Below are 53158 nucleotides of genomic sequence, written 5' to 3'. Positions count from 1 at the left end.
TGCTGGAGGGAACCGCGCGGGGCGCCCGCGTCGACGGCGACCTCGCGCATGCCGGTGGAGACGACCCCGTCACGCCGGATGAGCTGGGCCGCGCTGAAGACCATCCGCTCCCGCGGTCCCCGTGCGCCCTCCGCCATCGCCGTCTCCGTTCGCCGCCCGCACTCGCCGTCCCGTCCCCGTTGCACCCTATGACGGTCGTCATGACGACGGCTACTATGACGACGGTCATAGCCGGGGGTCCCGGCGGCGGCCTGCCCTGCGGGCGGGCGGAAAGGGCGGTGCGTCATGGACGTCGGTTTCATCGGCCTGGGGGTCATGGGACAGCCCATGGCCCTGAACCTGGCCCGTGCCGGGACGCGGCTCGTGGTGTGGAACCGCACGGCCGGGCGGTGCGAGCCGCTGCGCGCGGCCGGGGCCGACGTGGCGGCGAACGCCGGGGAGGTGTTCCACCGGGCGGGCACGGTCTTCCTCATGCTGGCCGACGAGGCCGCCCTCGACACGGTGCTCGGGCGCGGTACACCGGACTTCGGCGCGCGCGTGGCCGGCCGCACGGTCGTCCACATGGGCACGACCTCGGCCGAGTACTCCCGCGCGCTGCGGGACGACGTCCGCAGCGCGGGCGGACGGTACGTCGAGGCGCCGGTCTCCGGGAGCCGCGTGCCCGCCGAGCGGGGTGAGCTGGTGGGGATGCTGGCGGGGGACGAGGACGCCGTGGCGGCCGTGCGGCCGCTGCTCGCCCCGATGTGCCGGGAGACCTTCCTGTGCGGGCCCGTCCCGGGGGCGCTGCTCATGAAGTTCTCCGTGAACCTGTTCCTGATCACCCTGGTCACCGGGCTGGCGGAGTCCTTCCACTTCGCCGAACGGCACGGGCTGGACCAGGAGTTGCTGCGGGACGTCCTGGACGCGGGCCCCATGGCCAGCGCCGTTTCACGGGTCAAGGCTCCGAAGCTGCTGGAGCGTGACTTCTCGGTCCAGGCGGCCGCGGCGGACGTGCTGAAGAACAACCGGTTGATCGCGGAGGCCGCCCGCAAAGCCGACCTGGCGTCCCCGCTCCTCGACGTCTGCCACGCCCTCTACGACGAGACGGTGCGGCGGGGGCACGGGGGCGAGGACATGGTCGCGGTCCTTCGCGCGATCGAGGCCCGGACCGAGGAGCCGACGGCGTAGGCGAGGGCGGCGGACACGCGGGAAAGCGAGAGGCGGGGACGGCGGGCAGGCGGGGACGGCGGACCGGCGGGGGCCTGTGCGGCGGCTGGTGCGCCTGCGGCCGCCGGCCTCACAGCACGGCGAGCAAGCGCTCCAGCGGTTGCGGCACCTGGTGCGCTTCGAGCGCCTCGACCAGGGCGCGACCGTAATGGATCTTGCGGCCCTTCTTCGTCCCGAGGAACCGCCGGAACTGCTGCTGCGGAGCGCGTCCTTGCTGGGCGGGCTGGCGGAGGAAGGTCTGCAGGGGCCGCCCGTCGCCTTCCTCCCGGACGAGTTCCGCCACTCGCGCGACGCCCAGCGCGCGGATGAGCTCGTCCTCCAGATCGGCGGCGCAGACGAAGAAGTCGCGCTGTGCCGCCCCGGCCGCCTCGAAACCGCGGGCGTAGTAGTCCCGTTCGGCCTCGTCGCACAGTCCCGTGAGGCGCAGCCCCAGCCCGGGCGAGCCCAGCAGGCGGGCGTAGCGCCCGACGCTCATGGCGCCGCCGATCGACAGGACGCACACCCCCTCGGCCGCCAGGTCCCGGCCCCGGCCGGCCGCCAGCGCGTTGACCGCCGCCACGTCGCGGCGCCCTTCGAGCAGGACGGCGGCCCGCACCCCCAGCCGGGACGCCAGTTCGCGGGCGGGCCCGCCGGAACCGCCCACGGCCCATGCGGCCACCGCGTCCTCGAACGCCCCCATGTCACCCATGCCCCGAGTCTGGGCCCCAGCCGCCCCCGAGCGCGAGCCCGTTTCCACCGACGGACCGCCAGGGCCGTAAGCCCGGTGGCCTCGCCCGGTACACCGGCGCCCTGGCCCGGGACACCGTTGACTTCGTCCGGCACGAGTGCGCGGCTGTCGTCCCGCGCGCGCCGGTCAGGGCCGGTCCGCCGGCTGCGGCAGGTCCAGGTCGGCGTACACCGCGTGGTGGTCCGACGCGGGGGTGGGGTGGACCTGATGGTCGCGGGCGGTGATGCCGCGCAGGAAGACGTAGTCGAACTTGCTCTGCCAGTCGGTGGTCGGCCGGCAGGTACCCGTGGGTTCGGGGCGGCACCGGGGGTCGGTGTCCGTCGCCAGCGCCCACATGCCGGTGAGTTCGGGTGCTTCCGGCACGGCGTTGAAGTCGCCCAGGACGATCGCCCGTTCGTGCCGCGCCACCTGTTCGGTGAGGACCCCGACCTGGCCCGCGCGGACCTCCTCCTGGCGCCGCTGTGCGAGGTGGGTGTTGAAGACCCGGACCGGGCGGTCGCCCACGGTCGTGGTGACCGCCATGTACCCGCGGTCCTCGGATCCGCCGTCCGGATACTCGTCCGTGACGAGGTCGGACAGGGGGGCCGCCGAGAGGATCGCCTGGCCGAAGCCCCCGGGATTCCAGGGCAGGCCCCCGCAACGCCCCCAGCTCCGCAGGACCGACCCGTACGCCACGTGGTACACCAGCCCGTGCCGGTGCTCCAGGTAGTCGCGGATCCTCTCGACGTCCCGGACGCACGCCTCCTGCATGCCGACGACCTGCGGAGCGTACGCGGCGATCTCCGCGGCCCGCTCGACGTCACCCACCTCGCAGGGGTTGCAGATGTTCCACGTCATGACCCGGCCGGGTACGACGTCCTTCGCGGCCTCGACGGGTGAGGAGCTGCCGATGAGGCCGCCGCCCGGGGCGCTGGGTCCGATGAGCAGCAAGCACACCGCGGCCATGGCACCGGCGAGCAACCGCGGGCCTCTTCCGAGCACCAGGACCTCCTCAGGACGTCGCGCCTCTCATGCACGAGGTTATGGGATGGGTGGGTGAACGGTCGGGGCCGCCTGGGAAGTGCCCGTACCCGTGGCCGGCACCAGGGTGCCGTACGACCGCGGGGGCATCCGGCGCTCCTGGCCTGCGCCGTCGATCGCCGTCCCGTAGAGGCGGTTCACCCTCAGCCGGATCACCACGCGGCGCTCGTCGACCTGCTGCCGCAGGAACGCGTCCTCGTCCCCGGCCTTCGCGAACCCGGGCAGCATGGCGAGCAGCTCACGGCCGACCGCGTCGCCGGGGACCGTGGTGGGTTCGGAGATCTCGGCCTCGCCCTCCGCGACGGCGAAGGACCACATGTCCGGGCCCTGCACGTGCAGAGACGCGCGCGGGTCGTGACGCAGGTGCTTCACCTTGACGCGATCGGCCGTCGTGGAGAAGCGCAGGGTGCGCGACGCGGCGTCCCAGCTGTAGACCATCGTCGTCTGATGAGGATGGCCGCTGCGCTTCACGGTGGCGAGCGTGCCGAACTGCTGCGCGGCGAGCAGCTTGGTGGCGTCCTCGTCGGTCAGGGAGCGGGGCGTGGGTCGGTGAGTCATGCGATGCTCAACGCCCGGCAGGCCCGGACCATTTCGGGAAGGGCCGTCGAGCTCGCGCGAGTTGAGCAGCGCACGCGCCGTCGCGAGCAACCCGGCGGCACCGGCCGAGGGGTTCCTCGCATGGCGAGCACCTGGACACGACGGGAGTGCCCACCGAGTCGCGGGGCTCAGCCGGTCCCGCTGTCCCCGGCGAGGATGGCGCGGCCCGCCGTGAAGAGGCGTGCGCAGCGTTCCGTCATGGCCTGCGGTGTCTGGTCGGGGTGGGTGACCCACCAGCGGACCAGGGCCGTGCACAGGCCGCGCCAGGCGTAGGTGAGGGCGTCGGCGTCGAGCGGGTCGGTGGACCCCGCGGTGCGCAGCAGGTCGGCGGTGCCGACGGCGGCCAGCTCGTCGATGGCGTCGCGGTGGTGCGCGGCGCGCCGGGCGGCGGCGGTGCCGGGCGGCAGGGTCGCGTCGTAGAGGACGAACCAGGCCTCGCGCTGCCCGTCCAGAGCTGTGAACAGGGCGTTCAGCACCCGCAGGGGCGTGGGCGGTGCACCCGGGGCGGGTTCGGCCAGGGCGCTGCGGACGGCGTCCAGCAGGCGGGTGCCGACCGGGTCCAGGCAGGCCAGGTAGAGGTCCTGCTTGCCGCCGAAGTACTGGTGGAGCAGGGGCTTGGTGACGCCCACCCGTTCGGCGACGGCGGCCATGGTGGTGGCCTCGTAGCCGCGGCGGCCGAACTCCTCGGTGGCGGCCGCCAGGATCTGTCGTTCGCGTGCGGCCCTGGGCACTCCCTTGGTGCCGGCGCGTGAGGGAACCGTTGGCATGACACCGATATTACCCTAGGGTAATTTTCCGTCGGGTAACTTCCTGCGTCCCGTCGGGAGCACACGCATGTCCTCGTCCGCCGCGCCGTCCGGTACCGGTTCCTCCCGCATCCGCTCGTGGTGGGGCTGGGGCTACGCCGACGCCCACCCCGGTGATGCCGAGTGCACCGCCCTGGGATCCCTCCTGCCGGGCACGCACCCCCGCCCGTTGCCGCTGCCGCGGGTCGCCGACCTGCGGATCGACCGTCCCGGCGTCGCACCGCCTCCCGCGCTGGACCACCTGATCAGCACCGACCCGGACGTCCGAGCCGCCCACGCCATGGGCAGGGCGTACCGCGACATCGCTCGGGCCCTGCGCGGCCGGCCGGGCCGGATCCCCGACCTCGTCGCCCACCCGCTGCGCGACACGGACGTGACGGACCTGCTGGACTGGGCGGGAGGACAGGGTGTGGCCGTCGTGCCGTTCGGCGGCGGCACCTCCGTGGTCGGCGGCGTGGAGTATCGGGGCGACACCCACCGCGCGGTGCTGTCCCTGGACCTGACCGCGATGGACCGGGTCCTGGAGGTCGACGCGGTCAGCCGCTCGGCCAGGATCCAGGCGGGTGCCCTCGGACCGGCGCTGGAACGGCAGTTGAGGCCCCACGGGCTCACGCTGCGCCACTTCCCGCAGAGCTTCGAGTTCTCCACCCTGGGCGGCTGGCTGGCCACCCGGGCCGGAGGGCACTACGCCACCGAGCGCACCCGCATCGACGACTTCGTGCAGGGCATGACCGTGGTCACGCCCGCGGGGTCGGGCACGTCCTGGCGTCTGCCCGCGTCCGGCGCCGGACCGTCGCCCGACCGGTTCTTCCTCGGTTCGGAAGGAGCGTTCGGGGTCATCACCGAGGCGTGGATGCGCCTGCAGGAACGCCCCCGCTTCAAGGCGTCGGCGTCCGTCGCCTTCACCGACTTCCACCGGGCGCTGGAAGCGGTGCGCGCCGTCGCGCAGTCCGATCTCGCCCCGGCCAACTGCCGCCTGCTCGACCCCGGCGAGGCACTGCTCTCCGGGGCCGCGCAGGACGGTTCCTCGGTCCTGGTCCTGGGCTTCGAGTCGGCCACCGCCCCGGTCGGGGACCGTCTCGCCGACGCGCTGGAACTGGCCCGCGCGCACGGCGGCCGGGGTGGTGCCGGCGACGCGGCGTCGGCCGGGGACGGCGGCCCGGCCGACGCCGCCGTGAGCGCCTGGCGCTCGGCGTTCCTGCGGATGCCCTACCTGCGCGACGGCCTGGCCCGGATGGGCGCCGTGGTGGAGACCTTCGAGACGGCCGCCACCTGGGACCGCGTCCCCGACCTCGTCGACGCCGTACGGACCGAGGTGGGTGCCGCCGCGCTGAAGGCCACGGGAAACCCGGCCACGGTCAACTGCCGCCTGACGCACGTCTACCCGGACGGCGCCGCCCCCTACTTCACCGTCGCCGTCGCCGGACGCCCCGGTGACGAGGTGGCTGTGTGGGACGAGATCAAGGCAGCCGCCTGCGAGGTGCTCCGCCGGTACCGCGCGACCATCACCCACCACCACGCCGTGGGCCGCGACCACCGCCCCGGGTACGACGCCCAGCGCCCCGAGCCCTTCGCGCTCGCGCTGCGCGCCGCCAAGGACGCCCTCGATCCCCGGCGTGTGCTCAACCCGGGCGTCCTGGTCGACTGAGGCGGCGAGGTGGGCGACGTGGACGAGGTGGTGAGCGGGGCCGGCGACAAGGGCCCGCCTCGTCGGCACAGGCAGCCGCACAGGCAGCGACGCCCGGCGCGGCACAGGCCCGCGCTGCACAGGCCGGCGCGGCACAGGCCGGCGCGGAGAGCAGGCACCGCCGAACGGGTGCGGGCCGCCGCGTGACCTGCGGAGCCGGGTGACACTGGTGGGACAGGAGGTGTCCCAGGTTCCGGTGCGGGCGCACGTGGAGGTCGCACAATGCCGAGACGGCCGTCGCTCTCCGAATCCGCCCGGGCGGGGCGGCGGGCCCTGCGCGTCACCGTCGCCGCCGCCGTCGGTTTCTACCCCGCCCTCCACCTGTGGGACCAGCCCGTCACCGCGGTCTACGCGCTGTTCGCCCCGATCGCTTTCGGGGTGCTGTCGCCGAACCCGGGGTCCGGCCGGAGGCGCGCCGGCACGGTCCTGCGGGTCCTGCCGGCCGCCGCCGCGCTGGTCGCCCTCGGCACCGTCCTCGCCGTGTCGACCTGGTCGGCCGTCGCGGGCATGCTCGTGGTGGGGTTCGTGCTCACGTTCGGCACGACGTTCGGTCCCCGCCCGGCCGGGACCGCACCCGGCCTCCAGCTGTTCTACATCCTCGCCTGCTTCCCCCCGTACGCCCCGGACACCCTGCCGCAGCGCCTGGCCGGCCTGGCCGTCGGCATGGTGCTGCTGGCGCTGTGCGAGCTGCTCCTGCTGCCGGACCCTGCGGAGCCCGCGTACCGGCAGCGGGTGGCCGAAGCCCTCGAACTCGCCGCCCACGCGGCGGAGCGGCTCGTCGGGAGCCCCGCTGCCGAGCCGGTCGGTGCCGGGCGGCTGCGGCAGGCGGGCCGTGACCTGCGCCTGTCGCAGCAGCCGCCCGGCACCCGCCCCACCGGGCCGGGCCGCACCGACCGCGCGCTGGCCCACGCCGGCTCGGCGACGCGCCGGCTGCTGGACCAGCTCGCGGCCCTCACCGAGCTGCCCGCGGCCGCGACCGATCTGGCCTCGGACACGCTCCAGCACGGCGTCGCGGCCACCTGCCGGGAGACGGCCGGGGCCCTGCGCCGGGTCCGGCCCGCCGCCGGTCCCGAGCTGATCGAGGAGATGATCGCCCACTTCCTGGCCGTGCGCGGGGCCCCGCCCGACGTGCGGACAGCCGCCGCGCACGCCCTGCTGCGGCGGCAGTCGACGGTGCTGACGGCGGCGGTGTCGGCCGTGACCGCGCGCACGGCGGTGGCCCTGGCCGACGACGGCCGCGCGCCGGTGCACGGGCTGCCCCGCGAGCAGTTCTGGTACGCCCGGACGGGGGCGGTCCGGCTGTGGCTGATCAGGGCGACCGGGCATCTCACCCGGCGCTCCGTCGTGTTCCAGAACGCCTGGCGCGTCGCCCTGGGGCTGGCGCTGGCCCGGCTGGTGGCGGGGTCGCTCGACCTGCCCCACGGCTTCTGGGTGCTGCTGGCGGTGCTGACCCTGGGGCGCACCACGGCGGTCGCCACCTGGTCGGTCGTGCGGTCGGCGGCGGTGGGCACGCTGCTGGGCGCGCTCGCCGCCGGGCTGCTCGTCGTCGGCGCGGGTGGGACCGCCGAGGTGTACGAGTACCTGCTGGTGCCGATGATGCTGGTGGCCTTCACGGTGGGGCCGATGGAGGGGCCGGCCTGGGCGCAGGGGCTGTTCACCCTCGTCGTGGCCACGGCGTTCGCGCAGCTCGCGCCCGTGTCGTGGCGGCTGGCGGAGGCGCGACTGCTCGACGTGCTCACCGGCAGCGCGATCGGACTGCTCTGCGGTCTCCTGGCCTGGCCGGCCGGGGCCCGCGCCGAGGTACGGCACAGCGTCGCCGTCCTGCTCAGGTCCACGGCACCGCTGATCGGCGCGACCGCCGTCGCGGCCACGACGGGGCCGGGTCCGGCGGCACCGGGAGGGCGGGGGCACGATCTCCGAGGAACGGCGGGGCAAGGAGCCGAGGAGAAGACGGCGGAGCCGCACGGTCATGCACGGACTGCGGCGCCGGGCGGCGAGGCGGGCCGAGAACTCGCTGATGAAGCGCTTCGGCTGACCCGGCACCGGCTCCGCATCGCGGAGGGGGCCTACGCGCAGTACCGCACCGAGCCGTCTCCGCGCACCGATGCCGACGGGCCCGACTGGCTCGCCGCCCTCAACTACGGCGCACGCGTCCTCGTCGGGGCCTTCTGGCTGCCGCGGACGCGCGAGGGGAGCCGTCTGCCGCCCGCGGCCCGGGACTGGGTCAGGCGCGCGTGCGCCGAGGTGGAGGCGGCTGCCCGGCAGGTGGCGGACTTCCCCCCGCACGCCCTCATGATCCGGCTCACCCCGCTGCCGCCCGACGTGGCGGCCGCGGTGCCACCGCGCGCGCTGCCGTCGCTGATCGACGTGGAGGTCTGGCTCACCGCTCTCGCCGCCGACCTCCGGACGGCCACCGGCCACCATCAGGCCGATGCCCCGCCGTCGCACCGGCCCGCCGTCGGCCCGGCCGGCCACTGAGACGGCCACGGGTCGCAGACACTCGGCCCCAGGAGGCGCGGTGGCCAGGGAGCCGAAGATCACGGGTGCCCGAGCGACCGGCCCCGCCGACTCGCCAGCCGGGGATCACGGGCGCCCGGCGCCCCGCCCTCTCGCCTGCTCCGCAGCCGGGCGTCACGGGCACCCGGATCACGCCTCGGCGGCTCAGGTGCCGGCCGGGCGGTCCCCGGGCCGGGGGGCGACGCCGTCCAGCACGTTGGCCACCAGGGCCAGGACGAAGTCCTCGGTCACCGGCTCGTCCGGGACCAGCAGGCGGTGGTAGACGGCGCCCCACAGCTGGTCGACGAGGACCTGAACGTCGACGTCCGCGCGGATCTGCCCCTGCTCCCTCGCGCGCAGCAGCCGCTCCCCCGCCAGCCGTCGGCGCCCGGAGGAGTACAGGGAGCGGAAGGCGGTGGCCAGGTCCTCGTCGGTCTGTGACTGGCCGATCAGCTCGGTCACGACCCGGCCGGCCGGGCTCTGCGTCATGATCCGGGCGAACGCGCGGAGTTGACGGCTCAGGTCGGCGCGGATGTCGCCGGTGTCCTCGAAGGCGAGCGTCTCCTCCACGGCGTGGAAGTACCCGTCGAGGGCGAGCGCGCCCTTGGAGGGCCACCACTTGTAGAGCGTTGTCTTGCTGACTCCGGACAGACGGGCCACCCGTTCGAAGGTGAGGTCGGAGATCCCCTCCGTCATGAGGATCTCCCCGACCACGCGGAAGACGTCCGCGCGCACCTCGTCGGCCGGGCGGCGCCCCCGCCCGCGGGCCGGACGCCCGGCGGAGTCCTCGGCCTGCTTCGTCACGTGGTCTCTCCCTCGTCGCTGAAGTCGGTCGCCGTGCCCGGCGGGGCGGGGGTCAGGCCAGCCCGCCGTTGGTGTACAGGGTCTGGCCGTTGACCCAGCGGGCGGGGCCGGCGAGGAAGGCGACCGTCTCGGCGATGTCACCGGGGTCGCCGAGCCGCTCCAGCGGAGTGGCCTGGGCGAAGGCGGCGACGGTGGCCTCGTCCTTGCCTTCGAGGAAGAGTGGGGTGGCCACCGGGCCGGGCGCGACGGTGTTGACGGTGATGTCCTTGCCGCGCAGTTCCCGGGCGAGGATCAGCGAGATGCTCTGCACGGCGGCCTTGCTGGCGACGTACGCGCCGTAGGCCGGCAGCTGGGTGCGGGTGACGGACGTCGAGACGTTGATGATCGCGCCGCCGCGGCGGACGCGGCGCGCGGCCTGCTGGGCGACGACGAAGGTGCCGCGGATGTTGGTGCGGTGCATCCGGTCCAGATCGTCCAGGTTCAGCTCGGCGATGGGCGCGAGCACCATGATCCCCGCGGTGTTGACCACGACGTCGATCCCGCCGAACGCCCTCTCGACGGCGTCGAAGGCGGCCTCCATCGCGTGCTCGTCGGCGACGTCACCGGCCACGGCGATCGCCCGGCCGCCGGACGCGGTGACGTCCTCGACGATCGCGTCGGCCTTGGCCTTGTTGCCGGCGTAGTGCACCGCGACGGCGAAGCCGTCCGCGACGAGCCGCTCGACGACGGCCTTGCCGATACCGCCGGAGCCGCCGGTGACCAGGGCGACACGGGTGACGCCGGTTGTGGTGTCCGGGGTGGTGGTCATGACCTGTCTCCTCCAGCCAAGAAGTGAACGCTCAGTCCATATAAACAGAAAATGAACGTGCCGTCCACTTCTGTGGGCATGATTCTTCCCGGCGGCCCGCGGCCCGCGGCCCGGCTCGAAGCGGGACGGTGGCCTTGCGAGGCGCCGGGTCGAAGTGCTCAGGAAGAGGCGGGCAGGGAGCGGGCGAACTCGGCGAGCGTGCGGAAGTCGGTCTCGAGCAGGCCGATCCGCGGGTTGACGTGGTGCAGGAACCCGGGCGCGGGGTGGTGTGCCGCCACGTACGCCTGGTCCCGAGCGCTCTGCTCGTCATCCACCCAGGCGAAGGGCCGGCCGCGGGCGTGCTCCACCAGCGGAGCTGTCCGGCTTGGCCGCGTACGGGTTGAGCGGCCCGTCCACATCGAGAAACAGCAGTGGTCGGTTCAACGTCTTCCCCGGCCCGGATCCCCGGCGGCGGTCTCAGCCGATCCAGGCTTCGTCGCTGCGATGCCGGTGCAGGCCGGCAGCCGAGAACTCGTCCTCTCCGGCACCGGCCACGACGCCCAGCCGGCGCAGCGCCTGGGAGATCGGGGTGCCGGCCGGCGGGGAGGGCTCCCCCTCGTCCACCCCCAGGGGGCCGAACACCAGGGCACCGCCGTCCCACACGGCGGCCCGCTGCTCACCCGCACCGCCGAAGTACTCCGCCTCCACGTACGCCACCGGCCCGGCGGCCGACCAGCCGCCGAGTTCCTTCGCGAACCCCTGCGGCAACCGCCAGAACCCCAACTCCCGTTCCCGATCAGCCGATTCGAGCGCTGCGAGCAGTGCGTCCGTCATCGGCATCAGCGACAGCCCCTGCGCGATGGACACCGAACGGGCGGCGGGCACGGCGCGGGCCGCCCGGCGCAGCGCCTCCTCACCGCCGATCACGGCGTGCAGGTCGTAACCCATCGGGCCTCCCCCTCTTGTCGTGAAGGCGCCATCGTGTCTCACCGGGCGGTGGCGGAACCAGCGGGTTTCGCCACCGCCCCGGGTGCCGCGTCCTGCGGATGCCCCCGGACTCAGCTCCCGTGGACGCCGACCTCGTACAGGGAGTAGCCCCAGTCCGTGGCCCGTCGGACGCCGTGGATGCGGACGTAGCGGGCGGGCGTGGCGGTGAAGCGGGCCGTGTCCAGGCCGCCGTCGCCCACCGTCGTGGACCACACGGTGCGCCAGTTCGTCCCGTCGGTGGACAGTTCCACGCGGTACGACGCGCCGTAGGCCCGCTCCCAGTCGAGGGTCACCTGCCGGACGGACCGGGTGGAGCCCAGGTCGAGCCGGTACCACTGGTCGTCGCTCCAGTCGCTGGCCCAGCGCGTGCCGTGGTCGCCGTCCACGGCGCGGTGCGGCTGGTAACCGGTGAACAGGCCCCACTCCGAGGAACTCGCCGACGCGGTCGCGCCCTTGGCGAGATCGGTCATCGGCCGGTGCTGCTCCGAGGCGGCCCAGGTGTCCAGGTAAGACTCGGCTCCCCGGAAGAGGTCGTCGACGACGTCCTGTCCGCCGACCCGGCGGATGTCCTCGATCCAGTCGGGGACCAGGCCGTAGTGGGCCGCTCCGTCGGTGTTCAGGTCCCAGGTCCGCTGACCTGTGGTCTGCCGGTCGATCACGGAGGCGCCGTCGACGCTCTTGAACGGGTAGGTCACCTTGTCGGGGGCGTCCGCACCGCGCGGCGCCGGCCAGCCGCCGACGCCGTTCATGTCGGTGCCGTAGCCGTAGCCCACGCGGTACTTGTCGCGCAGGGCCTCCGTGCGCTCGGCCTCGGCGATGAAGCCCTCGGAGCCGTGCATGTACTGGGCGATGAACCCGCCCAGCCCGTAGACGCGTTCGGTCCAGTCCATGTCCATCCAGCTGTGCGAGGAGAGCACGCCGGGGTAGGACGCGGCCTCGAAGATGTCCAGGACGCGGCCGGTGGCCTTGACGCTCATGTGGTCGATCTCGAGCATCATCCCGCGCTGCATCATGCCGCGTACGGCGTACTCGCCCAGATCGGTGAGCCCGCGGACGTTGCACTGGGCGTCGGAGCCGTAGGACGGGACGGCCACGCCCGCCGGGAGCTTCTTCTCGGCCTCGGCCGCCGTCGCGTTGCCGATGGGGTTGTCGTGCTGCGGGCCGGTGCACTTCTCGGTCTTCCAGAAGGTGCCCGTCGAGAGGAACTGGCCGACGTTGATGGCCGTGCCGAGCGTGCCCGAGTCGAAGCGGACGCCGCACAGGGCGTTGTCGAACTTGTGGCACAGGAACATGCTGCGCACGCCCAGCGCGTGCAACTCGTCGAGCCCCTTGTCGATGTCGGCCCTGCTGCACTGCGCGATGTCGAGGACCTGCTTGCAGCCGAACGGCTCGGAGGTCTCCACGCCGAGGACGACCGCCAGTTTCCCCTGCTTGATCACGTCACGGGCCTGGGCGCTGTCGGTGACGATGCGGAAGAAGCCCTTTCCGGGACCGCCGTAGATCTTGTCGATGTAGGACTGCATGTCGTACGACAGCTTCGCCTGGAGGCGGATGGAGGTCATCTCGTCGCAGCTGCGGTCCTTGAAGAAGTAGACGGAGCAGATGACGCCGTTGGTGACCAGGTCGTTGACCAGCACGCGCTGCCCGCCGCGCCAGGCGCGCTCGATCCAGGCGTAGTAGTTCTGCTGGTGGGTGAGGGAGTCGTGGGCCGGCCAGTCCTTGAAGGTGGGCCAGCCGACGGGGTCGTGCTTGCCGTCACCGCCCTTGGTGATGAAGTCGAAGACGGCGAGGGAGCCGTCGGGGTAGTGCTCGGGGCAGTCCTTGAGCGCCTCGGCGATGCCCTGTTCGGAGAACGGCTTGCCGCAGATCAGGCGGCCGCCGAAGGCCTCGTTGGCGAAGATGTGGTCGTGCGCGTCGACGAAGCCGCGCACCTCGCCGTCGGCGGTCGTGCCGGTGAACGGCTCCCCGGTCACGTTGACGCCGGAGTCCGGCGTGGGACGCGCGGCCGGGTCCCACCAGGCGCCGCCCGCCGCGGAGCTCGGGGTGGGCCCGAGCAGCACGGCCAGCACGAGCAGCAGGAGCGACGTGACAGTGATGTGCCTACGCCGGCGGTACGAGCGTTTCGTACGGGTCACAGCCCCACGTCCCTCGGTCAACGGGAAGGCGCGGCCGACACATCGGCCGGCTCCGGACGCGGGAGCCCGGGAGCGACCCATTTGTCATGACCACACTCAAGATGCGTCGAGGATGACCACTGGCGGACGGTGAGTCAAGACACGCGGAGACATAACTTACTGACGAGTCATCATTGGCCGGGGTGAGGTTTGGCGCGGACCGATGAAGGGCTGCGGGTGCGGGAACGGGAACGGGAACGGCATTCCACACGGTGGTCCTTGCGCGAGGCGGGCCGTACAGGCCCGGACGCAGAAACGGACGCCGGCTCACCGCCCACCCGGAGCGCGACCGACCGTCCCGGCGGCACGCGTGCTGGGGCCACGGCCACCGGGACGGCAACGGTCCGGACCAGTACGGTCCGGACGCCTCAGTCCACGATCACCCCGGCGTGGACGGCCGATGCCCGCGTCGGGGCGAGTGCACCGCCGAAGTTGCCCTCGACCTCCGCCTTCTCGGCCGAGTTCGGATACGGGTTCGTGCACGCGGTCCCCGCGCTGGAGCCGGACATCAGGCTGGAGCAGGGCCCGGGCTTGCGGTCCGGGAGGCCCAGGATGTGCCCGAGTTCGTGCGAGGAGATGCGGACGGTGTTGTAGCCCTGGTCGACGGCCTGCCGCCCGATGTAGACCGTGCCGTTGCCCAGGCCGGCGGGCAGGGCGCGCGGCCAGCCGTTGTCGGCCAGGACCCGGATGTTCGCACGCTGGCCGGAGGCCACCGGGCGCAGCTCGACGGAGTCGACGCTCTCGTTCCAGATCGCCGCGCCCCGGTCGACGGCGCTCTTGAACTCCGCGGAGCCGCTGGCATCGTAGGTCAGGACCCGGGCAGCGGGCGGGGCGGCGTGCGTATCGGGGACGGCGGCGACGGCGGGTCCGCCCGCCAGGGACAGGGACAGCAGACAGGCAGCGGCGACGCCGCCCGTCACCATACGGACGTGCATCATCGACCTCCTCGTGGGGAAAGGGCAGTCGTGCTCATGACATTCTCGGCCTCCCCCTGCCCAACCGTGCGGGAAGTCAATCCGTCAATCAGCGTCAGGCGAGGGCCAGGGCACCGAGCGGCCCCTGTCCCCGGGGACGGTCGACGGCCCCCTCACGCGCTCCCGGACGGCGGCACACGTGTCGGCGGCCGGTCCGTTCCTCAGTGCCACCCGTGCGGTGCTGAGGAACGGACCGGCCGCCGATCCGTAGGAGTCGGGGCGGGGCAGTCAGGCGCTGGCGTGCCGGCCCAAGGCCGCCCGTCGCGGAGCGGCGTGATGCACCGCGTCGCCGGAACCGTCGGCCTGCTGGCGGCGCAGCCACAGGGACGACATGAACAGCAGGGTGGCGAAGACCACCAGGAACACCAGCGACACCCACATCTGGCGCCCTCCCGGCTCGTCCCAGGCAGACGAGGCGGACGACACCGCCCACAGGGTCGCGCCCGCGGCGTAGAACATGCGGATCTTGCGCAGCTGCCGCAGGGCTCGTACGGATTCAGCGTGATCGGTTTCCGGTGCCATGCCGACGCAGGTACCCCGAATTTCGTTCTCCAACGTCCCCTGTCCAACTCGTGACCCGGAAGCCCGCCGATCCCCCGTTCAACCCTTGCGACGTACCGGCTCGACGGCCGGATCGCGCCCGCCCGCACGCGGGTTGAGCCGCGCCGCGTCAGACGTCAGGCGTCAGGCTTTTGACTTCGGGCGTCGGACGTCAGATGTCAGGCGTGGGACAGCGCGAAGGAGACGAGGAAGCCGCCGACCGTGACCAGCCCGATCGCCAGGTGAGCCTCCTCGAACGCCTCGGGGATCATCGTGTCGGCGATCATCGCGAGGATCGCCCCGGCGGCCACCGCGGTGACTCCCGCGATCACCGTGTCCGAGAAGCCGCCCAGGACGACGTAGCCGAGGATCGCCGAGACAGTGCTCGCGGCCGCGATCGCGCCCCACACGGCGAAGACGTACCGCTTGCCGCGCCCGGCCTTCTTCATGCCGGCCGAGCTGGACAGACCCTCGGGGATGTTGCTGATGAACACGGCGGCGACGGTCACGAGGCTGACCGCTCCGCCGTCCAGCAGGCTCACGCCGATCACCGCCGACTCGGGCACACCGTCCAGCAGCGCGCCCAGCGCGAGGGCGAGGCCGGAGCCGCTCTGCTGCTGCTCGGACGGTTGTGCCTGCACGGCGTGGTGGCCCGATCGCTTGCGGTGGCGCGCCCCGCGGCGTGCGAGCCACAGGTTGCCCGCCGTGTACGCCAAGGCCCCGCCGAGCGTCCCGACCGCCGCCGGGGCCAGCCCGCCCTGCTCGTACGCCTCACCGACCAGCTCGAACGAGACGGCGGAGAGGAGCACGCCCGCACCGAAGGCCATCACCAGCGCGATCACGGGTTGCGGCACGCGGATGCCGTAGCCGATCGCCGCTCCCACCAGGAGCGCACTGCCCGCGAGCAGCCCCCAGCCGCCTGCCTGTATCACCTCGGACATGCGGGACCGTGTACCCAGCGGAGCGTGATCGGCACGCGAGGGGGGCGGCGGGCGATGCCGGCAGACGGTCTGTGCTGGCTGCGGTGCCGGGGACGGTCTGGCTGAGAGGCCATCTCCGCCGGGGATTCCCTCACGGCGGGAGCGGTGCGTCAGGCGCCCTGTCGCCGGCTGCGCTTCTCCAGTTCCTCGACGTAGTTGTAAGCCGCGTTGCTGCCCTGCTTGCCGGGTGACAGCTTGACGATGGCCTTGTCCTTGTCCTTGTCCGGGTCACCGCTGAGGCACACCTCGGTGAGGACATAGGGCAGGCCGTCGACACGGAACCGGATGCTGCCGTCGGGATAGGCGCTGACGCCGATCCTCCTGCCGTCGGGGAGCACGATCGGCTCGGCTACGAAGTGCGCTTGCAGAGGCTGATCAGCCATGCGGAACTCCAGGTGACCCGGGCCCTTTACGAGCGAGCAGCGTATCCCGACTCCGGTACGCGAGCCGGTGGTTCGTGCATCGCCGTAGGGGCCGTCAGCCTGCCGAGCGCCAGGGCCCGTCGTCCGGCGGCAGGTCACGGGCGGCGAGCACGATGTTAGATTCCTGGATCCGGCCAGGGCAGGGCGCACAGGGGACAAGGAGGCGATCCATGACTGACCCGCAGGAGCCTCCCGGCACCGAGGGCACTCCCCTTCCGCGACTTCTGGGCAACACCGTGTCGATCGCCGAGGCCGGCTCGGAGTCGACGGGGGCGTTGTGGCGGCTGGCCGAGCCCGGGCGGCAGTTGGACGCCAATCTCGTGCGCGTCCCGCCCCACGGGCACATCGACGCCCACGCCGAGCCGGACCTGGACGTCCTGCTGCTCGTCGTCACGGGTGAGGGCACGCTCGGCCCGGCGGAACGGGAACAGGCGCTGGAACCCGGCAGTCTGGTCTGGCTCCCCCACGGCAGTGTGCGCAGCCTGACGGCGGGCGCGGGCGGCCTCGCGTACGTGACCGTGCACCGCCGGCGTCCGGGCATGCGGATCGGCCGACGCTGACACGCATCCTTGAAGACAGGGACTCCGCCGGTGCGGCGAGGCACGCACAGGGCGGTGCGGAAGGGGGACGACATGAGCGGACGTAGGAGACGCGGAGAGCTGTTCGGCGGCGACGAGAGTCGGTTCACGGGCCCGACGACGGGTGACGAACGGCGCATGCTCGTCGACATGCTGGGTGCTCAGCGGGCGACGCTGGAGCTCAAGTGCTCAGGTCTGGCGGCCGAGTTGGCCGTGCGCTCCGTGGAGCCGTCCACGCTCTCGCTGCTCGGACTGGTCCGGCACCTGGCCGACGTCGAGCGCCGCTGGTTCCGGCAGGTGCTGGCCGGACAGGACGCCCCGCCGGTCTTCTCGTCCGCCGCCGAACCCGACGGTGACTTCGACGGCGCGACGGGCGACCCGCGGGTCATCGAGGCCGCGTGGGAGGCCTGGCGCACCGAGGTCGACTTCGCCGAGCGGTTCACCGATCGCGCGCCTCACCTCGAGGTGGAGGGCGAGGACGCGTGGCGCGGCGCGGTGTCGCTGCGCTGGGTCCTGCTCCACATGATCGAGGAGTACGCCCGCCACAACGGTCACGCCGACCTGCTCCGCGAACGCATCGACGGGTCGATCGGCATCTGACCCGCCCGCGCGCCGAGAAACCGGTACAGGTCACGCAGCAGAGCGATCTCGGCGCCATGGTGCAGCAGTTCCTGGTTGACCCACCAGACCGTCTCCAGGAACGGGTCGTCGGGGTCGCTGCCGTGGGGATAGGTGCTGTACCCCACCGTGTCGAGCGCCCGGTCATCGACACTCGTCAGGGCTTCCCGCCATGCCGTGGCAGCGGCGTCGAAGGCGCCGACCGCCCCGGCCGCATCACCGCTGCTGCGGAAATCGTCCCTGGTCAACGTATGGCTGCCCGCCGTGTGGTCGGCACGCAGGGTCAGCAGTTCGGTGAGGTGACTCAGACGCCAGGCGATGGTGGTGAAGGGCGGCGGGAACGGGTGCGGGAAGGGAGCGGAGTCGCGTCCCCAGTCCCCCGCGCCGGCGAGGTCCGTGGCGCGCGCCCCCGGACCGTTCGTGCGCCGCCGGACCGACCAGCAGGCGGGGACCGGCTCCCAGAAGTACTCGTCGTCGGTCAGCGGGCCGACCTCGATGTCCGTGCCGTTGCCGCTGTCCACGACAGGGCCCGTCAACCGGTCGGTGAGACGCACACGGGCGAAGTCGAACTGCTGCAGGAGCGGGGACAGACGCGGTGGGACGGACATACGACGCTCCTACGACGACCGGCCTGGACGGGTGCTCAGCAGAAGCGCACCCTGTCACAGCCCACGCCGGCGTGCCTCTCCTTTCCGGCCCGGCGCTCCGGCGCCGTGCCGATGCCCGCCCTGGTCTGCGCGACGCGGGCTGCTCCGCCATCGAGGAGTGGCGGGGGCATGGGAGGCGATCGGATGCGTGGTGCCGCGGAGTGTGCGTGCCGGGCGCGGTGAGCCGGGACTGCGCGGCGGAGTCGTCATGCGCGACGGGGCCTGGGTGGCACAGCGGGCGCTTCCGGTGGACGTGGCTCCTCGTCATCGGGAGGCGGTCCCTCGACCAATATGAAATCAATCAGGCGGGGCGTTCAGTTGCCTGTCCGCCCCCCCTAGCATCGGGCCCGCCGCGCGAGGGACGCGTGCGGTGAGATGAAGGGAGCGCCTGATGAGCATGCCGCCGAAAGTGCCCTGGGCCGGACGGATGCGGGCGGTTCTCCCCGCCCGCCGGGGCGCTGCCGTGCCCTGGGCCGGACGGATGCGGGCGGTTCTCCCCGCTCGCCGGGGCGCTGCCGTGCGCGGTGCGCTGGCGACGGCCCTTGTCGCCGCGCTCGCCGTACCCGCGCTCTCCACTCCCGCTGCCGCCTCCGACGCACCGGCTGCGACGGCGTGTCCGGCCGACCTGGCCGGTACGGCGACCTGTTACACGGGACGGAGCACGGACGGCGCGTACTACGCGATCGCCGTGCCCGGGAAGTGGAACGGCTCCCTGGTCGTGCACGCCCACGGCGGGCCGGACCTGGGCGAGGGGTCCGACCCGGAGCGCAGCATAGGTGACCTCGAACGCTGGTCGGTCATGGTGAAGCAGGGCTACGCCTGGGCCGGTTCCTCGTACCGTCGCGGTGGGTACGGAACGAGGATGGCGGCCGCCGTCACCGAGAGCCTGCGCCGGCTCTTCGTCGCGCGATTCCGTCAGCCCGAACGGACGTATCTCCACGGCCAGTCGTGGGGCGGCAACGTGGCCGCGAAGGCCGTCGAACTGTACGGCTCGAAGAACCACGGGCCGTACGACGGCGCGTTGCTCACCAACGGTGTCCTCGGTGGTGGTTCGCGCGGTTACGACTACCGAGTGGATCTGCGTGTGGTCTACCAGTACTACTGCCGGAACCACCCGCGGCCGGAGGAGACGCCGTATCCGCTGTGGACGGGTCTGCGCGCGGGTTCGACGATGACCTCGTCCGGTCTGCGTGCGCGGCTCCAGGAGTGCACCGGCTTCTCCTCACCGCCCGAGGACCGCACCGCCCTGCAGCAGCGCAACCTCGACGACATCCTCGCCGTCACGCGGATCCCCGAGCGGACACTGGAGTCGCATCTGAGGTTCGCCACGTTCACCTTCCGGGACATCGTGCACCACCGCCTGGGCGGGCGGAACCCGTTCTCCAACAGGGGAGTCGTCTACTCCGGCTCCCACGACGACGCGGCCCTCAACGCCGGTGTCGAGCGCTTCTCGGCGGACCCGACCGCGGTACGGGACCTCTCCTACGACAGCGACCTCACCGGCAAGGTGTCGATCCCGGTCCTCACGCTGCACGCGATCGACGACCCGACGGCGTTCGTGGAGCACGAGGCCGCCTACCGGGCGACTGTGCGCGGCGCGGGGCGGGACCGGCACCTCGTGCAGACCTTCACCGACGAGCACGAGCACAGCGGTCTGAGCCCGTCCGAGTACGCCACCTCCATCGCGGCGCTGGACACGTGGGTCCGCAGCGGCAGGAAGCCCACGGCGGGCTCGATCGCGGCCGCGTGCCCGCGCCACGACGCCCGTTACGGCACCGGCTGTTTCTACGAGCCGTCGTTCGTCCCCCGGCCGTACGCGACCCGCGTCAACGCCCGCCCCGGCGGCTTGGACTGGCCGGCCCTCACCGCCCGGCAGGAGAGGCAGTGGAGCCGGCTGCCCTCGGTGGGCATCGCGCCCTGAACCGGACGGCGGCGGCACGAAGGTCGGGTCCCACACCGGAAGGACCCCGCGCGCGGCACTTGGTGGGACGCGGCCGCGGGCGGGCCGCGGGCGAACCGGTCGGGATGCGGGCGAGCAGGGGCCGCTGCTCGTCGTGGTCGTGGGGCGCCGCCCCGGGGCGTCAGTCGGGAGGCAGCGGTTCCGTGCCCTGTTCCGCCGCCTCCGCCATGCGCTTGATGCGCGCCAGGCGCCTGTCCCACTCGGCGGCGAGCGAGGCCATCCACCGGGCCGTGGTGTCCAGCGCGTCCGGGCGCACCGCGTAGCGCACCTCGCGCCCCGCCCGGCTGGCGGTGACCAGTCGCGCGGCGTCCAGTACCGCGAGGTGCTTGACCACCGCCTGCCGGGAGACGGGGAGTTGCTGCGCGAGCGTCGTTGCGGTGGCCTGGCCCTGCGCCGCGAGGAGGTCGAGCAGCCGGCGCCGCGTCGGGTCGGCGAGCGCGCCTATGACGCTGTCGACGACCTCGGCGGCGCCGGGACGTTCCTCGGTCACGCGGCGGGCAGCTCGGCGCGGGTCTTGAGCGCGTCGAGTTCGATGGGCCAGCCCTGGGTGTGGTCCTTCAGGTTCTGGCTGCGCAGCTCCTCGGACCCGGCCAGCGCCGTGAACCCGCTCTCGACGACGCGCAGCCGCGTGCCCTCGCTCTCCTCGCTCAGCGTGAACTCGACCAGGGTGCTGTTGTTCTCCCGCAGTTCCTCACCGGGGAACGCACTGGTCCAGCGGTAGGCCAGATACGTCGGCGGGTCGACCTTCTCCACCCGCACGGGGAAGTCGCCGTGCTCGGAGTTCTTCACCACCAGCACGTCGCCCTCCCTGGCCGCCGTGCCGGGCAGGCTCTCCTTGTCCGCGACCCAGAACCCGGGTTGGGCCACCAGCGACCAGACCCGCTCCAGGGGCGCGTCGATCAGGGTTTCGCGTTCGATCCGGTCCTCGTTCATGAGAATTCCTCCGTGTCCGGTCCGGCCTCATCTGCAACTCCAGAGTTGCACCTCGCGAGGCATTACGCAACCCGGTGGTTGCACTTGAGTCGGACCGGTGCCGCGTCAGTAGTGGGGGCCGTGCCGGCCCAGGGTCTCCACCGGGGTCGCGCCGGGGCGGGTCCACTGGGGTGCGGGGCGACTGGTCGGACCCCATGTCGCCCTGCCTTCCGCGTCCGTACGCCAGTACCAGCACGCGTCGCGCCCCTCGGGCCGGCCGTCGGGCGTGTCCTCCCACCTCTCGCCTCGCCCGTAGGGCGTCATGTCGAGCAGGCCGAGGGATCCGTTGACCCGCTCGTTGCCCCGGCCGGTCGTGGAGTAGGTGAGGAACGCGCGGTCGCCGTCGCGCAGGAAGCAGGTGAGGTGGCCCATGCCGCCCGCGGGCCGAGGGCCGCACCCGTCCGCCCGCCGGCACCGGGCACGGGCCGAACGGCCTCCCGGTCCCCCGGGCCGTCCCGGTCGCCCGTTCCAGGCTCTCGGCATCGCCGCAGGTGAGCGGGCGTTCCACCGTTCCGGCGTCCCGAAGTGAGCGCGTCCGCTGGCTCGTGGGACGGAGGGCGTTCCACGCTGCGGTGGTCCGAGCGACCCGCCGGACGACCACTTCCTCACTGGGAGATCACGACATGCGCTCGCCCTTCGCTCACCCGTCCGCCCGCCTCGTCCTGGCCGCCGTCGCGGCCGCCGCGCTGACCGCCACGGCCACGGCGACCGCCCACGCCGCCGCCGACCGTGGCCAGGTCACGCGGGCCTGCGTCACGGGCGACCTGTCCTTCTCGGTCACGTCCGAGACGCAGGCGGGTGGATACCTCCTCCTCACCGCCAAGGCCGAGCCCGGCGTCACCTGCCACCTGCGGGGCGTCTTCCCCTCCGCGTCCTTCGGCTCCTCCGCCGACACCGAGGTGGGACCGGCCGAGCACGCCGTCAGCGACGGGGTGACCCTGTCCGGGTCCAGGGCCGCCTACGCGGGTGTCAACCCGAAGACCACCGCCGGCGACCACGGCAAGCAGTTCGACCGGCTCCACCTCTCCGTCATGGGCGACGAGCTGAACTCCGTCACCCTCGAACTGCCGGAGACGGTGACCGTCGACCGGCCGGAGGCGACCAACTGGCACGCCGACCCGGCCGACGCCGTGCCCTTCTCCGCCTGACATGCTCCCGAGGCGCCGGGTACCCGTGCGGTGCCCGGCGCCTCGGCCCCAGCACGGCGGCCCTGCTGTGTCCGGCGCCTCGGCACGCCGGCCCGGCAGGGCCGCCCGTTCCGGCCTGTCGACCGCCCTCCGGGACGGAAGCCGTCCCAGGTCCTTTGCCGCAACCGCAACAAGCCGTGCGGTCCCGGGGCGGGCCGCCCAGACTGGAACCGCCCGCGGCACGAGCACCCCGAGGAGCCCGGATGAACACCACGGACCCGGCCGAACGGAGGGGCCGCGGCCGCCGCCGCGACGCTCCGCCGCCCCGCACCGGGAGCGGTGAGATCGAGGTACTGCGCGGTTTCCTCGACTACCTGCGGACCTCGGTAGCCGCGAAGATCGACGGCGCCCCCGAGCCGCAGGTGCGCACCGCCGCGGTGCCGTCGGGCACGAACCTGCTCGGTCTGCTCCACCACCTGACGGCGGTCGAACGGGCGACGTTCCTCGGCGAGCACGTCGGCGACTGGCAGGCCACGTTCCGGGCCGCGCCGACGGACACCGTGGCCGATGTCGTCGGGCGCTATCGGGAGGCGGTCCGCGGTGCGAACGAAGTACTCGACGAGTGCACCGACCCGGCGGCACCGCTCCCCCGCGCCCGGCCGGGGCGTCCCGCCCCCAGTGTGCGGTGGGCGCTCACCCATCTGATCGAGGAGACCGGCCGTCACGCGGGCCACGCGGACATCCTCCGGGAACTCATCGACGGCTCGACCGGCCGCTGACCCACCGGTGCCGGTGGGCCGCCTTCCGGGCCCCGCACGCGCCGCCCCCGTCCCTCGTCCAGCCCCCCGTGCGCGCCGTGTCCGTGCCGCTGCCCCCGACGTAGGATTTCCGCATGTCAGAGCTCAATCTGCGGCGTCTGCGCTACTTCCTGGCCGTCGCCGACGCCCTGAGCTTCAGCCGGGCCGCGGAGGTCCTGCACATCGCCCAGCCCGTGCTCAGCCGGCAGATCGCGGTGCTGGAGCGAGAGCTCGGTGTCACCCTGTTCGCGCGCTCGACGCGGGGCACCGACCTGACCGACGCGGGCAGGCTCCTCGCCGAGGACGGACGCCGGCTGCTGCGGTCGGCCGACGCCCTGCAACGACGTGCCCGGCAGGCCGCCCAGGCAGGCGAGCGGCTGGCTCTCGGCTTCATGCCGGGGCTGCTGCTCACGCCGGTCGTGCAGGGCCTGCGGCAGTCGTTCCCGGGCATCCGGATCGAGCTCGTCCGCACGACGTGGGACGACCAGGTGGAGACGATCCTCGACGGCCGCGTCGACCTCGGTCTGGTGCGGCTTCCCGTCCCCCGCCGGGGTCTGCGGGTCGAGACCCTGTTCCGGGAGGAGCGGGTCGCCGTCCTGTCGGCCGCGCACCCCCTCGCCGCCGCCGAAGAGCTGAGTCCGCGCTCCCTCGCCGAGTTCGACCTCCTCCAGGCTCCGGAGGCTGCTCCGGAGTGGTGCGAGGCCCGCGTCGCGCGGGGTCTGCCCGTGCCGACCGGGGGCGATCATCCCCACGAGGTGGAGATCAAGCTGGAACGGGTGGCGGCCTCGTCCGGTGTGGCGTTCCTCCCGGCCTCCACGGCCCGGTTCTACACGCGGCCCGACGTCGTCGTGCGCCCGGTGGCGGGACTGGCACCGGGCGCGGTCGGCGTCGCCTGGGCCGCGGGACGCGACTCGGCCGCGCTCAGCCGCGCGATCACGCTCGCTCATACCCTGCGGGCATCACTGACGACGGAAAGGGTCTTGGACGCGGAGGCAGCGCCGGCCGGACCCTGAATCCATGACCCTCACTCCTTCCTCCCGCATCGTCGTCCTCGGTGGCACCAGCGGCATCGGCCTCGCCGTGGCCCGGCGCGCCGCAGCCGCCGGAGCGGCGGTGACCATCGCCTCACGCCGGGCCGCATCGGTCGAGCGCGCTCTCGGACAGCTTCCGGCCGGTGTCGTGGGGCGGGCCGTGGACGCCGGTTCCGCCGACGCGGTCGCGGCCCTGTTCGGCGAGATCGGCACCTTCGACCACCTCGCCTACACCGCCGGCGAGAACCTGACCGGCCTTCCCCTCGGCGACTACACCGTCGACCGCGCGAGCGAGTTCTTCGCACTGCGCCTGTTCCACGCGCTCGACGCCGTCCGGCTCGCCGTGCCGCACCTCGCGCCGGGTGGGTCCGTCACCCTGGTCAGCGGCACAGCGGCTTACAAGGGCGGCCCCGGCTGGACGCTGGGGGCGGCGGTCTCCGGCGCGGTGCTGTCCGCCGCGCGCAGCCTCGCCGTGGAACTGGCGCCGATCCGGGTGAACGCCGTGGCACCCGGTGTGGTGCGCTCGCCGCTGTGGTCGGCCATGACCGAGGCGGACCGGGAGGGCATGTACGCCGGCCTCGCCGCGTCCCTGCCGCTCGGCCGCGTGGCGGAGCCGGACGACGCGGCCAAGGCGTTCCTCGCCCTGATGGACCAGGACTACGTGACCGGGACGGTCTCGGTCGTCGACGGCGGCACGCTCACGGCCTGAGCCGGCGCGGGCGTCGCGGGACGACTCCGCGCGGAGCCGGGTACTCGTCGATCATGACGCGCCACGGGAAGCCGCTTCTGTACGTCACGCACGACCGGGCCGGGGCCATCGCGGTCCGGAGCATGGGCACGGCGCGTCTCGGCACCGGGCGCGCTCCCGTGGTCCTGGTGCCGGGGCTGGGGGCGCACGGCTATCTGCTGCGGACGCTGGAGCGGTGCGCCCGGCCGGGGCCGGCACGGCTGCTGGACGTTCCCGGCTTCCGGGATCCCGCCGGGCCCGTCTGCGGGGAGACGATCGAGGCGCTCGCGGACACGGTCGCCCGGTGGCTGGCGGAGGTGCCGGGCCGGCCCGTGGTGCTGGCCGGGCATTCCACCGGCGCCCAGGTGGCGCTGCACGCCGCCGTAAGCGGTCCCGAGCGCGTTCAGGCCCTCGTGCTGCTCGCTCCGACCTTCCCGCCCCGGTTGCGGCGCATGGGGCCGCTGCTCGGCGCGGCGCTCCGCACAGCCGTGCAGGAGTCCCCCGGCGTCGTACCGGCCGTCCTGCCGTCCTATCTGAAGGCCGGGCCGCGGCGGCTGCTGATCTGTGCGCGGTCCGGTCAGGCGGACGCCCCCGAGGAGGTGCTGCCGTCGGTGTCCTGCCCGGTGACACTCGTCGGGGCCGAGGACGACGCCCTCAGCCCGCCCGGGTGGGTGCGGTACCTGGCCGGGCGGGCCCGCCGCGGCCGGGCAGTGCTGGTCCGGGGGGCGCACGCCTTCCCGCATCGCCGTCCGGACGTCACGGCCGCGCTGCTGGACAGCGCACGGCGACAGGGCTCCTGACGCACCCTCCGACGCGGCGCCCGCGTCGGCCGCAGCCCCCGCCCGAGCCTGGGCCCGCACTCGCCCGCCCCTCCACCTCCTCCCGCCTCCCCTGCCCGGTCCCTTTGCCCCTCCCTCGGGGCAGTGCGGTCCGCGTCCTGCGCGACCGTGCGCCGCACGTACGGCGGCATTTTCGCGCCCGGGCCGGGTACTTCCCGGCCATGGCCTTCGCTCCTCACATGCCGCCGCCGTCCTCCCGCCGGGGGACAGGTTGGGCCGACACCGCCCGCTCGTGCGCGACACCCCGTCCCCCCGCGGCCACGCAGACGCCCGCGCACGGGGGCCCGCGATGACGGCGGAGGCGGTGAAGGCGGCGCGGATGGTCGCGGAAGCGGCGGCCGGGGCTTCCCTGGAGGACGTCCCGAGACGGGTGTGCGAGGCGGTGCGGGACGGGCTCGGCGTGGACGGCGCCACTCTCTCGCTGCTCACGGACACGCCGTCCCGCCAGCTGCTCGCCGCGTCGGACGACGCCGCACTGCAGCTGGAGGAGCTCCAGTTCACGCTGCTGGAGGGCCCCTGCATCACCGCGGCCCACACCGGTGAGCCCGTCGCCGTGCACGACCTGCGCCACGAGCTGACGCCCTGGCCTCTGTTCGGGGCGCTGATGCGCGAGAAGCTGCCGCAGATCGGGTCGGTGTACGCGCTGCCCCTGTTCTTCGGGGACTACGTGCTGGGCACCGTCGACCTGCTGGCCCTGAGGGCTCACGCGCTCGACGAGGAGGACCTGGTGCAGGCGTCGGACGTGGCCGACGCGGTGACCGCGGCGCTCATGACGACCCGGGAGATGATCATCACCGGGTCGCGGGCTCCGGACTGGGAGCCGAGGGCCGTCGTACGCGCCCACTGGTTCGACACCGCCCGTGCCGTGACCACCCTGGTGACGCGGCGGGGGCTGAGCCCCGAGGACGCCTTGGCCCTCATGCGCGCCGAGGCGTTCCGCAGCGGCCGGTCACTGGCGGACATCACCGCGGACGTCCTGCGGGACCCGCCGGGCGGGAACTAGGCCGTTTCGTTTGGATCATCTGATCGTTGGTCTGGGCGTGCCGTTGACTGACACGCAGTGGGCGCGGATCGAGCCGTTGCTGCCAGACCGGACGCCGCAGCGGGGTGGCCGGTGGCGGGATCACCGTGAGGTGATCGACGCGATCGCCTGGAAGTTCCAGACCGGATCGCAGTGGGTCCACCTCCCTGAGACGTACGGGAACTGGAGGGGCGTCTACAACAGGCTGCGGACGTGGGCCATCGACGGCACATGGGCACGGGCGTTCGCCGCGCTCATCGCACAGGCTGACGCAGAGGAAGACCTCGGCTGGGCCGTCTCGGTCGACTCCACTGTCGTGCGGGCTCACCAGCACGCAGCCGGGGCCCGCAAAAGGGGGCCCCGGCCGGCGAGCCCGATGACAATGCCATCGGCGCTTGAAGCAGTGGCGTGGCATAGCCACCCGCTACGAAAAGAGCGCAACCATCTACCTGGCCGGACTCTACGTCGCCGGCATCTTTCTTTGGTCTGCCAGGCCCACGACTCAGGAGCAGGAGCGAGCCGCATCGTCCCAGGCGCCGGGGCTGCGGTAGCGGTTCTTGTGCCCGGCGGCGAGTACGTGGCGCAGTCGGGCAAGGTGCTGGGTGTTCGGGGGGAGATCCAGCTGGTCAAGGATGGCCAGTGCGGCAGTCGGTTCCAGGTCGCCGTAGACGTCGTGGAAGCTCGCCAGGAGGCCGCGGAAGACGGCCGCGTGCAGGGCGGGAAGCCGCATGGCGGTGCGGTACGTCGGCTCCTTCACCGTCCAGCGCACCGGGCCTGAACATTCCAGAACGCTACAGGCTCGGCGGAGCAGGGCTTCCGATTGCTCGGCCACCACGCGGTCGATGTCGTTACCGAGGACCTCGGCGAAGGCCGTCGCGGAAGTGGTTCGGTCCTCGAACCAGTCCACCCACAGCGAGTAGGTGACGGCCTCGACGCCCCGGTCCGCCTCCAGCCGCTGACGGTAGCCGTCCCACAGCACGTCGGCCGGCAGGGGGCACTCCGCGCTCTCGTTCGCGAACCGAATCTCGCACGTGACCCAGTAGTCGTCGAGGAGGTCCAGCAGCCCGAAGGCCAACCGCAGCTGGTCGGCTGTATCCAGGTCTTCGGCGAACACATCGCCGGCCCAGGACTGCGCCACCTGGTTGGCGGTGAGCAACACGTCCGACTTCTCGTCGCTCACCCACCCGTCGCCCACCTGGCGGACGCCCTGGTCAGCCAGCCAACGCCGCGCTGCCTCCTCGGCTTGCATCTCCACTCGGGAAGTATGACAAGCCTCGCAAGATCCTAACGAAACGGCCTAGGTGTGCTGTCCCGGGACGGGTCGAGCCGTGCCGGCCCGGCTCACCCGGTGGCGGCGTCGAGCGTCTCGCGGATGTCCAGCAGGCCGTCGACCCCGGTGATCTCGCAGAGCCGCCGGAGGTGGGGCGACGGTGCGACCACGCGCAGGTTGCCGGTCAGGTGCGTGAGGATCAGCAGGTTCAGCAGCGTCGAATCCGCGAACGTCACGCCGGAGGCGTCCAGCACCACGACCGGGTGGCTGCGGACCGCGCTCGCCAGTGCGTCGGCGAGCGGCTGGACCGAGTCCAGGTCGTAGTCGCCGCGGGCGGCGACGACCCAGGCCCCGCGCTTCGCGTACTGCCGCACCGAGGGCGCCTCCGCGACCTGCCCGGCTGTCCGCCGCGGCAGCGGCGTCCGGCCGGTGTCGCTCATGAGCGCCGTCTCGGCGGCCTCTTCCCAAGGCACCTCGGGGCTCCTCCTGTGGTTCTCCCCTGCGGGAGCACGTCATCCGTTGCCGGAAAAGTATGTCATGTATCGAGGTTCCGGCAACCAAGAGCATCTAATATGCAGGTCATGGTCGCAGTGCCCCGGTCCCACAGCGGATGGACGTTCATCACCAGCCACGCCCGCGTGCTCGCAGCCGTCGCCGACGACCCCAGCACACGCATCCGCGACATCGCCGCCCGCTGCCGCCTCACCGAACGGGCCGTCTCCCGGATCATCGCCGACCTGGAAACGGACGGGTACCTCTCCCGCACCCGCGACGGCCGCAGCAACACCTACCGCGTCGAACCCGGCAAGGTCCTGCGCCACCCCGCCGAAGCAGGCCTGCCCGTCGCCTCCCTGCTCTCCCTCCTCGTGCAGGACGAGGCCGACCGCACCACCGGACCGGCCGGCCCCTAGCGTCCGCGGCGGAGCGCTCCCGCCCCCCGGTCACCGGGCCCGGGAACGGGCCGCGTACCGGTCCAGCTCGATCGCCAGCGGCGTGGCGGTGAAGACCGACGAGTACGTGCCGACCACCAGTCCGACGAGCAGGGCCAGGGCGAAGTCCGTCAGGGAGTCCCCGCCCAGGACGGCCAGGGCGGCGAGGATCAGCGCGGCGCCCACGCCGGTGTTGACGGTGCGCGGGAGCGTCTGGACGATCGCCCGGTCGGCCAGAGCGGGCAGGGGGGCCGCGCGCTCGCGTCGCCACAGCTCCCTGACGCGGTCGAAGACGACGACCGAGTCGTTGACGGAGTAGCCGATCACGGTGAGCAGCGCGGCCAGGAAGACCCCGTCGAAGGGCTTGCCGAGCCAGGCGAAGACGCCGACGAGGATGACGACGTCGTGGGCGAGGGCCGCGACCGCCGCGGTGCCGAACAGCCAGCGGAAGCGGGCGGTCAGGTAGAGCAGTTGCGCGGCGAGGGCCACGCCCAGGGCGATGAGGGCGTTTCTGCGCAGTTCCTCGCCGAGGCTGGGCCCGATCAGTTCGTCGCGCACCTTCTCCGTCCCGCCGCCGAGCGTGCCGACGGTACGGGTCACCGCCTCCGCCTGTACGTCGGTCAGCTCGCCGGTCCGTACCGACAGGGCGCTGTCGCCGGAGGACTGGACGACGGCGCGCGGGAAGCCGGCGTCGGCGAGAGCGGTACGCGCCCGCTCCGGGTCGACCGGGCGGGTGGTGGTGTACTCGATCAGGCGCCCGCCGGTGAACTCCACACCCAGGTCGAGACCGCGCACGGCGACACCGGAGGCGGCGACGGCCAGGACGGCGGCGGACAGGGCCAGCCAGCGGCGCGGGTGGCGCATCAGCTCCGGCCGGGAGCGTTCGAGGCGGCTCCTGACCCGTCCTGCGGTGGCCAGGCCGGTCACATGGGGGCGGCGGCGCACCCACGGGCGGGATGCCGCGTGGTCGGCGAGGACGCGGGTGACGACCAGGGCGCTGACCATCGAGGCGAGAACGCCGATGCCCAGCGTCACGCCGAAGCCGCGCACCGGCCCGGAGGCGAGGAAGAACAGCAGTCCGGCGGCGATGAGGGTGGTGATGTTGGAGTCGGCGACGGCGCTGAAGGCCTTGCGGAATCCGGCGGCGAGGGCGGAGCGGGCGCCGGCCCGCCGGCGCTGCGCGTGCTCCTCGCGGGCGCGCTCGAAGACGAGCACGTTGGCGTCGACGGCCATGCCGATGGCCAGCACGAACCCGGCCAGGCCCGGCAGCGTGAGGGTGGCGCCCAGGGCGGCCAGGGCGGCGTGGGAGACGAGCCCGTACGCGGCCAGGGCGAGTACGGCGAGGGCGCCCATGAGCCGGTAGACGGCGATGAGGAACAGTGCGGTCAGGGCGGTGCCGACGACCGCGGCCCAGGCGCCGGCGGTGATGGCCTCGGCGCCCAGCGTGGGGCCGACGGTGCGCTGCTCGACGGTCTCCACGGGCACGGGCAGGGCGCCGCCGCTGATGAGCAGGGCCAGTTCGCGTGCCTCGTCGTCGGTGAAGGACCCGGTGATCCGCGTGGCGCCGCCGGTGATGCCCGCCTCGCACGCCACCGACGGGTCGACCTGCGGCGAGGAGATGACCTTCTCGTCGAGGACGATGGCGACACGGCGCTGGGGGTGCCCCGCGGGGTGGCAGGCGGCCGTGCCGGTCAGCCGGCCCCACCCGTCGCGGCCGGAGGCGTCGAAGTCGACCGTCACGTGCCATCCGGCGCCGCTCTGCTGGTCGAACCGGGCGTCGGCCCCCTGGACGTCCCGCCCGGTCATTGCGGCGGGCCCCAGCCGCAGCGGCCGGCCCGACTCGTCGGGCAGGACGCGCTCCCGGGGCTGCTTCGGCGGAGGTGCGGAGCCGTCGGTCCCGCTGTCGCCGAGGCCGGTCACGGGATGGACGCTGAGCTGTGCGGTGCGGCCCAGGACGTCGGCCGCCTTCTTCGGGTCCTGCAGACCGGACAGTTCGACGATGATCCGGCGGTCGCCGGAGCGCTGCAGGGTGGGTTCGGCGACGCCGAGCGCGTCGATGCGGCCGCGCAGCACCTCCAGGGTGCGGTCGGTGGCCTCGGGACCGGCTTCTGCGGTTTCGGTGGAGCGGGTCTCCAGGACGATCTGGGTGCCGCCGCGCAGATCCAGCCCCAGGCGGACCGGCACGGTGACGGTGATGTACAGGGACAGGGCGACGACGGCGAGAGCGAGCAGCGCTCTCACCCGGGACGAGCGGATCAACGCGGGGCCTCCGGCGGACACACCGCGGCGGCGGCCGGCGCGGCCGCGGTGGAGGACAGGGTGGATTCAGGTGCCGGAGGGGATCGGGGGTGACCGTCCCCGATCGGTGGAGGCGTGGTGGGCGTGAGGGGGCCCGTGCGATGTCCGCGAGTCCGTCGGCTGGGCCCTCAGGGCGGCGGTTGCCGCCTCGCGGTCGGCGACGGCGAGGGGATGGCCGGGCGGCGGCGTGCGCTCGCCGGGAGGTTCGAGCCGGTGGGCCGCGTGCACGGCGCATGCCGTGACACATCCGTCGTGGAGGTACGGACTGTCTCCGTCGTGAAGGTACGGATCGTCTCCGTCGTGGAGGGACGGATCGACTCCGTCGTGGAGGGAGGGATCGTCTCCGTCGTGGACGGACGGATCGGCCCGGGGCCGCCCGTCGGTGGCCGGTCCGTACGCCGTTCCTGACTGTCCTGGTGCGGACGGTACGGCCTGTGGTCCTGCGGTGTGCGCGGCCCAGACCCGGAATCCGGCGCCCGGCACCACGGCCAGGAGGACTGCCAGCAGGGCGGCGGCCCACAGTGGGCTGTCGACGACGGTCGCGGCCCGCACCCCGGAGGAGACGCAGCCCGGGCGGGTCTTGGCGCGGGGTGCCCGGGGGCCCGGCCGGGGCGTTGGCGGCTGGGCCCCCGGTCGGTCCGGGAGGCTCACGGTTCGATCAGGCCCGCGCGGATGGCATAGCGGGTCAGCTCCAGGCGGTCGCGCAGGCCGAGCTTGTGCAGCAGGTTCGCGCGGTGGCGCTGGACCGTCTTGATGCTGATGTACAAAAGATCGGCGATCGACTGCGAGGAGTGTCCCTCGGCCACCAGCTTCAGGACCTCCTCCTCGCGCGGGGTGAGCACGTGGTCGGGGGTCTCCTCGCCGTGCCGGGCCCGGTCGAGGTAGTTGCGGATCAGGGCGGTCACCGCGCCGGGGTACAGGAACGGCTCGTCGCGCATCGCGGCCCGGCACGCGGCGACCAGGTCGCGGTCGGCGACGGACTTCAGCACATAGCCGCTGGCACCGGCCTTGAGGGCCTGGAAGAAGTACTGCTCGTTGTCGTGCATGGTCAGGATCAGGATGCGCAGCCCCGGCTTCAGGCCGGCCAGTTCGCGGGCGGCCTGCAGACCGGTCATGCGGGGCATGGCGATGTCCAGCACGGCGAGGTCGACGTCGTGGCGGCGGGCCTGCTCGACCGCGTCGGCGCCGTCGCCCGCCTCGGCGACCACCTGCAGTTCCGGTTCCTGGTCGAGGATGAGCCGCACGCCGCGGCGCACCAGGGCGTGGTCGTCGGCCAGCAGGATGCGGATGTTCTCGGTCATGAGGAGGGCTGCTTCCTGGGCACGGGCACGGTGAGCTTGACCTGCGTTCCGGCGCGCGGCGCGGGGGTGATGTCCAGGGCGGCCCCGATGAGCAGGGCGCGCTCTCGCATGCCGAGGATGCCGGCGCCCTCCCGCGGGGCCTTGATGCCGCAGCCGTCGTCGGTCACGGCCAGGACCACGCCGGCCTCGGAGTGGTGCAGCGCCACGACGGCACCGCGGGCGTCCGCGTGGCGGGCGACGTTGGTGAGGGACTCCTGGGCGACGCGGTACAGGACCAGTTCCGTCTCCGGTTCCAGCGGGGGCAGGTCGGTGACGAAGCGGCGGGTGACCTGCAGCCCGGTGTGGGTGGCGAAGTCCTCGGTCAGCGAGGTGAGGGCACTGACCAGGCCGAGGTCGTCGAGCACCCCGGGGCGCAGGCGGCGCACCAGCCGGCGGACCTCGTCCAGGCTCTCCCGGGTGATCTCCTGCACCTCGTGCAGGTCCTTGCGCAGCGGTTCCGGTGCCTCGTCCGTGGCCCGCTTGAGCCCCAGCAGGATCGCGGTCATGCTCTGCCCGACCTCGTCGTGCAGCTCCTGGGCGATGCGGCGGCGTTCGGCCTCCTGGGCGAGCAGGACCCGGCCGCTGCTGGCGGCCCGTTCGTGCTCCAGCCGCTCCAGCATGGCGTTGAAGGTGCGGATCAGCTCGGCGACCTCGCCGCCGCCGTACGCGGACAGCCGCTGCCCGGGGCGCAGCAGGTCCACGGTGGTCATCAGGCCGGTCAGCCGGCCCAGCGGGGCCAGTCCCCAGCGCAGCAGCGCGGCGTTGGCCACCAGCATCACCGCCAGGCCGCCGAGCAGGATGATGGCCTCGGTCAGCAGCACCGGCACCGACACGGTCACCGGCGCCCACAGCAGCAGTCCTGTGGCCGTGCCCAGGACGACGGCGTTCAGGGCGAAGATCCGCCAGAACAGCGACACCGGTCGTCAGCCTCCTTCTGTGCTACGGCCTGCCTCGGCTGTCGGGCGTCGGACGGCCCGGACCGGCTGCCGTGCCTGACCGTCGGCCAGGCCTCCGGGCCAGCCTGCCCGCCCTTGCCCTCGCCGGTATATGGGGTCCGGCCCCCATTTCCCCGAGCGCGGTATGCCCACGGCCCCGCAGTCTGCATCCCGCGCACCGCCGCATATGGGTTCCGCGCCCGATAGGCATTCCGGGCTTCCGGGACCAGGGTTGAGGACACGACCGGGCACCCGATGCGCCCGCCACCGGGCCGGGCACCGCCCCGCTACGGAACTCGCACCGACACCACCAGGAACCGCACCCCCGCCCACCCACACGCGCTCCGGCACCCCCAGCCCCAGCCCCAGCCCCAGCCGCACAGCGCGGTGCCCGACCACCCGTCCGAGCGCACCGACGCCCGGCCAACGGAGAGGAACCAGCCCAGTGACCGTCGACGCACCCCTCACCGACCCCCGCCCCGAGCGCATGACCACCCACGAGGTGCGCCGGCGCCTGGAGCATGCCCGCAGCACCCGGCTGACGCAGTTGCAGGCGCTCGAGGAGACCGGGCAGGGCGTGGACGAGCACCTGACGTCGACGCAGCGGGACGCCATCCGGCGGGTCCTGAAAGAGATCGACGACGCCTTCACCCGGGTCGAGCGCGGCAGCTACGGCACCTGCCTCGGCTGCGCCGAGCCCGTCCCCGGGGAGCGGCTGGAGATCCTCCCCTACACGCCGTACTGCGTTGCCTGCCAGCGCCGCGCCGCGGCCTGACAGGGCGGCCGCCGTCCCCGCCGTCCTTCTCCGTCGCTCTGCCCGAGGGGTTGCAGTGGTGAATCACCAGCTCGTCGGCGACCGTCCGACGCATCTGACGCCCGAGGAGCTCGCCGCCCTGCGGGAGGACCTCGTGGAGCAGCGCCTGTTCCGCCGGGAGCAGTTGCGGCAGCTCGCCGCCGCGGCCCCGTCCCGCACGGACGGGCCGCGGCACGGCGATGCCGCCTCACAGGTCGAGGTCCACGTCAAGCTCGCCGCGTGCGCCCGCATGGTTCTCGCCGATGTGGAGGCGGCGCTGCGGCGCATGGACGAAGGCCGCTACGGCGTCTGCGAGCAGTGCCGGGGGCCCGTCGCGGCCGAGCGGCTGACGATCGTGCCGCAGGCCCGCTACTGCGGACGCTGCGGGCAGGTGAGGGAGGCCGTCCGGTGACCGCTCTGTCCGTATGCGCCGCCGGAGCGCGAACGGCGTTCAAGGTCGCCGGTCGCCTGCGCAGGAAGGCCATGGATCCGACCTGACATCCCCGATAGCCCCGCAGGGCCTGCTGCCGCTAGCCCTCCGACGTGTCCACCGGTCCGACGCTCAGTGCCCGGAGAGCAGCCAGTACCGCCCTGATCTTGGGCACTTCATGCGTGCGGTAAACGCCTGTTCCTCCCATATGCGCCAGCACCGCGAAGAACCCTTCGGCGGCACGGAACTCGTCCTCGAAAAGATCGAAAGCATGGGGCAAGGCATGACATATCGGAAGGCCGATGCGCCGCAGTCGGAATGTGTGGAGCAGGGACCTGGCCTGGTGGTTGATGCGAACATCGGCCGTTACAGAGCCCTTGTGGGAGAAGCCGATTCCTGGATCTATGGCGATACGCTCGACTCCCATCGAGCGAGCATGGTCGACTCGCTTGACGAAGTAGTCGACCATCCCGGAGACAGGGTCTTCGTCCACACCCCTTTCAGCCACATCCCGACAGTTGCTCCCTTCGACATGGCACAGAATCATCGTCGCCTGGCGGTGGGCCACGATCGGAAACATCTCCTCGTCCGACACGACTCCGCCGGTGTAGTTCAGCACCAGCGCACCTGCTTCCAGGCATGCGCGCGCTACGGCAGGTTCGTAAGTCTCGACCGAAACGGCGACACCTTGCCGCGCAAGCTCCTGCACGACCGGCACCAGAGCGGAGATCTGCTCTTCCGCGGCCACCTGCGCAGTACGAGGATTACTTGACTCAGCGCCGACATCGACGATGTCGGCTCCCTGCGCCGCGAGGACGAGCCCCTTGCGGACAGCGGACCGAGTCGAGGTCGCGATGCTCTCTCGATATCTCGAATCCTGCGAAAGATTGACGCATCCCATGATGACGGGAGTGGCGTCGACGTCGATACTTCGATTCCCCACGCGAAGCAAGTCGACGGGGTGGGACAGATCGGCCTCATACCGTGTCACCAGGTCTGCCAGCTCTCGGAGGGAAATCATCCGACCTCACTCTCGAACGAAACCACGATGGGGACAGATCGCCGCCATCCGGCGGGAGTTGGTGTACATACGCCGGTCATCTCGTCCTCCTCACCTGGCCCCTCAGGCGCTCGCCCCCACGTGGATACCGCATGCCCCGGTCATGTCGCATCGGCCGGGCCCGGGCCCTGGCGGAGCGGCTGGCGGTGTGAGGGCGGGCCCGCCCGTCGCGCGGGGGCCGCGGGGAGGCGGAGCCGGTGGCGTGCCGAGCGGGTGAGTGCCGGGGGCGGGACCGTGGGTCGGGAACGCGGAACCAGGTCGGACCACCAGGATTACGGGGCATCCGGGCAGGGAGCAGCCGTGCGACAAGGAGCGTTCACACCATGGGAACCGCCGTGCACGTCCCGCAGACCCGGGACATGATCGGGGAAGAACTCTCCGGAGACGAAGCGTTCGCCGCGTTGCGCCACTACGGGGGCTGGCGGTTCCTGATGGACTCCTTCGCCCGGTTCCGCTACGCGGACGGCTTCACCAACGCCCGGGCGCTGGCCTTCCAGGTGGTGGTCGGGCTCGTGCCGTGCACCGTGGCGCTCGTCGGACTGGCCACGTCGGTGCACACCGAGGCCGTGGGCCGGGTCATCGAGCTGACGCTGGGCCGGATCGTGCCGGGGGCGAGCGCGGAGATCGTGGAGGACGCCTTCGAAGGGACGCGGCGCACCGCCCACGGTGACGCCTGGAGCGCGGTGGCCCTCTGGCTCGGCCTCGGCTTCGCGCTGCTGAACCTGTCGTCGGCCATGGGGCAGATCGAGCGCGGCGCCAACCGCATCTACGGGATCGAGCGGGACCGCCCCCTGCCGCGCAAGTACGCCCGGTCGTTCGTGCTCGCCCTCGCCGCCGGTCTGCCGCTGGTCCTGGGGTTCGTCGTGCTGGTCGCGGGCAGGGCCGTGGGCGACGCCGTGGCCGAGACCGCGGGCTGGGAGGGCGACTTCGGACGGTGGTGGGCGGTGGTCGAGATCCCGCTGGGGCTCCTGCTGGCCTGGGTGGCCTCCGCGGTGATCTTCCGCTGGTCCCCGCGGCGCGTGCAGCCCGGCTACACGTGGCTGGCCTTCGGGTCGGCGGTGCATCTGCTGCTGTGGGTGGCGGCCACCTGGCTGCTCGCGCTGTACGTCGAGGAGAGCGGTGCCTTCGGCGCCGTGTACGGGCCGCTGACCGCGTTCATCGCGCTGCTGCTGTGGGCGAACCTGACGGCGGTGGCGCTGTTCCTCGGCATCGCGTTCGCCGCCCAGCTGGAAGCGGCCCGGGCCGGGATCGAATCGGCTGTCGAGCCGGATCCCGGACCGGGCGCGTGAAGCCGGACGGGTCGGGGGCGGCTCCGGCGCCGGCAGCCGCCCGCCGCGTCGTCAGCTGCTCGCCGCGGCGGTCACCGTGGCGGGGTCCACTCCGGTCAGTTCGACGATGCGGTGCGGTGGCACGCCGGCGGCCAGGGCGCGTCCGATGAGGCCGTCGCGGCCGTCGGCGCTGTCGCGGTAGGCGAGAAGTTCCTCTTCGAGGCGGGCGAGGGACTCCGGTGTCATGGTGTGGCGCAGCCGGCTGAGTTCCTCGTCGCCGAGCGGGACGGGCACGCTCTCGGCGTCGGCCGGGATGGCTCCGGTCTCCTCCGGCGGCAGCAGCCGCAGGTACGGGGAGGTGGGCGTGGCGTCGTGGGCGTCCAGCCAGGCGCGTACCGCGGGCGTCTCCATGCAGGCCAGCTCGCCGACGGCGGCCGGGGGCACGCCGAGCGGCGCGGACGGGTCGTCCAGCAGGAACAGGTAGGCGTCGTCGGTCAAGGCAGGCTCCTTCACGCGGTGGGGGGCTGATGGACCTCCCTTTACCCCGCCGCGTCCGGATTAGCGCCGCGCGATCACACGGATGAGCCCGTACGGCACAGCGGCGGGCGGGCGTCGTCCGTCGAGAAGGCGTGCCCGCACCGTGCGGCCGGACCGGGAGAGTCCCGGTACTGACGGTTCGTCACTCGTGCAGCGCTTGGTGGAAGCCGGTGTGGACCGCGGTGAGGCCGCCGTCGACCACCAGGGCCGTGCCGGTGATCCAGGAGGCGTCGCGGGAGGCCAGGAAGGTCACGGCGGCGGCGATGTCCTCCGGCTCCCCGACCCGGCCCAGCGGGTACAGGTGGCGCACGGCCTCCAGGTCGGCGTCCCGGCCCTCCCACGCGCTGGTGCGCACGGTGCCGGGCACCACGAGGTTGACGCGGACGCCGCGTGCGGCCGCGCGTCCCGCCAGGGTGCGGGTCAGCGAGGCCAGACCGGCCTTGGCGGCGCTGTAGGCGTGGTTGCCGAAGTCCTGGACGCCGTTGACCGAGCCGACGGAGACGATCGCGCCGCGCCCGGAGTCCACCAGGTGCGGCAGGGCGGCGCGGCAGCAGCGGTAGGCGCCGGTGAGGGTGACGTCCAGGTCCCGCGCCCAGGACTCGTCCGGCTGCTCCTCGAAGCGGGGCCCGTCGGGCGAGCAGTGGGCGGCGCAGTTGACCAGGACGTCGAGTGAGCCGAAAGTGCGTACGGCGTGGGCGACGGCGGCGTCCACCGCTTCCTGGTCGGTGACGTCGCAGGCGCACGCCGCGGCCGTGAACCCCTGTTCCGACAGGTCCCGTGCCGTCCGCCGCGCCGCGTCCGGGTCCTGGTCCGCGACCAGGACCCGTCCGCCTTCCGTTGCGAACCGGCGGGCGGTGGCGGCGCCGATGCCGCGTCCCCCGCCGGTGATGAGAACTCCGTACCCCTCGAAGCGCGTGGTGTTCGTCATGGGCCGACCGTACTGCCTGTCAGGACCGTCGCGCCGGGCCCTTCAGGGTGCGGTCGGCGCGTGCGGCACCGCGGGCGACCGCCGCGGCTTCGAGGGAGAGCGGCGAGCAGCGGAGCGCTCACCGGCCGACCGGCCGGCGGAGGTTCGGTGGCCGGCCGAACCCCGCAGCGCGCGCCGGACTTGCCGCCGCTCCCCCTCGGTCACGGGCCGGCGGGAGCGGCGGAAGCCGGGTCAAGAGGACTGGGCGCTGTGGTACAGGTTCTGCGCGTCCGCGCCGAAGTACGGGCCGTACATGGCGTTGGGCAGGAAGTTGTACTTGAAGCTGTTCACGGAGGACTGCAGACCGGTCCCGGTCGCCTCGTCGAACTGCGTGAACCAGGGGCCGCCGCTGGAGCCGCCGGTCATGTTGCAGGTCAGCCCGTGGTCGCCGGAGAGCAGGAAGTCGCGGAACGTGGTGCCGCTGCAGTAGATGAACTTCTCGCCGTCGTAGGGCGCCGCGGCGGGGAAGCCGAAGGAGTACATGGGCTTGCTGTAGCCGGTGTTGAAGGCCACGCCCTGGCCGCCGACGGCGTCGGTGAGCCTCGTGCCGTCCAGCGGGGCGACGACGGCGGCGCCGATGTCGTAGTTGATGTCCTCACCCGCCGTCCACTGCGGCGTGGAGAGGAGCTTGGCCGCGGTCCAGGTGCCGTACGGGCGCTGGCCGTCGCGGTAGCCGGGCACGAAGACCCAGTTGGTGTGCCAGGCGCCCTGCATCTTCACGCAGTGACCGGCTGTCAGCACCGTGGACTTGTTGGCGCTGGTGACGGCGTTGCCGGAGCAGGAGGCTGTGCGCCCCTGGTAGGTGAAGAAGACCCGGCCCGCGGTCCTGGTCACCGCTCCCCCGCCGGCCCAGGGCCCGCCGCCGTGCGGGAAGGCCAGGGGGCCGACGGCCGAGGCGGGCGCGCTGGGCGGCACGACGGCGGTCCGGCCCTTGCGCGGGGCCGCCCTGCGCACGTCGGAGGGATCGACGGTCAGCACGTCGAGCGGGGTGGCCTCACGCATCCGTTGGGCCGTCCAGAAGGACAGGGCGCGTTCCTGCGCCGCGGGACTCAGGACGCCGGGGTCCGGTGCGGCGCCGGCGGGTGCGGCGGTGACGCCGGTCGCCAGCAGGGCGGCGACGCCGGCGAGTGCGCCGAGGAGGGTGCGGCGGACGGGGGTGCTGCCGCCGGAGGAGCGAGGGCTGCGGGGTCTGCCTATCACGCGGTCTCCTTCTGCTGTGGGGGCCGGGCGGCGGGGTGCCGGTCCGCCCGGTCAGGCAGGGGTGCCACTGCGGACAGTCAGAGGGCAGCGTGCCACCGCAGAAGGAATATGAACAGGTGCATGTCAATACGATGGCCGAAATGCCGCGCGTGGTGCGGTGCGCGGGGGCACGGAGAAGGACCCGGCCTCCGGAACGGAGACCGGGTCCTTCAGGAACCGTGGGCGTCAGAAGGCGGAGCCGGGACCGCCCATGCCGCCGGTGCCGCCGGGACCGGCCAGCGGGTCGGTGCCGGCCACCGGACCCGTACCGCCGACGGGGCCCGTGCCGCTGGTGGGGCCGGGGGCGCCGCCCGGCCGGATCCGGCCGCGCCACGCGCCGGACTCGGCGCCGCGCTCCTCGATGTACTCCTTGAAGCGCTTCATGTCGCCCTTGACCCGGCGGTCGATCGTGCCCACCATGTCCGCGACCTTGTCCATCGCCCCGCTGGGCTCGACCTCCATCACCAGCTCCACCCGGGTGTGGGTGTCGTCCACGCGCTCGAAGCGCACGGAGCCCCGCTGGTTGGTGTCGCCGCTGGTCGTCCGCCAGGTGACGCGCTCGTCGGGCAGCTGGTCGACGATCTCCGTGTCGAACTCGCGGCGCACTCCGCCGATCTTCGTCGTCCAGTGGTTGTGACGGTCGTCGATCTGCCTGACCTCCTCCACGCCCTCCATGAAGTTCGGGAACTCCTCGAACTGCGTCCACTGGTTGTAGGCGGTGTGCACGGGGACGCCGACTTCCACGGTTTCCTTGACGGTGCTCATTCGTCTGCCTCCGTATTCACTGATCGACTGCGGGAGGCCCATCGGCCCACTCAGGTCCGGGCCCGTGGTCACCGGGTACCCGGGACGCGACGGTTGCCACCTCCCCGTCGGCGGAGATCGCGCCGTCCCCCTCATCGACCTCGTCGCACGCGGATACGATCTCCGCCGTGCGCCTTCCCCGTTCCGCCTCGGGCTGGACCATGGCCGTGTTCGGCGTGCTCGCCGCCGCCCTCGGAGCCGTCGGTCTGGTCTCCCCCGCCGCGCAGCTCGCACTGCTGGGACTGCCCGCCCCGGGCGACCGCGCGGCCGGGGACCTCACCCCCGCGTTCATGACGGCGTCGTCGATGGCGGCGCTCAACATGGGCGTCTACTACGTCCTGGCGGCGCTGGCCGACTGGCGCCCCTTCTTCCGGTGGACCGTGCCCTTCCGGCTGCTCACCTGCGCGGTGTTCACGCTTGCCGCGCTCACCGGCCGGGCCCCCGGCGCGTTCGTCGGCGTCGGGCTGTGGGAAGGCGCCGGAGCACTCGCCACGGCGGCAGCGCTGCGGTACGACCGCCGTCGGGCAGAGACCCCGGCGCCCGGAGCGCTGCCGGCGGGCTGACCGGCTTCGGCGGCACCGGGCCTGGGCAGCCGCGCGGCGAACGTCGCGACGGCAGGTCGGCCGTTCGTGCCGGGAGGGCGGGGTTCGTGCCAGGGCGACGTCCCTACCGGGGCGTTCACGCGGCGGGGGCGGCGTTCACACGGCGGTAGCGGCGGTCACGCGGCAAGGGTGGCCGTCCTGGCCGTCTCCGCCGTCTCCGAGCGGGAACCCCGCCCGAGTTGGGGAGTTGGCGGTCCCGTCGGCGTCATGATCCGGGACGCTACGGCCGGGACGTCTCGGCCGGCGTCGATGCGGCACCGGGCGAGAGCCGACGCCTCACCGGGAACGCGCGGGCGCGAGGAGGCGGCGTCCCGGGGCCGGGCGGAACCGGCCCGGGACGGCGCCCCCGTCAGGACCCGGGTCGGATGCCGGATCAGAAGCGGTGCTGCTGCTGCGGCTGCCCGTGCGCCTGGCCGCCGGGACCGGACGCGTCCTGGGCCCGGAGCTGCTCGGCCTGTTCCTTGGTCAGCTTCTGCTCCGCACCGCAGAAGGTGCACTGCGTCTGGTACTTCGTCGAAATCGGGAACAGCGGGACGAAGAAGAGGGTGAACTTCGTGACGCGCTTCCTCAGTGTGTGCGCGGCGGGGTTGCCGCAGCGGCCGCACACCAGCGTCAGTATCGCCAGCTGGTACAGGTAGCCCTTGGTGCCGAAGATGATCACGTGTGGTCCTTCCCGGGTCGGATCTTCCTCCAGTGTCCTGTATCCCCGGTTCCCGGTGCGCACCCCTCGATCGTGTGGAGAGCCCGGTGCCGTGTGGGCCGGACGGGTGACGGCGGGCCGGACGGGGCCGGGTACGCCGATACCGTGCCGCGGTGACCTCGATCTCACCCGAAACGCAGTCCGTACCCACCGACGACCTGGGCTCGCTCGTCGTCCAGTCCTGGCGGGGCACGACCCCCCAAGGGGACGTCCCCTACCTTCTGGCCTGCTCCCTCGGAGACGGCGCGGGCGGTCCGGAGGCCACGTCGAAGGCCGTCGAGCAGCTACTGGCGAGCGCCGGGCTGCCCCTGGGTGAGGGTCTCGTGCACGCCACCCAGCGGCCCAGCATGCCGGTGAGCCTGCTCGTCGTGCCGGGGTCGGCCGTCCTGACCGTGCAGCACCTCAAGTCGCAGTTCGTCCCGCCGGAGAGCTGGCTGGAGGCCGTGGCCGAACTCGGCTTCGCCTACCTCATCTTCGCCACCCGCCCCTGGCCGGCCGGCGCCGAGCCCGGTGACGCGCAGGCCCTCGCCGCCTTCACCTCGGACGAGGAGGCGATGGCCTCCTCGGCGCACGTCGTCCTGCCGGCCCGCAGCCTGCGCTCCTGAGACACCGCTCCGGTCCGGCCGTGCCGAAACGGCCCGTCCCCGGGACACCGCAGCCCGGGCCGCGTGGAGGCGGCCCGGGCTGCGGTGTGGGCCGGGGCTCAGGCGGACAGGGCCGCCAGCACCACGGCCTGGGCCTCCTCCTGGACCCGCGCCAGGTGGTCGGGGCCGAGGAAGGACTCGGCGTAGACCTTGTAGACGTCCTCGGTGCCCGAGGGGCGGGCCGCGAACCAGGCGTTGTCGGTGGTCACCTTGATGCCGCCGATGGCCGCGCCGTTCCCGGGGGCCTCGGTGAGGACGGCCGTGACGGCGTCGCCGGCCAGCGTGTCCGCGGTGACCTGCGCCGGGGACAGCTTCGCGAGCAGGGCCTTCTCCTCGCGGGTGGCGGGCGCGTCGATGCGCGCGTAGGCGGGCTCGCCGAAGCGGGCGGTCAGCGCCGCGTAGTGCTGCGAGGGGGTCTTGCCCGTGACGGCGGTGATCTCCGACGCGAGCAGCGCCAGGAGGATGCCGTCCTTGTCGGTGGTCCACACGGAACCGTCCCGCCGCAGGAAGGACGCACCGGCCGACTCCTCGCCGCCGAAGCCGATGGTGCCGCCGATCAGCCCGTCGACGAACCACTTGAACCCGACCGGCACCTCGACCAGTTCGCGGCCCAGGTCGGCGGCGACGCGGTCGATCATCGCGGAGGACACCAGGGTCTTGCCGACGCCGGTGGCGGCCGGCCAGCGGTCGCGGTGGGCGTAGAGGTAGGAGATCGCGACGGCCAGGTAGTGGTTGGGGTTCATCAGGCCCGCGTCCGGCGTGACGATGCCGTGCCGGTCGGCGTCGGCGTCGTTGCCGGTGGCCACCTGGAAGCGGTCGCGCTGCTCGATGAGCGAGGCCATCGCGTACGGCGACGAGCAGTCCATGCGAATCTTGCCGTCCCAGTCCAGCGTCATGAAACGCCAGGTGGGGTCGGTGTGCGGGTTGACCACGGTCAGGTCGAGACCGTGCTGCTCGGCGATGCGGCCCCAGTAGGCGACCGACGCCCCGCCCAGCGGGTCGGCGCCGATGCGCACCCCGGCCGTGCGGATCGCGTCCAGGTCGAGCACGCCGGGCAGATCGGCGACGTACGCGCCCAGGAAGTCGTAGCGGCCGGTGCCCGGGGCGGCCAGGGCCCGGGCGTAGGGGATGCGGCGCACGTCCTTCAGACCACCGCGGATGATCTCGTTGGCCCGGTCCTGGATCCAGGAGGTGGCGTCGGAGGCGGCGGGGCCGCCGCTGGGCGGGTTGTACTTGAAGCCGCCGTCGCCGGGCGGGTTGTGCGACGGCGTCACGACGACGCCGTCCGCGAGGCCGGTGGTGCGGCCGCGGTTGTGGGCGAGGATGGCGAGGGAGACCGCCGGGGTCGGCGTGTAGCCGTCCGCCTGGTCGATCAGCACGGTCACCTCGTTGGCGGCGAACACCTCCAGGGCGGTGACGCGCGCGGGCTCGGACAGGGCGTGCGTGTCGGCGCCCAGGAAGAGGGGGCCGTCGATGCCCTGCTCGGCGCGGTACTCGCAGATGGCCTGGCTCGTGGCGGCGATGTGGTCGTCGTTGAAGGCGCTCGCCAGCGACGAGCCGCGGTGCCCGGAGGTCCCGAACGCGACGCGCTGCCCCGGGTCGTCGAGGTCCGGGTGGAGCGCGTAGTAGGCGGTGACCAGCCTGGCGACGTCGACGAGATCCTCGGGTCCGGCCGGACTGCCCGCTCGCTGGTGCTGCATGGCCCGCTCCTCCGCATGGGTTGTTCTTTCGCTTGTGTCACATCCTTCCCCGTCACGCCGGCGCCGCGCGAGGGGACCACCCCGGCCGTGACCGGATGCGCGTGCCCGTCGTCCGACGGTGAGCCCGGTGAGGTCCGGTGAGTCCGGTGAGTCCGGTGAGTCCGGTGAGTCCGGTGAGGGCACGCAGGGCCTGGCGGCGGGCGCGAGGGCCGGGCCGTAAGCCGGACGCCGTGCGAGGGCCCGCGTGACGTCGGCGCGAACCGGCGCCTCGGCCCGTCAGCGCTTGCGGGCGCTTCCGGGCGCACGAGAGGGCGGCGCTACGGGTCCCCGGATCGACCGGTGACGCGCCGCGCCGCCTGTGCCCCTCGTGGCCGGCACGCCGTACGTGCCGGCCACGTTCAGATCCGCCCGCCGGTGAGCCGGGTGAGCGGCCCGTGCGCACCGCGCTCCGCGCGGCGGCCCACGGCGTAGGAGGCCGCGCTGAGCACGGTGAGGCCGGCTCCGACACCCGCGGCGACGAGCTTGCGGTGGGCGATGACCGTCCAGGCCGTCTTCGCCGTGGCGGCGACATGACCGGAGGCCGTCACGACCGCCTGACGCCCGGCCTCGACCGACTTGGCCGCGGTCTGTGCCGCCGCCTTCGTCGTCTCGGCCGTGCGCTCGGCGCCCGCCTTGGCCGCTGACGTGGCGTCACCGGCCTTACCAGCCGCACGCTTCGTGGCCTGGGACGCCGGCGCGGTCGCCTTGTCCGTGGCGCTTCGGGCCTTGGACTCGGCCGTCCGCGTCGCGGTCGCCTTCTGATTCGTGCGCTTGTTCTCTTCAGTCATGTGACACCGCCTTGCCTCTGACTCCGGACGCAAACCATTCCGGTCGCGCGCCGGTCGGAGGACCGGGGGCCTGAGCACCGCGGGACGGGGGTAGTCGGGCTACGGACGGGCACTACACGAACTCACGAACCCGAGAATTCAAGACCTCAAGAACTCGACTCACGACTTCACCGAGGAAGGTGCGTCATGGCCGGAATGCTCAACCGCATCAAGGACTTCGCTCGCAGCCCGCAGGGCCGGAGGGCCATGGAGGAGGCACGCCGGGCCGCCGCCGATCCCCGCAAGCGGGCGCAGGCCCAGCGCCTGCTCGGCAAGCTGCGGGGCCGCGGACACTGACACCGGAAGTCCTGTTCGCCCCGTTGGCCAACTCTTCGCCCCGGTAGGTGTGTTGGCGTCCGTCTTGGGCACCTGGGTGGCGTCACACACCTGAGAGGAGCTGGTTTCATGGTCGGGGCAGGCAACGGCAGGAGGCTCTGCGCCTTAGGGATCGCCGGTGTCCTGGCGGGAACGGTGCTGGTCGGCTGCGGCGACGACGGCGACGCGCAGGACGGGGCGGGGGCCTCCTCGGCGAGGACGAGCGCCGGGGCCGAGGAGCAGGGCACGCGGGCGGTGCGCTCGGCCTACGACAGGACGGCCGAGGAGGACACCGCCAAGGTGCGGCTGCGGGTGCGGACCTCCGCCGACGGCCGCTCGGAGACCGCGAACGGGCAGGGCGCGGTCGACTTGGAGGACGGGGACAGCGCCATGACTCTCGGCGTGCAGGGTCAGCGCATCGAGCAGCGGGTGATCGACCGGATCCTGTACCAGAGGATGCCCGAGGGCCAGGCGCCCGGCGGCAAGCCCTGGATCAGGATCGACATCGGGAAGGTCGCCGCACAGCAGGGCGCCGGCGACGGCTCCGTGAGCGATCCGGCGCAGTCGGCGGCGTATGCCAAGGCGATCACCGACAAGGGCGTGGCGAAGAAGGGCACGGAGACGATCGGCGGAGTGCGCACGACCCGCTACGGCGTCTTGGTCGACGTCGCCGAACTGCCCGACGGCGGCACCCTGCGCAAGCAGGTCGGCCCCACCCTGCCGATGGACGTGTGGCTCGACGACGAGGGCCGGATGCGGCGGCAGCAGATCGAGATGACCGTCAAGGCACCGGCGCAGTCGCAGGAGGGCTCGTCCTCGGACGCCTCGGCCGCACCGCAGCGGTTCACGGTGCGCACGGTCACGGACTTCACCGACTTCGGCACCGACGTGGCCGTCGACGCGCCCCCGGCCGGGCAGGTCACCGACATGACCGGCAAGCTCCTCAAGCAGGGCGGCAAGCAGAGCTGATCCCGGGCCCCGCCCCCGTGGCGCGGCCCGGCCGCGGACCCTCCGTGCGTGGTCGTCCGCGGCCGGCGGCCGTCCGGTGCGGGCGGAGGCGCACCGGGACCGCCACCGGCGGCCGTCGCGGACGCCGTATGGGGCAGGATGGGGCCATGAGCGTAGTCAAGATCAACGTGCTGACCGTGCCCGCCGAGCAGCGGGAGACGCTGGAGAAGCGCTTCGCCTCCCGTGCGCACGCCGTGGAGAACTCCGACGGCTTCGAGTGGTTCGAGCTGCTGCGGCCCGTGGAGGGCACCGACACCTACCTCGTCTACACGCGCTGGCGGGACGAGGCGTCCTTCCAGGCGTGGATGGACGGGCCCATGAAGTCGGCGCACCAGGGCGGCGGTGAGGGCGAGCGTCCCCGGCCCGCCGCGAGCGGCTCGACCCTGTGGTCCTTCGAGGTCGTGCAGCAGGCGGGCCCGAAGAGCGCCTGAGCCGACGCGATCCCGCCGCGGAGGTCTCCGCGGCCCGTCGGCCCCGGAACCACCCTGCCGCGGTCCCCGTTCCCGGCGCAACGCCGAACCGCTGAGGTCCCCCCTGCCGCGCGGCAGGGGGGACCTCGTGCGTGACGGGCGGGCCCGGTGTCAGGCGCGGCGGGAACGGCTGGGCGCCGCGGTACGGCCGACGGCGGCCGCCAGTTTGCGCAGCTGCCGCCAGTCCAGGCGCGGCGGCGCCTCGGGCACCCCGGGCCGCTCACGGGGCACCCGCACGCGCAGGGCGCGGCGGGCGATGCGGCAGTGGACGGGCGAGGGCAGGGTGAGCGCCTCACCGTCCAGGCCGACCTCCAGGTGCGGTTCGTCGGCCTCGACCACGACGTGCTGCGCGGTCAGCACCGTCAGGCCCTCCGGGCGCGGCGAGAGCAGCAGTTCGGCCGCCTCGACGGCGCTGTCCACGCGGACGGCGAGCACGCCGAGCCGCCCGGAGTTGAGCCGTTCGCGCCGGCCGAAGCCGAAGGGGTCGTCCATGCGGTAGGCGTTGTTGCTCACCAATACGGCCTGCGGGTCGGCGATGGTCGTGCCGTCGGCCCGCGCGGTCAGGCGCGGGCCGCTCTGCCGGGTCAGCAGGTCGGGCAGCCGCTCCAGGGCGGCGCCCACCTTGTCCTCGCGGTACCCGGGGCTCTGCACGACGGCCCCGTACACGCCGAAGGAGGCGTTGTTGACGAACGGGCGGTCGTCGGCGAAGCCGAGGTCGACGCGGAGCTCCACGCCGTCGGTGAGGGCGTCCAGGCAGGTCGCCGGGTCGTCACGGTCCAGGCCGAGGTCCATCGCGAAGTGGTTGCGGGTGCCGGCCGCGATGACGAGGAAGGGCAGGCCGTGCTGCGCGGCGACGGCGGCGACCAGGGCCTGGGTGCCGTCGCCGCCCCCGACGCCGAGGAGATCGGCTCCGTCGGCCACGGCGGCGCGGGCCAGGGCGGTGACGTCCTGCCGCTGGTCCGGATCGAGCAGGACGACCCGGGCGCCCAGCGCCTCGGCCTTCTCCCTGAGCTGGAACTTCTCCACCTTGCCGCCGCCGGAACGGGGGTTGAGCAGCAGGAAGGGGCGCTGGGGCGGGGGCGTGCGGTACTCCTTGACGCGCACCGGCCGAAGTCCGGTGCTGCGCAGGGCGTACCGGCCGCTCCACACCGCGCCGGACCACAGCAGCAGGGACACGAACACCACCCAGAGCAGGTTGGCGGCGGCGTAGAGGGTGATGAGGGTGACCGGGGCGACGAGGGCCAGCGTGGCGGCCGCCATGCGCACCACACCCCGCCGGGACAGGACCCACCACAGCGCGGCGGCGGTCAGGGCCAGCCCCGCCACGCCGGCCGCGAGCAGCAGCAGTCCGCCCAGCCCGCCCGCGACGAGGGGCAGCAGCACCGCGAGGGCGGCGGCGGCCAGGGCCGCCCTCGCGGCCCATCGCTGCCGGCGGTGGTGCTGCTCGCTCATCGCCGATCCCATCTCGTCCTCCGCTCGAAGGCCGCGCCCCGGCGGGCCGGCGGATCAGGCCCGGCCCCGACCATGGTGCCCACCGGCGCGCCGGCTCGGCCACCGTCGCCGCTGACGGCTCCCCCGCCGGTCGGCCGGCCGGATGTGAAGATCCGCAGGGGCGGAGCCACCCGTAGCGTACGCGGCTCGGCCACACCGTCTCCGCACACCGGTGCACGTCGGCCGGTCCCGGCGCGCCCAGCGCCCGGAGCAGCCCCCTTGACCGGTGAGTCTCATTACGCAACTGTGCAGCTCATCGTCTTCAACGGCAAGGAGGCCGGCACGCGATGGAATGGACGGGCGCGCGGTACGCGGATCAGCCGACGGTGGAGGTGGCGACCTGGATCGCCGCCCCGCCGGGCCGGGTGTGGGAGCTGGTGTCGGACGTGACGCGGATGCCGGAGATGAGTGCGGAGCTGCTGTCGGCGCGGTGGGCCGACGGAGTCACCGGCCCTGCCGTCGGTGCCCGGTTCGTCGGCCGGAGCAGGCACGCGCAGCTCGGCGAGTGGGAGACCACCTCCACCGTCGTCGCGTGCGACCCCGGGCGGGAGTTCGCCTGGGCGGTCGGGGATCCCGCCCTGCCCAGCGCGCTGTGGAGGTTCGGCCTCCGCCCGGACGGAGACGGCACGGATCTGTCCCAGTGGATGCGGATGGGGCCCGGACGCTCCGGGCTCTCCTTCGCCATCGACGCGATGCCCGACAAGGAGCAGAAGATCGTGTTCGTGCGGCTGCGGGAGTTCGAGCGGTCCATGAGCGCCACGCTGGCGCAGGTCAAGCGGCGGGCGGAGGCGTGATGCGCACGGCGACGACCGTGGAGGCGTCCGCGCTCGGCTCCTGGTTCCGGCAGGCCGACTTCGTCGTGGAGGCCGAGAAGCTCGGGCTGGACATCTGCTGGGTGGCCGAGGCGTGGGGTTCCGACGCTCCGTCCGCCCTGGGCTACTACGCGGCGCGTACGCAGCGGATGCTGCTCGGCTCGGGCGTGATGCAAGTGGGCACGCGCACCCCGGTCGCCCTGGCGCAGACCGCCATCACCCTGTCCAACCTCTCCGGCGGACGCTTCCTGCTCGGGCTCGGGCCGTCCGGTCCCCAGGTCGTGGAAGGGCTGCACGGGGTGCCCTTCGCCCGGCCCCTGGCCCGGATGCGCGAGACGGTGGAGATCGTCCGGCAGGTGATCGCGGGCGGCAAGGTCGCCTACAGCGGCGCGGAGTTCACGATCCCGCTGCCCGGTGGGGACGCGGTGCCGATGCGGCTGTCCCTGCGGGCCGAGCACCCCGTGCCGGTGTACCTGGCCGCGCTGTCCCCCGCCATGCTGCGGCTGACGGGGCAGGTCGCGGACGGCTGGCTCGGCACCAGCTTCGTGCCCGAGGGTGCCGCGCAGGCCTACTTCGCCCCGCTGGAGGAGGGGCTCGCCGCAGCGGGTCGGGAGCGGGCCGGGTTCGACGTGTGCCAGGGCGCCGAGGTCGCGTTCGCACCGGACGAGGAGGCCTTGGCCGCCATGGTCGCCGGCCGGAAGAAGGAACTCGCCTTCAGCCTCGGCGGCATGGGTTCGGCGTCCACCAACTTCTACAACCGGGCCTACAGCCGCCAGGGCTGGGCCGAGGTGGCCGCACAGGTCCGTGAGCGCTGGCAGGGCGGCGACCGGGACGGGGCCGCGGAGCTCGTCACGGACGAGATGGTGCTGGCCACGACCCTCATCGGCACGGAGGACATGGTCCGGCGCCGGCTGCGTGTCTGGCGTGACGCCGGGGTCGACACGGTCCGCCTCTACCCGGCCGGCGACACGCTCGACGCCCGGCTCGCCACGCTCGGCAGGGCGATCGAGCTGGTCCGGGAGGTCGATGCCGGGAGCCGACGCGCCCTGACCGCCCTCGGTGCTCCCGGGGGCCGGCCCGGCGGCTGCTCGGCCGTGCCCGCCTCCGACGGCCACCGAGCGGCCGAACGGACGGGCGGCCGAGCGGACGAGCGGACGAGCGGACGAGGGCGAACGGGGGCCGGGGCTTGACGGGGTGGGGCGGGCTCGGACCTACTGGAAGGCGCAGCCGGCCGTGTCGGGGGGTCCGGTCCGGAGCCGGTCCTCAGGGACCGCCCGCTCCGCATCCTCCCCTCGGCGCGCAGGGCAGGGGGGCGCATGACGCGAGGACGATGGGCGGCGGTGCTGGGCCTGGTGGCCTGCCTGCTGATGCTGCCCCTGCTCGCGCCCGGGCCGGTGGACGGCGGGCCCTTCGCCGTGACGGTCACCGCGGCCACGGAGCCGGCGGCGGCCGGCCCGGCGCCGGACTCCGGGCCCGCGGCGGCCGGTGATCCGTGTTCGTGCGAGAAGGACCCGTCGCTGCGGCAGGTCCTCGCCCGCCCCCCGCGGACCGCGGGCGCGGCCGGTGGGCACGCCCCGGCGGCCGGAGCGCCGGGGACGGTCCGCGACCGCGCGCCCGTCCGCGCGGCGGGGCCGGCACGGGCTCCCGCGGCGGTCGCGACGCCCCCTCGCGCCGTGGAGCTGCAGGCGTTCCGCTGCTGAGAGCGGCAGCACCTCCCAGGGCCTGCGCCGTGCGGCCCGAGTACTGCCCCGGTACCCGATCGCGGTGATGTGCAGGCCTTCGTGTGTCCCCACGCCGATGACACAGGAGGCAGTGATGCCCGACAAGCGCGTCGTCGTTCTGCGGCCGGACGAACTGAGCCCGGACGACGTGAAGATGTGGCGGGAGATCCGCACCGAGTCCGGTGCCCCGGCCAATCCCTTCCTCGATCCGGCGTTCACGCGGGCGGTGGGGCGGGTCAGGCCCGGGACCAGAGTCGCGGTCCTGCTGGAGGACGGCTCCCCGGTGGGCTACTTCCCCTACGAGGCAGGGCCGTGGGGACGGGGCCGGGCCGTCGGGCTCGGGGTGTCGGACAGCCAGGGGGCCGTGCTGCGGCCCGGCATCCGGCTCGACGCCCGCCGGCTGCTGCGGGCGTGCGGGCTCTCCTCCTGGGAGTTCGACAACCTCGAAGCCGGTCAGGGCTGGTTCGAGCCGTACGCGGCCGAAGAGCTCGCCTCGCCCGTCGTCGACCTCGCCGAAGGCTACGAGCGGTACGCCGAGGGGCTGCGGGAGAGGTCGCCGGGCTTCCTCAGACAGACCCTGGCCAAGGAGCGGCGGCTGGCCCGGCGGGTCGGCGAGGTGCGCTTCGACCCCGACTGCCGGGACCCGAGGGCCCTGGAGGCGTTGATGGCGTGGAAGTCGGCGCAGTACCGGCGCACGGGCCGGCGCGACCGCTTCGCGCAGGAGTGGATCACCCGGCTGGTGGGTCTGCTCGGGGAGAGCGAGGACCGGGAGTGCCGGGGCGTGCTGTCCGTGCTGTACGCCGCGGACCGGCCCGTGGCGGCGCACTTCGGCCTGCGCTCGCGCACGGTGCTGTCCTGGTGGTTCCCGGCGTACGACCGCGCCTGCGCGCGGTACTCCCCCGGCCTGGTGCTGCAGCTGCGGATGCTGCGGGCCGCGGCGGCCGACGGTGTGGAGACGGTCGACCTGGGCAGCGGTCCGGCCCGCTACAAGGAGTCGCTGAAGACCCGCGACCTGCGGGTGTACGAGGGAGCGGTGGTGCGTCCGGTGCCCGGCGGGGCCGTGCACTGGCTGGGCCGCGAACCGGCCCGGGCGGCCCGCCGCTTCGTGCGCAACCGGCCCCGGCTGGCCGGTGCAGCCGCCCGGACGCTGGAGGAACTGGGCCGGCTGCGCGAGCGGTGAGGACGGGTGCCCGGACGTGCGAGGTCCGGGCACCCGCCCCGCGGGTCGGCCCGTCGCGGCCCATGGGTCAGCGCGTCGCGGCCCGCGGGTCGGCGCGCCCCTTCCCTGGGTCAGCGCGTGGCGGTCCAGCTGTGGGCGACGTCCACGACGATGCGGCCGTCCAGCTGCAGCACCCGGAACGGCAGCCGGGCCCGGACGCCGAGGCCGATCTGGGTGTCCCCCTCGAAGCTGCCGGCGTACCGCGTGTCACGGAAGGTGCGGTAGCCGGTGATGTCCACGCCCGGCAGCGGGCGCGCCACCCGGCCGGGGTACGTGGCGGCGCCCGTCTCCGGGTCGTAGGCCGGGGCACCGACGCGCACCTCGAGGACGGCACCGCCGGCCACGGGGATGTGGCGGCCGGATCCGTCCTGGTAGAGGGCGTCGACGTACTGGACCGTGTAGCCGACGCCGGTGCCCGCACCGGGCACGTCGACGACCATCCGGTCGAAGCAGTCGTGCCGGCCGGTGCGGATGTCCCGCACGGGTGCGACCGCGGTGCTCGTCGCGGACTTGGCGAGGCTGCCCCATCCGGTCGGGCAGGACGCGGTCGCGGCGGTGCGGGCCGCCGCCGGCGCGGCAGCGGCGGGCACCGCCGCCGCGGCCACCGTGGCCCCCACGATCGCGAGAGTCGCACATGCTGTTCTGATACGTACCATTGCCGCCCCCCGGGCTTGCGTGCTGGTGATACCGGTGAGACGGCCCGGGGCGTCGAAAGGTTGTACTTGCCGCGCCGGAGCGCCGAGGATGGCACATCCTGGGGGGAGCGATGGATGTCCGGTGCGTCCGTACCGGGAGGACGCGACATGGATGAGGCAGCCGCTGCGGACGGGCCGTGGTCACCCGGTGGCCCGGGCCCCGCCGAGGCCGGCGGCCGGGTCCGGCCCGGGGCCACGGGCCCGTTCGAGGACGCCCTGATGGGCCCGCTGACCGAGGCGGTACGGGACCTCGGTGGCTACGGCGGGCTGGTCTACCTGCGCTCGCGCGACCGGCGTTCGCTGGTGCTGGCGATGGTCGCCGGGGTGCCCCGGTCGCTGCTCAGGAGCTGGTGGCGGGTGCCGGTGGGCGGTGCGCTGCCCATGGCGGAGGCGTACCGGCGCGACGAGGTGCTGTGGCTGCCCGACGAGCGGGCCACCATGGTGCGCTTCCCGCACTTCACCGCCGGCCTGCCCTACTCGTTCGGATCCGCCTACCAGCCGGTCCACGCCGGGGGCGAGAC

The 53158-nt window shown here is 73.4% G+C and carries 56 protein-coding genes and 5 pseudogenes (2 of these 61 cut by a window edge); 28 read left to right on the top strand and 33 right to left on the bottom strand.

Going from position 1 to position 53158, the window contains the following annotated elements; all coding sequences use genetic code 11:
- A protein-coding gene (locus ACFYWG_RS08705) for a TetR/AcrR family transcriptional regulator (RefSeq protein WP_389200132.1) crosses the window boundary here: on the bottom strand, positions 1–137 show its 5' end (the start). Its footprint begins 463 nt before the window's first position; only the first 137 of its 600 coding nucleotides appear in the window; the start codon lies at positions 135–137; the stop codon falls past the left edge of the window.
- 148 nt (positions 138–285) lie between these two features.
- Here ACFYWG_RS08705 and ACFYWG_RS08700 point away from each other — a divergent pair, with 148 nt between their 5' ends.
- Positions 286–1167 carry an NAD(P)-dependent oxidoreductase gene (locus ACFYWG_RS08700; protein WP_385418546.1) on the top strand — a complete coding sequence of 294 codons (882 nt, stop codon included), beginning with the start codon at positions 286–288 and terminating at the stop codon, positions 1165–1167.
- Positions 1168–1276: 109 nt separating this feature from the next.
- Here the strand turns inward: ACFYWG_RS08700 and ACFYWG_RS08695 are convergent, their stop codons facing one another.
- From ACFYWG_RS08695 to ACFYWG_RS08680, 4 genes and pseudogenes are all read right to left on the bottom strand, one after another.
- A complete protein-coding gene (locus tag ACFYWG_RS08695; RefSeq protein WP_389200130.1) occupies positions 1277–1894 on the bottom strand; it encodes a TOPRIM nucleotidyl transferase/hydrolase domain-containing protein in 618 nt (205 codons plus the stop codon).
- A gap of 165 nt (positions 1895–2059) precedes the next feature.
- Positions 2060–2878, bottom strand: coding sequence for an endonuclease/exonuclease/phosphatase family protein (locus ACFYWG_RS08690; RefSeq protein ID WP_383510531.1), 819 nt, complete (start codon positions 2876–2878; stop codon positions 2060–2062).
- Between the two features lie 177 nt (positions 2879–3055).
- Positions 3056–3511 (bottom strand): annotated as a pseudogene (locus ACFYWG_RS08685) (PPOX class F420-dependent oxidoreductase); the annotation flags it as partial.
- 167 nt (positions 3512–3678) lie between these two features.
- Positions 3679–4317, bottom strand: a complete 639-nt coding sequence (locus ACFYWG_RS08680; protein WP_383510513.1) for a TetR/AcrR family transcriptional regulator — start codon at positions 4315–4317, stop codon at positions 3679–3681.
- A gap of 67 nt (positions 4318–4384) precedes the next feature.
- On the opposite strand from ACFYWG_RS08680, the gene ACFYWG_RS08675 reads away from it, so the two are divergent.
- The gene (locus ACFYWG_RS08675; protein ID WP_389200127.1) at positions 4385–6004 is read left to right on the top strand and encodes an FAD-binding oxidoreductase; all 1620 of its coding nucleotides are present in this window, start codon (positions 4385–4387) and stop codon (positions 6002–6004) included.
- A 261-nt stretch (positions 6005–6265) separates the two neighbouring features.
- Entirely contained in the window at positions 6266–8521 is a 2256-nt protein-coding gene (locus tag ACFYWG_RS08670) for an FUSC family protein (RefSeq protein ID WP_389200125.1), read from the top strand.
- 183 nt (positions 8522–8704) lie between these two features.
- On the opposite strand, the gene ACFYWG_RS08665 is transcribed toward ACFYWG_RS08670, so the two are convergent.
- The 9 genes and pseudogenes from ACFYWG_RS08665 to ACFYWG_RS08625 form a co-directional block, all read right to left on the bottom strand.
- Positions 8705–9343, bottom strand: coding sequence for a TetR/AcrR family transcriptional regulator C-terminal ligand-binding domain-containing protein (locus ACFYWG_RS08665; RefSeq protein ID WP_383510675.1), 639 nt, complete (start codon positions 9341–9343; stop codon positions 8705–8707).
- Positions 9344–9395: 52 nt separating this feature from the next.
- Positions 9396–10151 (bottom strand): SDR family oxidoreductase, encoded by a 756-nt coding sequence (locus tag ACFYWG_RS08660; protein WP_389200123.1) that lies wholly within the window; start codon positions 10149–10151, stop codon positions 9396–9398.
- A 158-nt stretch (positions 10152–10309) separates the two neighbouring features.
- Positions 10310–10513: pseudogene (locus ACFYWG_RS08655) on the bottom strand (hypothetical protein); the annotation flags it as partial.
- A gap of 94 nt (positions 10514–10607) precedes the next feature.
- Positions 10608–11078: a hypothetical protein gene (locus tag ACFYWG_RS08650; protein ID WP_385420267.1), complete on the bottom strand. Its 471-nt coding sequence runs from the start codon at positions 11076–11078 to the stop codon at positions 10608–10610.
- Between the two features lie 110 nt (positions 11079–11188).
- Positions 11189–13252, bottom strand: coding sequence for a discoidin domain-containing protein (locus tag ACFYWG_RS08645; protein WP_389200121.1), 2064 nt, complete (start codon positions 13250–13252; stop codon positions 11189–11191).
- Positions 13253–13659: 407 nt separating this feature from the next.
- Entirely contained in the window at positions 13660–14226 is a 567-nt protein-coding gene (locus ACFYWG_RS08640) for a snapalysin family zinc-dependent metalloprotease (protein WP_389200751.1), read from the bottom strand.
- Positions 14227–14493: 267 nt separating this feature from the next.
- Positions 14494–14787, bottom strand: a complete 294-nt coding sequence (locus ACFYWG_RS08635; RefSeq protein WP_389200119.1) for a hypothetical protein — start codon at positions 14785–14787, stop codon at positions 14494–14496.
- 197 nt (positions 14788–14984) lie between these two features.
- A complete protein-coding gene (locus tag ACFYWG_RS08630; protein WP_389200117.1) occupies positions 14985–15746 on the bottom strand; it encodes a ZIP family metal transporter in 762 nt (253 codons plus the stop codon).
- A gap of 149 nt (positions 15747–15895) precedes the next feature.
- A complete protein-coding gene (locus tag ACFYWG_RS08625) occupies positions 15896–16168 on the bottom strand; it encodes a hypothetical protein (RefSeq protein WP_389200115.1) in 273 nt (90 codons plus the stop codon).
- 209 nt (positions 16169–16377) lie between these two features.
- Between ACFYWG_RS08625 and ACFYWG_RS08620 the strand changes: the two genes are divergently transcribed.
- Both ACFYWG_RS08620 and ACFYWG_RS08615 read left to right on the top strand, forming a co-directional pair.
- Positions 16378–16767 (top strand): cupin domain-containing protein, encoded by a 390-nt coding sequence (locus ACFYWG_RS08620; protein WP_389200113.1) that lies wholly within the window; start codon positions 16378–16380, stop codon positions 16765–16767.
- Between the two features lie 72 nt (positions 16768–16839).
- Complete coding sequence (locus ACFYWG_RS08615; RefSeq protein WP_389200111.1) at positions 16840–17385, top strand: DinB family protein; 546 nt, start codon at positions 16840–16842, stop codon at positions 17383–17385.
- On the opposite strand, the gene ACFYWG_RS08610 is transcribed toward ACFYWG_RS08615, so the two are convergent.
- The gene (locus ACFYWG_RS08610) at positions 17337–18011 is read right to left on the bottom strand and encodes a DinB family protein (protein WP_389200109.1); all 675 of its coding nucleotides are present in this window, start codon (positions 18009–18011) and stop codon (positions 17337–17339) included. The genes ACFYWG_RS08615 and ACFYWG_RS08610 overlap by 49 nt on opposite strands.
- Positions 18012–18531: 520 nt before the next feature.
- Between ACFYWG_RS08610 and ACFYWG_RS08605 the strand changes: the two genes are divergently transcribed.
- Positions 18532–19971 (top strand): hypothetical protein, encoded by a 1440-nt coding sequence (locus ACFYWG_RS08605; RefSeq protein ID WP_389200749.1) that lies wholly within the window; start codon positions 18532–18534, stop codon positions 19969–19971.
- A 160-nt stretch (positions 19972–20131) separates the two neighbouring features.
- On the opposite strand, the gene ACFYWG_RS08600 is transcribed toward ACFYWG_RS08605, so the two are convergent.
- The 3 genes and pseudogenes from ACFYWG_RS08600 to ACFYWG_RS08590 form a co-directional block, all read right to left on the bottom strand.
- Complete coding sequence (locus ACFYWG_RS08600) at positions 20132–20500, bottom strand: ArsR/SmtB family transcription factor (protein ID WP_383510691.1); 369 nt, start codon at positions 20498–20500, stop codon at positions 20132–20134.
- Positions 20497–20943 carry an SRPBCC domain-containing protein gene (locus ACFYWG_RS08595; protein WP_389200107.1) on the bottom strand — a complete coding sequence of 149 codons (447 nt, stop codon included), beginning with the start codon at positions 20941–20943 and terminating at the stop codon, positions 20497–20499. Before ACFYWG_RS08595 ends, ACFYWG_RS08600 begins: the two co-directional genes overlap by 4 nt.
- Before the next feature lie 105 nt (positions 20944–21048).
- Positions 21049–21366: pseudogene (locus tag ACFYWG_RS08590) on the bottom strand (DUF899 family protein); the annotation flags it as partial.
- 239 nt (positions 21367–21605) lie between these two features.
- On the opposite strand from ACFYWG_RS08590, the gene ACFYWG_RS08585 reads away from it, so the two are divergent.
- The 7 genes and pseudogenes from ACFYWG_RS08585 to ACFYWG_RS08555 form a co-directional block, all read left to right on the top strand.
- Entirely contained in the window at positions 21606–22130 is a 525-nt protein-coding gene (locus ACFYWG_RS08585; protein WP_389200105.1) for a DUF4232 domain-containing protein, read from the top strand.
- A gap of 242 nt (positions 22131–22372) precedes the next feature.
- Positions 22373–22888, top strand: coding sequence for a DinB family protein (locus tag ACFYWG_RS08580; RefSeq protein WP_389200103.1), 516 nt, complete (start codon positions 22373–22375; stop codon positions 22886–22888).
- 113 nt (positions 22889–23001) lie between these two features.
- Positions 23002–23919, top strand: a complete 918-nt coding sequence (locus ACFYWG_RS08575) for a LysR family transcriptional regulator (protein ID WP_385420252.1) — start codon at positions 23002–23004, stop codon at positions 23917–23919.
- A gap of 4 nt (positions 23920–23923) precedes the next feature.
- Entirely contained in the window at positions 23924–24646 is a 723-nt protein-coding gene (locus tag ACFYWG_RS08570) for an SDR family oxidoreductase (RefSeq protein WP_389200100.1), read from the top strand.
- 53 nt (positions 24647–24699) lie between these two features.
- Entirely contained in the window at positions 24700–25464 is a 765-nt protein-coding gene (locus ACFYWG_RS08565; RefSeq protein WP_389200098.1) for an alpha/beta fold hydrolase, read from the top strand.
- A gap of 328 nt (positions 25465–25792) precedes the next feature.
- Entirely contained in the window at positions 25793–26506 is a 714-nt protein-coding gene (locus ACFYWG_RS08560) for a GAF and ANTAR domain-containing protein (protein ID WP_389200096.1), read from the top strand.
- 37 nt (positions 26507–26543) lie between these two features.
- Positions 26544–26882, top strand: a pseudogene (locus ACFYWG_RS08555) (IS5 family transposase); the annotation flags it as partial.
- Between the two features lie 144 nt (positions 26883–27026).
- On the opposite strand, the gene ACFYWG_RS08550 reads toward ACFYWG_RS08555, so the two are convergent.
- Both ACFYWG_RS08550 and ACFYWG_RS08545 read right to left on the bottom strand, forming a co-directional pair.
- On the bottom strand, positions 27027–27773 hold the full coding sequence (locus ACFYWG_RS08550) for a hypothetical protein (protein WP_389200747.1): 747 nt from the start codon (positions 27771–27773) through the stop codon (positions 27027–27029).
- A gap of 92 nt (positions 27774–27865) precedes the next feature.
- A complete protein-coding gene (locus tag ACFYWG_RS08545; RefSeq protein WP_383510076.1) occupies positions 27866–28267 on the bottom strand; it encodes an STAS domain-containing protein in 402 nt (133 codons plus the stop codon).
- A 108-nt stretch (positions 28268–28375) separates the two neighbouring features.
- On the opposite strand from ACFYWG_RS08545, the gene ACFYWG_RS08540 reads away from it, so the two are divergent.
- Entirely contained in the window at positions 28376–28705 is a 330-nt protein-coding gene (locus tag ACFYWG_RS08540) for a helix-turn-helix transcriptional regulator (RefSeq protein ID WP_389200094.1), read from the top strand.
- A gap of 30 nt (positions 28706–28735) precedes the next feature.
- Here ACFYWG_RS08540 and secD read toward each other — a convergent pair whose 3' ends face one another.
- Positions 28736–30964 (bottom strand): protein translocase subunit SecD, encoded by a 2229-nt coding sequence (gene secD, locus ACFYWG_RS08535; protein WP_389200092.1) that lies wholly within the window; start codon positions 30962–30964, stop codon positions 28736–28738.
- A 309-nt stretch (positions 30965–31273) separates the two neighbouring features.
- Between secD and ACFYWG_RS08530 the strand changes: the two genes are divergently transcribed.
- A complete protein-coding gene (locus ACFYWG_RS08530) occupies positions 31274–31429 on the top strand; it encodes a hypothetical protein (protein WP_389200090.1) in 156 nt (51 codons plus the stop codon).
- 239 nt (positions 31430–31668) lie between these two features.
- Here ACFYWG_RS08530 and ACFYWG_RS08525 read toward each other — a convergent pair whose 3' ends face one another.
- Positions 31669–32322 carry a response regulator gene (locus tag ACFYWG_RS08525; protein WP_385420241.1) on the bottom strand — a complete coding sequence of 218 codons (654 nt, stop codon included), beginning with the start codon at positions 32320–32322 and terminating at the stop codon, positions 31669–31671.
- A complete protein-coding gene (locus tag ACFYWG_RS08520; RefSeq protein WP_389200088.1) occupies positions 32319–33278 on the bottom strand; it encodes a sensor histidine kinase in 960 nt (319 codons plus the stop codon). Before ACFYWG_RS08520 ends, ACFYWG_RS08525 begins: the two co-directional genes overlap by 4 nt.
- Positions 33279–33783: 505 nt before the next feature.
- Here ACFYWG_RS08520 and ACFYWG_RS08515 point away from each other — a divergent pair.
- The gene (locus ACFYWG_RS08515) at positions 33784–34071 is read left to right on the top strand and encodes a TraR/DksA family transcriptional regulator (RefSeq protein ID WP_383510100.1); all 288 of its coding nucleotides are present in this window, start codon (positions 33784–33786) and stop codon (positions 34069–34071) included.
- A gap of 55 nt (positions 34072–34126) precedes the next feature.
- Positions 34127–34501 (top strand): TraR/DksA family transcriptional regulator, encoded by a 375-nt coding sequence (locus ACFYWG_RS08510; RefSeq protein ID WP_389200086.1) that lies wholly within the window; start codon positions 34127–34129, stop codon positions 34499–34501.
- A 118-nt stretch (positions 34502–34619) separates the two neighbouring features.
- Here the strand turns inward: ACFYWG_RS08510 and ACFYWG_RS08505 are convergent, their stop codons facing one another.
- Positions 34620–35540 (bottom strand): dihydropteroate synthase, encoded by a 921-nt coding sequence (locus ACFYWG_RS08505; RefSeq protein WP_389200084.1) that lies wholly within the window; start codon positions 35538–35540, stop codon positions 34620–34622.
- Between the two features lie 362 nt (positions 35541–35902).
- Here ACFYWG_RS08505 and ACFYWG_RS08500 point away from each other — a divergent pair, with 362 nt between their 5' ends.
- Positions 35903–36868 (top strand): YihY/virulence factor BrkB family protein, encoded by a 966-nt coding sequence (locus ACFYWG_RS08500; protein ID WP_389200082.1) that lies wholly within the window; start codon positions 35903–35905, stop codon positions 36866–36868.
- A gap of 51 nt (positions 36869–36919) precedes the next feature.
- Here the strand turns inward: ACFYWG_RS08500 and ACFYWG_RS08495 are convergent, their stop codons facing one another.
- The 4 genes and pseudogenes from ACFYWG_RS08495 to ACFYWG_RS08480 form a co-directional block, all read right to left on the bottom strand.
- Positions 36920–37345 carry a DUF6003 family protein gene (locus ACFYWG_RS08495; RefSeq protein WP_383510049.1) on the bottom strand — a complete coding sequence of 142 codons (426 nt, stop codon included), beginning with the start codon at positions 37343–37345 and terminating at the stop codon, positions 36920–36922.
- A 181-nt stretch (positions 37346–37526) separates the two neighbouring features.
- A complete protein-coding gene (locus ACFYWG_RS08490; RefSeq protein ID WP_389200079.1) occupies positions 37527–38312 on the bottom strand; it encodes an SDR family NAD(P)-dependent oxidoreductase in 786 nt (261 codons plus the stop codon).
- Between the two features lie 231 nt (positions 38313–38543).
- Positions 38544–39551, bottom strand: coding sequence for a trypsin-like serine peptidase (locus ACFYWG_RS08485; protein ID WP_389200077.1), 1008 nt, complete (start codon positions 39549–39551; stop codon positions 38544–38546).
- A gap of 348 nt (positions 39552–39899) precedes the next feature.
- Positions 39900–40355 (bottom strand): annotated as a pseudogene (locus tag ACFYWG_RS08480) (SRPBCC family protein); the annotation flags it as partial.
- 200 nt (positions 40356–40555) lie between these two features.
- Here ACFYWG_RS08480 and ACFYWG_RS08475 point away from each other — a divergent pair.
- On the top strand, positions 40556–40957 hold the full coding sequence (locus tag ACFYWG_RS08475) for a hypothetical protein (protein WP_385420279.1): 402 nt from the start codon (positions 40556–40558) through the stop codon (positions 40955–40957).
- A 412-nt stretch (positions 40958–41369) separates the two neighbouring features.
- On the opposite strand, the gene ACFYWG_RS08470 is transcribed toward ACFYWG_RS08475, so the two are convergent.
- A complete protein-coding gene (locus tag ACFYWG_RS08470) occupies positions 41370–41657 on the bottom strand; it encodes a zinc-ribbon domain-containing protein (RefSeq protein ID WP_383510039.1) in 288 nt (95 codons plus the stop codon).
- 152 nt (positions 41658–41809) lie between these two features.
- On the opposite strand from ACFYWG_RS08470, the gene ACFYWG_RS08465 reads away from it, so the two are divergent.
- Complete coding sequence (locus ACFYWG_RS08465) at positions 41810–42301, top strand: DUF5949 family protein (protein ID WP_383510036.1); 492 nt, start codon at positions 41810–41812, stop codon at positions 42299–42301.
- Between the two features lie 98 nt (positions 42302–42399).
- On the opposite strand, the gene pgm is transcribed toward ACFYWG_RS08465, so the two are convergent.
- The gene (gene pgm / locus ACFYWG_RS08460; RefSeq protein ID WP_385420228.1) at positions 42400–44040 is read right to left on the bottom strand and encodes a phosphoglucomutase (alpha-D-glucose-1,6-bisphosphate-dependent); all 1641 of its coding nucleotides are present in this window, start codon (positions 44038–44040) and stop codon (positions 42400–42402) included.
- Between the two features lie 398 nt (positions 44041–44438).
- On the bottom strand, positions 44439–44867 hold the full coding sequence (locus ACFYWG_RS08455; RefSeq protein WP_376327384.1) for a hypothetical protein: 429 nt from the start codon (positions 44865–44867) through the stop codon (positions 44439–44441).
- 186 nt (positions 44868–45053) lie between these two features.
- On the opposite strand from ACFYWG_RS08455, the gene ACFYWG_RS08450 reads away from it, so the two are divergent.
- From ACFYWG_RS08450 to ACFYWG_RS08440, 3 genes are all read left to right on the top strand, one after another.
- Positions 45054–45203: a hypothetical protein gene (locus tag ACFYWG_RS08450; protein WP_376327385.1), complete on the top strand. Its 150-nt coding sequence runs from the start codon at positions 45054–45056 to the stop codon at positions 45201–45203.
- A gap of 108 nt (positions 45204–45311) precedes the next feature.
- Positions 45312–46190: a hypothetical protein gene (locus tag ACFYWG_RS08445; protein ID WP_389200073.1), complete on the top strand. Its 879-nt coding sequence runs from the start codon at positions 45312–45314 to the stop codon at positions 46188–46190.
- 146 nt (positions 46191–46336) lie between these two features.
- The gene (locus ACFYWG_RS08440; protein WP_376327389.1) at positions 46337–46660 is read left to right on the top strand and encodes an antibiotic biosynthesis monooxygenase family protein; all 324 of its coding nucleotides are present in this window, start codon (positions 46337–46339) and stop codon (positions 46658–46660) included.
- A 150-nt stretch (positions 46661–46810) separates the two neighbouring features.
- On the opposite strand, the gene ACFYWG_RS08435 is transcribed toward ACFYWG_RS08440, so the two are convergent.
- Positions 46811–48163 (bottom strand): diacylglycerol/lipid kinase family protein, encoded by a 1353-nt coding sequence (locus ACFYWG_RS08435; protein WP_385420223.1) that lies wholly within the window; start codon positions 48161–48163, stop codon positions 46811–46813.
- 314 nt (positions 48164–48477) lie between these two features.
- Between ACFYWG_RS08435 and ACFYWG_RS08430 the strand changes: the two genes are divergently transcribed.
- From ACFYWG_RS08430 to ACFYWG_RS08415, 4 genes are all read left to right on the top strand, one after another.
- Positions 48478–48984 (top strand): SRPBCC family protein, encoded by a 507-nt coding sequence (locus ACFYWG_RS08430; protein WP_389200070.1) that lies wholly within the window; start codon positions 48478–48480, stop codon positions 48982–48984.
- Complete coding sequence (locus ACFYWG_RS08425) at positions 48984–50192, top strand: LLM class flavin-dependent oxidoreductase (protein WP_389200067.1); 1209 nt, start codon at positions 48984–48986, stop codon at positions 50190–50192. The genes ACFYWG_RS08430 and ACFYWG_RS08425 overlap by 1 nt, the downstream gene beginning before the upstream one ends.
- A gap of 126 nt (positions 50193–50318) precedes the next feature.
- Positions 50319–50702 carry a hypothetical protein gene (locus tag ACFYWG_RS08420; RefSeq protein ID WP_389200065.1) on the top strand — a complete coding sequence of 128 codons (384 nt, stop codon included), beginning with the start codon at positions 50319–50321 and terminating at the stop codon, positions 50700–50702.
- A 115-nt stretch (positions 50703–50817) separates the two neighbouring features.
- On the top strand, positions 50818–51903 hold the full coding sequence (locus ACFYWG_RS08415; RefSeq protein WP_383509707.1) for a GNAT family N-acetyltransferase: 1086 nt from the start codon (positions 50818–50820) through the stop codon (positions 51901–51903).
- A 110-nt stretch (positions 51904–52013) separates the two neighbouring features.
- Here ACFYWG_RS08415 and ACFYWG_RS08410 read toward each other — a convergent pair whose 3' ends face one another.
- Positions 52014–52598, bottom strand: coding sequence for a hypothetical protein (locus tag ACFYWG_RS08410; protein WP_376327399.1), 585 nt, complete (start codon positions 52596–52598; stop codon positions 52014–52016).
- 147 nt (positions 52599–52745) lie between these two features.
- Between ACFYWG_RS08410 and ACFYWG_RS08405 the strand changes: the two genes are divergently transcribed.
- A protein-coding gene (locus ACFYWG_RS08405; RefSeq protein ID WP_389200062.1) for a SpoIIE family protein phosphatase crosses the window boundary here: on the top strand, positions 52746–53158 show its start. Its footprint extends 2134 nt past the window's final position; 413 of the gene's 2547 nt are visible here — the first part of the coding sequence; it begins with the start codon at positions 52746–52748; the stop codon falls past the right edge of the window.

The sequence above is a fragment of the Streptomyces sp. NPDC003456 genome (genome assembly GCF_042878735.1).
Lineage (GTDB): Bacteria > Actinomycetota > Actinomycetes > Streptomycetales > Streptomycetaceae > Streptomyces.
This window is presented reverse-complemented; position numbering and strand designations above follow the sequence as displayed.

What these genes read in the sequence shown, in the direction of transcription:
- ACFYWG_RS08660 (WP_389200123.1), bottom strand. Translation starts at nt 10,151, where the DNA reads ATGACCACCACCCCGGACACCACAACCGGCGTCACCCGTGTCGCCCTG.
- ACFYWG_RS08610 (WP_389200109.1), bottom strand. Translation starts at nt 18,011, where the DNA reads ATGTCCGTCCCACCGCGTCTGTCCCCGCTCCTGCAGCAGTTCGACTTC.
- ACFYWG_RS08490 (WP_389200079.1), bottom strand. Translation starts at nt 38,312, where the DNA reads ATGACGAACACCACGCGCTTCGAGGGGTACGGAGTTCTCATCACCGGC.
- ACFYWG_RS08570 (WP_389200100.1), top strand. Translation starts at nt 23,924, where the DNA reads ATGACCCTCACTCCTTCCTCCCGCATCGTCGTCCTCGGTGGCACCAGC.
- ACFYWG_RS08450 (WP_376327385.1), top strand. Translation starts at nt 45,054, where the DNA reads ATGGCCGGAATGCTCAACCGCATCAAGGACTTCGCTCGCAGCCCGCAG.
- ACFYWG_RS08425 (WP_389200067.1), top strand. Translation starts at nt 48,984, where the DNA reads ATGCGCACGGCGACGACCGTGGAGGCGTCCGCGCTCGGCTCCTGGTTC.
- pgm (WP_385420228.1), bottom strand. Translation starts at nt 44,040, where the DNA reads ATGCAGCACCAGCGAGCGGGCAGTCCGGCCGGACCCGAGGATCTCGTC.
- ACFYWG_RS08680 (WP_383510513.1), bottom strand. Translation starts at nt 4,317, where the DNA reads ATGCCAACGGTTCCCTCACGCGCCGGCACCAAGGGAGTGCCCAGGGCC.
- ACFYWG_RS08455 (WP_376327384.1), bottom strand. Translation starts at nt 44,867, where the DNA reads ATGACTGAAGAGAACAAGCGCACGAATCAGAAGGCGACCGCGACGCGG.
- ACFYWG_RS08505 (WP_389200084.1), bottom strand. Translation starts at nt 35,540, where the DNA reads ATGATTTCCCTCCGAGAGCTGGCAGACCTGGTGACACGGTATGAGGCC.
- ACFYWG_RS08690 (WP_383510531.1), bottom strand. Translation starts at nt 2,878, where the DNA reads ATGGCCGCGGTGTGCTTGCTGCTCATCGGACCCAGCGCCCCGGGCGGC.
- ACFYWG_RS08700 (WP_385418546.1), top strand. Translation starts at nt 286, where the DNA reads ATGGACGTCGGTTTCATCGGCCTGGGGGTCATGGGACAGCCCATGGCC.
- ACFYWG_RS08650 (WP_385420267.1), bottom strand. Translation starts at nt 11,078, where the DNA reads ATGGGTTACGACCTGCACGCCGTGATCGGCGGTGAGGAGGCGCTGCGC.
- ACFYWG_RS08560 (WP_389200096.1), top strand. Translation starts at nt 25,793, where the DNA reads ATGACGGCGGAGGCGGTGAAGGCGGCGCGGATGGTCGCGGAAGCGGCG.
- ACFYWG_RS08525 (WP_385420241.1), bottom strand. Translation starts at nt 32,322, where the DNA reads ATGACCGAGAACATCCGCATCCTGCTGGCCGACGACCACGCCCTGGTG.
- ACFYWG_RS08550 (WP_389200747.1), bottom strand. Translation starts at nt 27,773, where the DNA reads ATGCAAGCCGAGGAGGCAGCGCGGCGTTGGCTGGCTGACCAGGGCGTC.
- ACFYWG_RS08475 (WP_385420279.1), top strand. Translation starts at nt 40,556, where the DNA reads ATGGCCGTGTTCGGCGTGCTCGCCGCCGCCCTCGGAGCCGTCGGTCTG.
- ACFYWG_RS08445 (WP_389200073.1), top strand. Translation starts at nt 45,312, where the DNA reads ATGGTCGGGGCAGGCAACGGCAGGAGGCTCTGCGCCTTAGGGATCGCC.
- ACFYWG_RS08500 (WP_389200082.1), top strand. Translation starts at nt 35,903, where the DNA reads ATGGGAACCGCCGTGCACGTCCCGCAGACCCGGGACATGATCGGGGAA.
- ACFYWG_RS08410 (WP_376327399.1), bottom strand. Translation starts at nt 52,598, where the DNA reads ATGGTACGTATCAGAACAGCATGTGCGACTCTCGCGATCGTGGGGGCC.
- ACFYWG_RS08580 (WP_389200103.1), top strand. Translation starts at nt 22,373, where the DNA reads ATGAACACCACGGACCCGGCCGAACGGAGGGGCCGCGGCCGCCGCCGC.
- ACFYWG_RS08440 (WP_376327389.1), top strand. Translation starts at nt 46,337, where the DNA reads ATGAGCGTAGTCAAGATCAACGTGCTGACCGTGCCCGCCGAGCAGCGG.
- ACFYWG_RS08635 (WP_389200119.1), bottom strand. Translation starts at nt 14,787, where the DNA reads ATGGCACCGGAAACCGATCACGCTGAATCCGTACGAGCCCTGCGGCAG.
- ACFYWG_RS08675 (WP_389200127.1), top strand. Translation starts at nt 4,385, where the DNA reads ATGTCCTCGTCCGCCGCGCCGTCCGGTACCGGTTCCTCCCGCATCCGC.
- ACFYWG_RS08540 (WP_389200094.1), top strand. Translation starts at nt 28,376, where the DNA reads ATGGTCGCAGTGCCCCGGTCCCACAGCGGATGGACGTTCATCACCAGC.
- ACFYWG_RS08670 (WP_389200125.1), top strand. Translation starts at nt 6,266, where the DNA reads ATGCCGAGACGGCCGTCGCTCTCCGAATCCGCCCGGGCGGGGCGGCGG.
- ACFYWG_RS08630 (WP_389200117.1), bottom strand. Translation starts at nt 15,746, where the DNA reads ATGTCCGAGGTGATACAGGCAGGCGGCTGGGGGCTGCTCGCGGGCAGT.
- ACFYWG_RS08515 (WP_383510100.1), top strand. Translation starts at nt 33,784, where the DNA reads ATGACCACCCACGAGGTGCGCCGGCGCCTGGAGCATGCCCGCAGCACC.
- ACFYWG_RS08415 (WP_383509707.1), top strand. Translation starts at nt 50,818, where the DNA reads ATGCCCGACAAGCGCGTCGTCGTTCTGCGGCCGGACGAACTGAGCCCG.
- ACFYWG_RS08585 (WP_389200105.1), top strand. Translation starts at nt 21,606, where the DNA reads ATGCGCTCGCCCTTCGCTCACCCGTCCGCCCGCCTCGTCCTGGCCGCC.
- ACFYWG_RS08615 (WP_389200111.1), top strand. Translation starts at nt 16,840, where the DNA reads ATGAGCGGACGTAGGAGACGCGGAGAGCTGTTCGGCGGCGACGAGAGT.
- ACFYWG_RS08640 (WP_389200751.1), bottom strand. Translation starts at nt 14,226, where the DNA reads ATGCACGTCCGTATGGTGACGGGCGGCGTCGCCGCTGCCTGTCTGCTG.
- ACFYWG_RS08595 (WP_389200107.1), bottom strand. Translation starts at nt 20,943, where the DNA reads ATGAACGAGGACCGGATCGAACGCGAAACCCTGATCGACGCGCCCCTG.
- ACFYWG_RS08625 (WP_389200115.1), bottom strand. Translation starts at nt 16,168, where the DNA reads ATGGCTGATCAGCCTCTGCAAGCGCACTTCGTAGCCGAGCCGATCGTG.
- ACFYWG_RS08695 (WP_389200130.1), bottom strand. Translation starts at nt 1,894, where the DNA reads ATGGGTGACATGGGGGCGTTCGAGGACGCGGTGGCCGCATGGGCCGTG.
- ACFYWG_RS08620 (WP_389200113.1), top strand. Translation starts at nt 16,378, where the DNA reads ATGACTGACCCGCAGGAGCCTCCCGGCACCGAGGGCACTCCCCTTCCG.
- ACFYWG_RS08430 (WP_389200070.1), top strand. Translation starts at nt 48,478, where the DNA reads ATGGAATGGACGGGCGCGCGGTACGCGGATCAGCCGACGGTGGAGGTG.
- ACFYWG_RS08605 (WP_389200749.1), top strand. Translation starts at nt 18,532, where the DNA reads ATGCGGGCGGTTCTCCCCGCTCGCCGGGGCGCTGCCGTGCGCGGTGCG.
- ACFYWG_RS08435 (WP_385420223.1), bottom strand. Translation starts at nt 48,163, where the DNA reads ATGGGATCGGCGATGAGCGAGCAGCACCACCGCCGGCAGCGATGGGCC.
- ACFYWG_RS08575 (WP_385420252.1), top strand. Translation starts at nt 23,002, where the DNA reads ATGTCAGAGCTCAATCTGCGGCGTCTGCGCTACTTCCTGGCCGTCGCC.
- ACFYWG_RS08420 (WP_389200065.1), top strand. Translation starts at nt 50,319, where the DNA reads ATGACGCGAGGACGATGGGCGGCGGTGCTGGGCCTGGTGGCCTGCCTG.
- ACFYWG_RS08565 (WP_389200098.1), top strand. Translation starts at nt 24,700, where the DNA reads ATGACGCGCCACGGGAAGCCGCTTCTGTACGTCACGCACGACCGGGCC.